Below are 57671 nucleotides of genomic sequence, written 5' to 3'. Positions count from 1 at the left end.
CAAATGACGGAGCAGGTTGAAGAAAAGCTGGAAGAGATGATGGAAAGTCAGATAGAAAATCAGGGTAATAAAATCCGGATTCTCGACAGGGACACGATAAATAAAATCGCAGCCGGGGAGGTAATAGAACGCCCGGCATCCGTGGTAAAGGAACTTGTGGACAACTCAATCGATGCCGGAGCAACGGAAATCCGCATCGAGGTAGAAAAGGGGGGAAAACATTCCATCCTTATCCGGGACAACGGTTGCGGGATGAGCAGGGCCGATACTCTCCTTTCATACAAAAAACACGCAACAAGCAAACTCACAAAGATCGAAGACCTTGATACGGTCTCAACAATGGGGTTCAGGGGAGAAGCTCTTGCTTCAATTACCGCCATTGCAAAGGTAGAGATCATTACCCGTCCCCCGGAAGAGATTACCGGCACAAAAATGGTCATCCACGGAGGAAAAGTGCAGGAAACATCTGATGCAGGCACGGCTCCGGGGACCTCGATACACGTAAAAGACCTTTTTTATAACACACCTGCAAGGCGCAAGTACCTGAAAAGCGACCGCACCGAACTTGCCCATATCACAGATACCATTACAAGGCTTGCCCTGGCAAATCCGGGAATTTCCTTTACCCTGCTCAGTGAAGGAAAGCCAATCATAAAAAATACGGGTTCAAGCGGCCTTTTGAAAAGCATGGTCAACCTGCTCGGCCCTGATACGGCACGTTCAATGCTGCCCCTTGAGTACAGGACAGAAGACTTTGAACTCCGGGGATATATCTCAAAACCCGAAACCCACAGGGGAGGAAGCGACCAGCTTTATGTATTCGTAAACACGCGCCCTGTCACTTCAAGAGCTATCAGCACATCTGTCCGCGAAGGATATTACACAAAGATCCCTAAAGGCCGCTATCCTGTGGCAGTGCTTGCTCTTACCCTCGATCCGGGAGAGGTGGACGTAAACGTACACCCCCGCAAAGCCGAAGTCCGTTTCAGCCGGGAAAAGGAGGTAGGAGATGCAGTCATTCGTGCAGTTGAAAAGGTCCTTTCTGAACACGGGCTTGCACCCGTGGTAAGGGAAAAAGATGGAAGAAGGTTTCAGAAAACCTTCGAGGGTTCAGGGCCATCAGGAAAAATTCAGGCACAGGAAGCCCCTATAACTCTGCCGGAAAAGGGACCTGCAGAGGAAATCAGGAAAGCAGCCGGGAAGGAAACCGGAAAGGAAGCAGAGTTTCAAGAGGAAGCCAGAGTTCCTGAAAGCGGCAGTAGACTCCTGAGAGAAAAATCCGAAGCTTATACCTACCCGATAAAGGATACGGAGAGGAGACTAAAGAAATCCGAGCGCCTCCTGGATGCAGAAAGGGTAGGAGTCCAGGAAGTCCTGAGGGGAAGAGATCAGGTCAGTAACAAGGAAGAGGAGAAAGCAGGAGAAAAAGAAGAGGAAAAGATAGGGGAGAAGGAAAGAGAACTGATCAGTAAAAAGACAGGGGAAAAGGAAGAGAAGAAAACAGGGGAAAAGGAAAGAGAACTGATCAGTAAAAAGACAGGAGAGAAAGAAAGAGAACTGATCAGTGCGAAGACAGGAGAGAAAGAAAGAGAACTGATCAGTGCGAAGACGGGGGAAAAGGTAAATGAAAGAATAAATGCAGGGGAGAGGCAAAGTAAAAAGCCGAAGCAAAAAGCAAACACCGATCTTTTCGAAGACCTGCGGGTCATAGGCCAGACCTCTAAGATGTACATCCTTGCCGAAAAAGGGGAAGACCTTGTGATAATCGACCAGCATGCAGCCCATGAGCGTATCCTTTACGAGCAGGTCCTGAGAACGAAAAAATCCAGGGTGCAGGAGTTGATCGCCCCTGTAGTGATAGAACTCACCCCGAAAGAAAAGGTGCTCATGGAGGAGTATATCCCTTATCTGGAGGAGTACGGCTTCGGGATCTCGGAATTCGGGGACAATACCTATGTCGTTACCTTTGTCCCTGAGGTTTTCGGACGGCTCGAGGATACCAGCGTAATCCATGACGTGATATCTGACCTTCTGGCTGAAGGAAAGGTCAAAAGAGATACTGGGGTCTCGGAAAAGGTGAGCAAGACCCTTGCCTGCAGGGCAGCAATCAAAGGAGGGGCAGCCTGCAACTCAAGGCAGATGGAAGAGCTGATAGAACAGCTCAAAGCAGCCGAAAACCCTTATTCCTGCCCGCACGGGAGACCAACAGTGATAACCTTTACAAAAGGCGAACTGGACCGCATGTTTGCAAGAACTCAGTGAATAGGATTCCCGGAAAAAAGAAAAAGTTGAGAAAATCAGGGGAAGGGGGCTGTTCAGGAGAGTGGACGCCCCTATAAAAAACTCAATCTTTCGACGTAGCGCATAGAAAGAATACTGGTGAGTGGTTATGAAGAGATATAGAGGATTTTCACTGAACATTTACCTTTATATCCCTATAGATTTATATAATATAACTGAAATGTAAGATAGGTGTCAGGCGAGTACTGACATCAAATAGGCATCATTCCACAAGGCTATTTTTCACACACCAACCCCCCAAACCCCAACAAGAATGGTACCCCCCATTCAAACCCCAACAAACCCCAACTTCCAGAAAAACGAAAAAATCCCCACTCCTGGAATGATGCCACTCTTTTCTATATTGCCCGGGGAATTTTACACTGTCCATTGATCTTTTCCGATAGTCCACTGACTGTACTCTATAATCCAGTAACCATTTTCCCGGAGTCCAGTAACCTTTTTCGATAGTCCAGTGACTGTTCTCTATAATCCAGTAACCTGTTCCTGGAGTCCACGAACCTTTTCCCAGAAGTCAGTCTTCTTGTTCGGGTTTGTATAGGAACCCCGAGGTATTTCATAAGAATCAGTTGTGTTTTGTTGAGGCTCTTCTCTTCCAATTAGTTCCCGGTTTTCAGGTCAATACATTTATAATAAAAAACCTCCGAGTATTCTTCCATGATAGATCCTGTTAACAATTTCAAGATCCCTGAAGAATGGATTGCCCGTACCGGGCTGCCCAGGGAAGAGCTTGAAAAAAACGTGGCATCCGGGATGATCGTGGTCCTGAGTGACGGGTCCGTACTCAAGAGAGGATATACCACAGGAACCACAGCCAGTGCCGCTGCAAAAGCCGCTGTGCTTTCCCTTAAAAAAACAGTTGACAGCGTATCCGTTCCCACCCCGGTAGGACTGAGAGCCTACCTTGAAGTCAGCGAATCCTCTCCAGGGCGTGCAGTTGTAAAGAAGATCCTTAACGACCACGAATCCGATATTACCCGGGGGCTTGAATTTGTTGGCGAAGCCAGGGAAGCAGATGGGATCAGCATCTTCGGCGGAAAGGGCATAGGAGTTGTAAAAAGGGACGGGCTCCAGGTCTCGAAGGGCAACCCGGCCATCAACCCAAAACCCATGGAACAGATCAGGGCTGCAGTGCAGGAAGCTGTAGAGGAACTGGGTTTAAAGGGAGCTGAGGTCACGATTTCGATCCCTGAAGGGGAAAGGATAGGAAAAGAGACTCTGAACAGCAGGATAGGAGTCGAAGGCGGGATTTCTGTCCTCGGGAGCACAGGTTTTGTTGAGCCCTGGAACGACCATCTGGGAGAGATGAAAGGAGACCTTATCCGCTGCACGGATAGAGTGGTTCTGACTACGGGCCGAATAGGAATGCGTTATTCTCATATGCTCTTCCCTGAATACACCGTTGTTATGGTCGGGAGCAGGATTTCGGAAGGGCTTGATAACGCTTCAGGCGATGTCATAATCTGCGGGCTTCCGGGTCTTGTCCTGAAATGGGGAAACCCTGAGATGCTTGAGAACAGCGGATATGCAACCGTTGTTGAGATGCTTGAAAAGGCTCCGGAACACGAGCGCCTGAAAGAAGCCTTTGAAATGGCCGTCGAAAAAGGAAAGGGCGCAAGAATCGTTGTAATTGACAGGGACGGGTCTGTCCTGATGGACAGCAAGAGCGAGAAACAAAAGTGAGAATTAAACTCAAAAAACTTGAACCGGACAAAGGGGAAGAAAAACTATGATTGTGGTAGGAGTCGGGGTCGGACCCGGCATGCTCACGGAAGAAGGGATAAGGGCGATAACAAAGGCATCAGTGGTTTACGGTGCAAAAAGAGCCCTTGAGCTCGCACAGGAACATATTACCTGCGAAGCAAAAACGATTAAAGACTATAAGTCGCTCCATCTCCTGCCCGCAGATGCCGTTGTCCTATCAACAGGAGACCCCATGTTTTCCGGGCTCGGGAAATTTGCAGGGGAAAATGATACCGTAATTCCCGGAATTTCTTCAATGCAGGCAGCCTGTGCGCGTACAAAGGTAAACCTGACGAACCTCTGTGCAATAACAGCCCACGGCAGGGACTTTGAACCTGCAAAAGCCGAACTGATCCAGGAATTGAAGAACGGCAGAAACATTTTCCTGCTGCCGGAAGAGACATTCGGCTCCTGCGAGGTTGCAGAAATCCTTAAAGAACTTGGAATTAACGCTGAACTTTATACCTGCGAAAACCTCGGCTACCCCGAAGAAAGGATCGCAAAAGGCACTCCTGAAAATCCCCCAATTGCAGAAACAATTCTCTACGGGCTGCTTATCGTGCAGAAAAGATGAAAAACGGGGAAAGAGGGGGAAAGGGGGAAAACTTCCGGTTCAGCGCCCGGAAATTTCCGTATATTTGAGGTTCAGCCCATGAGAAAACTAAAGACAGCGTAAAAGATTAAATCCCCGAAAACGACTGCGGTTATAAAGCCTGCTGTAATTGAGAGCATAAAAGGCAGGCCCGGGGTAACCCAGACTTCCTTTTCAATAAGCCCTTTTTTTACGTATTCCCCAAGTTCGGGCTTCAGGTTCGCATCAAAGTCGAGCCCTGTCCGCGCAAACTTCCTGATGACGATTCCGTTTTCATCAAGCTCGAACTTTTCAAGCAAGGCCAGATGTTCCTTCCTTTTCAGAGAGGATACCTCAGTCCTGTACCCGATAAACATGTATAAGGGCTTTTTAAGCATTTCAGGCGAGAAATGCAGGGCGTTGTAGCAGAACATCCCGAGAGGCACAAGTGTCGTTACCAGGAGAGCATTTTCCAGTACCGTGAAGGCAAAGAGCCCTACAGGAGGCAACCCTAGCAAAGGATAAAGCTCTCCCGAGAACAGGAAAACCGGATAGAGCGGAAATATGATTGAAAGCACTATCAGTCCCTTTGCATCCCCGCCCCCGAAGGCCCCAAGCTGGAAAAGGATGTAAATCGAAACGAAAACAATAACTCCGGAAAAAATTAGAGATTTAAGGTAGGGAATCCCTCCAGTATAAACGTCATAGATTACAAATACCGAACCCGATGCAAGCATGTATTTCCACACCTTATTTGAGACTCTGCGTGCCTTCAGGTCAGTATAGCACGCGTAGAGCAAAAACGGCATGGTGAAGAGGATTTTCAGGATTTCGATCATACAAACCAATCAATTAAATTATTTCTATAGTTATTTACATTATTACTCCATTACTTCATTACTTTATCGCCTGATTGAAACCCTCGAAATATACAAAAAAACTGAAACCCCCTGGCCAAAAAGATGAAAATGTACTTACATAACAGGTCCGGTCAAGCCCAAAATCAGCTCGCAAGCGATAAGCTTATACATAAGAAGTTCTATTTTATGGTTGCTTAACTCTTATTAATTTTCAATTTCATCTGTGGGCTCGTGGTCTAGCCGGTTATGACGTCGCCTTCACACGGCGGAGGTCCTGAGTTCGAATCTCAGCGGGCCCACATTCTGTTTCTTCTTTCTTTTCTGATTTTGAGGTTTTATAGACTTCCTTTTCTAATGCTTCGATTCTTGCTTCAAGTTTGGACAGGTCGGACAGAAATACGCACTATAAGGAAATAAGTCGAATTTTTAGTACAGTACATGAAGCAGAACCTTTCACTAATATCTTAGAAAAAATAAAAGCACCGATCGTATATAAAAAAGGGTAGAGTTTGGATTTTGGATCTAAACTCTAGTTCTCATTCCATCGGTGTTATTCCTAAATCTCTACATTTCTTTACCGATATTGCCAATGATATACCGTTCTCAAAGTTTCCGTTTTCTACCTGTTCATTATACTCGTCTAGTCCGTATGTATATGCATCATAAAAATCGGAATTCCCTACCATTGTGGTTTCTAATGCACCTTCGATGTTACCCTCACCATCTTCCCACGCGAGAAACGCATGCCCTGGAATGATTACAATATCTGAATCTATTCCAATGTTTTCAAGTGCAGATGCAAAAAGAACTGTCCCATCGATACAATTTGCAGATGCGAGATTTATTGCATCCTTAGGAAGTTTGACTCTTTGAGATGACTCCATACCACTTGTATAACTTATAGGTGAGCTAATGTAAGTAATAGAGTATTCATTTTGCAGTGCATCATAAATTGCGTTAATCTGTGCATATCTTTCATCTGATGTTCTTGCATATCCCATAGTTCCTTGAGGGTTATATTCAGCTGCTATTCTGACTAATTCATCGATTTCTCTTGTATGTGGAGTCACCCATGCAACAATGTACGGACTCAGATCAACAAGCTCTCCGTCGTAATATGTGCTCCAAACCATAGTGTCTTTCGAGTAAAGTTCTATGGGCATTGTCTGTTCATCCCATACTTTTTCGACATTATCCTCAACGTATGTAACTTTGAAATGTAAATTCGCAGTTTTTGTTTCAGTCAAAGTATCTAAAACACCGGGTTTAAATAAAGGTGTTTGAGAGATCTCTACCGTTTCACCTGGCGAGATTTGTTTTGTGTTTATAGCATCGTCAGTGTAGCCAGTTATTTCGGAAGAAACTGTAACATATAAATAATCTTCACCATTGTTTGTGATTTCGTAAGATAGTAAGTAATCACCTAATTTAGGATATAGGCTATAAACAGAACTTGGGATATTTTCACTATATGTTGTGAGTAAATTATCTGGTTGTTGTTCTTCTATATCTTCTTCTGTTTGCTGTTCTTCTACATATCCTTCTGTTTGCTGTTCTTCTACATATCCTTCTTTTTGCTGTTCTTCTACATATCCTTCTGTTACCTTTTCTCCTACACATCCAATTGCAAGGAAACTAACTAGAAGAATTAAAACTAACTCAAAAACTAGCTTTTTGTTTCTCATATTGTTTCTCCTTCACAGAACATTGCAACTCTGTGAATATATATCAAAAGTAGTATATAGTAATAATCTAAATTCTAAAATATATATAAAGTGGTATTGTATATCTTCCAATTAGTTACATGATTTTCTGATAAGGCTGACTCTTGCAGGTCGGACAAAAGTTCGCATTCTTCCCCACAATATATCTATGGGATTTCGTCAAACCACGCACTTAAGATAGAAGGCAGGAGAGTGTAGAAGTAATTTTATTCGAAAATCAGAAGGAATGGAGAAAAGGAGAAGATAATAGGAGAAGTCAAGGAGGACTTGAGAAAAAGAAAAAGAGAGATTGTGGAGAAATGGGATATCTACGATGTTCTTATTCTGGCATTTTTGCATCATAAACAATTTTGCCGGCAAAGATTATGTAAACAACCTTGCAGTCAATGATTGAATCAGGGTCGATTTCAAAAAGGTTCTGATCCAGGACAACCATGTTGGCAGCTTTACCTTTCTCAATGCTGCCGAATTCATTCTCTTTTCTCATTGAATAGGCTCCGCCCAGCGTCATAACGCGAATGGCATCTTCTAAACTAATCGTGTCGTCCAAAGGCTTGTCGGTATTTTTTTCAGAGGGGGTTTTCGCGTCACCAAAACTTGAAGCATCCTCAACGGATTGGCGTCTTTTACGCCTGTTGGCCAATCGCTTCCGATGGCAACGGGGGCACCACTATCTATTGTTTCCTTGATTCTGGCGAAATACTTCATGCTCTCAGCGCCAAGGGCTGCTTCCGCCCCACTTACCAGAGTGCCACGGTAAGAACGATCTCCTGTAGGATTAAAGGGAGTTAGAATAGTATAGATATTCCAGATACATGGAGGCGCGTTCCTATCCTGGATTATCTTCTTCGTTTGTACCGGCCCACAACTGGCAGATATGGGCTCTTTTTCTAAATCGGAGGGCAAATAGCCTTCACACGGCGGAGGTCCTGAGTTCGAATCTCAGCGGGCCCACTTTTCTTCGGATTTTTCGGATAGGCTCTAAAATGAGAGTAATACTTTGTAAAACTATTTTACTGATTTAAGTTAGGGTTGTTTAAGATTGGAATGAAATGAAATTCCGAAAAGCCAATCTTCATTAAATAAAGCAGAATACCAGGAGTGAGAAGCCTTTTACCCTCAATTCGCACGTGAATGAGAGATTGAAGATGTGAGGGCATAAAAAGTAAATAGATATCCCTGCACATAATATCTACATAAAGGGGTGACAAAATGTTCTGCTACCAGTGTGAAGAAACAATGAACGGGGAAGGCTGCACAAATAACGGCATGTGCGGTAAGAAAGGGGAAGTCGCAGACCTTCAGGACGATCTCATCTATGTGCTTAAGAGCATTGCATTCTACAACCAGAAAGCAAGAAAGGCAAAAATTTCTGAAAAGAGCACTGATGAATTTATGCTCGATGCACTGTTCTCAACCATAACGAATACCGATTTCAGAGCGAGCGGAATTCAGGACCGCATTGACAGAGGATTCAAGGTTCAGAATAAGATCAAGCAGAAACTTCTGGATAACAATTTGCTTGATGAGAACGATCTGCCCGAGATCGCAACTTTGACCCCGGAAAACCTCAAGGACAGGAACACCGGTGTACTTGCAACAGAGAACGAGGATATCCGATCATTGAGGGCACTGTTGATTTATGGGATCAAAGGAATTGCAGCATATGGACATCATGCTATAATGCTTGGAAATTCCAATAAGAAAGTCAATTCGTTTATAGAGGAAGGCCTTCTGGCAACCACGGATGACGGCCTAACTGATAAGGACCTCATCTCATTGGTACTAAGATGTGGGGAACATGGTTTTGATGTAATGGCAGCCCTTGACGTGGCAAATACCACTACATTTGGAAATCCGGAACCTACACAAGTCAATATTGGAACAAGAGGCAATCCCGGTATTCTCGTAAGCGGTCATGATCTAAAGGACCTGAAACAACTATTGGATCAGACTGAGGGAACCGGTGTAGATGTTTATACTCACGGTGAGATGCTGCCTGCAAATGCATATCCTGAATTTAAAAAGTACGAACATCTGGTAGGAAACTACGGAGGATCATGGTGGCAACAGAGGCAGGAATTCGAGAGCTTCAACGGACCAATATTACTTACAAGCAACTGTATAATCCCTCCAAAAGAGACCTACATTGACAGGTTATACACTACAGGGTCCGCAGGTTATGACGGTGCCACACACATCTTGGCTGAAGATGGTAAGAAAGACTTCTCGGCCCTCATCGAGCAGGCAAAGACCTGTGAACCTCCGGTACAATTAGAAGAAGGGACTGTCATGACCGGTTTTGCTTACAACTACGTACTGTCTAATGCAGACAAGATCGTTGATGCCATCAAAGCAGGCAAGATAAAGAAGTTCATTGTCATGGCAGGTTGTGACGGACGCCACAAGGACAGGCAGTACTACACAGATTTCGCAGAGGCGTTGCCCAAAGATACTGTCATACTTACCGCCGGATGTGCGAAATATCGCTACAATAAGCTTAACCTTGGGAACATTGATGGGATTCCAAAGGTACTGGATGCAGGACAGTGTAATGATTCTTTTTCACTGATCATCATTGCACAGGGACTTATGTCCAGGCTTGGATTTATAGACGTTAACGAAGCCCCGATCTCGTACAATATCGCATGGTACGAACAAAAGGCAGTCCTTGTGTTGCTTACCCTCCTGAGGCTTGGAATACAGGATATTACCCTTGGCCCGACACTTCCAGCCTTTGTCTCACCGAATGTCCTCAATGTACTGGTGGAGAAGTTCAATATAACACCGAACAGCTCCATAGAAGAAGACATGGAGAGACTTTTAAAATAAACGAGTGTGCAACAAAAATAGGTGACACCAAAATTGAATTAAATGGGTTGGAACTTAATTATTTTTTTGACATACATGCACGATATCAGTAGCGTTAGCCAGATTTTCATGAATATTTATAAATTCCGGTTAGATAGCTTAAACCTGCAATTATCAACAGGACGTCCAGAATTCCGGGAATGTAATCCGACTCAGGAATATTAGACGCTCTTGAACTAGCCCGGATCTCCATTGCCTCAAGTTTCATTCTTTACCATATTCGCCAATTTCAAGAGTACCCAGATAAGTCTTCGATTCAGCATACCTGAATGCTTTCAGTTCTTCTTTTTCGAATATGGCACGCTTCTCAAGAGCTTCTATGCATGGCCATTCCTCGACCCCGATAAAATCCCACTCTCCATTGGACCAGCGGCAGTCAATCGTCATCAGGAGTTTCATCCCGAGCTCGTCCATTTGCTTGCGGTCCTTAATCATGAACTCCTGCTTTTCCTCATCAGATAGATTATAATATTCTTCCTTGATTTTGGCAAAATACAGTCTGATAATAGGTTTTTTATCATCCATCTTATTAATTCCCCCACCTGCTTTAAGCAGCATGAATGCTCATAAAAAAATGGCACTAATTACATATAAGTTAACGAACTCATTTTCAAAATCATAAGAAATCATAAGACACATTCACACAGCGGAGGTCAGGAGTTCGAATCGCAGCGGGCCCACTCTCTGTTTCTTCATTATTTTCTGATTTAGAGGTTTTATAGACTTCCTTTTCTAATGCTTCGATTCTTGCTTCGAGGTCGGATTTTGCTTCCGGTTGTGAAACTTTAAGTTCGAAGTTAAGCTCTTCTTCAAGGGCAATTACATAGACAAGCATGCCTTTTCTCTTAAACTTGAAGAATACTCAGTAAAGGCTGAAGATAAATGAAGAAACTGATCAAAGTTATTAATTAAAACATTAAAAATAATTTTTGAAAAAGATACTCATTAGATGTTGTAGCGAAGACCAAAAATAATACACAAATGAGCCTTCATCATTTATTTTCCCGGCTTTTATACTTATCTGACTAATATGATATCACCAATATCTCAGAAATACTGTTTAACTAATATTAGTTTAATGAGATAACTATTTATAGAAAGTATTTGTACTTAAGATCAAAGTACAATCAAAAAGAACTTTACAGTGGGGAAAAACAGTAGGGGAAATATATGAAACAGAATGAGGCATATTTCAGGCAGTTTGACAGCGCAATATGTTATGATGGTACTGTAATTCGCGGGGGAAACAGCATTGAAGTTCGGATAATGAGAGGTCTGAGCTCGCTTGGATTTTTCCTGTACATGTTTCTAGCATCATTGCCAATAGCTTACGTGCTGATAAAAATATCCACAATGATCTTTGGAAAAATAATGTAAATTATATGTTTCCAAGTAAAAAGGTATGACTCTTGAGACTACACTGGAGATTGGATTGCACAGCTCATTGATTCCAAATCACTTTTATCTGATCTCCAACTTAACATTCTTTTATGGCTTTTTTATCGAGCAGCCATTCATTGAATTTGTCCTTATGCTCAGCCCGGATATTGTTAAGAACATTATCGTTTTGTTCATTAACATTTGTTGGTTTGATTCCTTATTAGTGAACTACTCCTCCCTGTCGGCTTGAAAGCCGCTGAGGAAGGAGTCCTCCCGCCTTATTGAGAAAGAGAAAGATCTATCGAATTTGGCTCGTCAAACGTGGTGCTTGCGTCGCTTATGCCCCAGCCTTCATACGGCGGAGGTCCTGAGTTCGAATCTCAGCGGGCCCACTTAATTTTTCAACCTTTTTCTGATTTAGAGGTTTTATAGACTTCCTTTTCTAATGCTTCAACTCTTGCTTCGAGGTCAGATTTTACTTCTGGTTGTATAACCTTGAACAGGATTCAAGAGTTCATATTTCATTTACACTCCTAAAATTTAAATTCGAGATTTAGAGCTACGTAAGGGTGGTGAGCTCAAATACTTATAGACGAATAGTGCATTAATATTTTGAGTAAGTTGAGCCGGGACAAAAAAATTATTGTTGATATGGCACTTCAAATCAAATAATGAATTCGCTTTGTTTAGTAACTAATTTTGAAACTTGTCTTTTGACTTTGATGATAAAAAGACAGTAAAAATAAAAAATATGAGAGAGTACATATATAGTAAAGATTAGTGATAAGTATGAATACTAAAATTCTTTTTATTTCTTTCCTTTTATTTATCTGTTTTTTTTCAGCCAATTGCTCTGGTGCAATTATCAATGTAGGCCCAGGAACTTCCTTTAGCCCTGCAGGCTCAGACGACCAGAATATTATTAACGCTGCCATACAATCAGCGAATTCAGGTGACACTGTACAGCTTGCATCGACCACGTTTCACATAAGTTCACCCATAATCATGAAATCAGGGGTAACCCTTAATGGAAATGGGATTGGTGCGACTGTTATCTATTGTGACAATCCGAGCTCTAATTTTGCAACTCAAAATATAATTAACTGTAATGGTATTTCTGATATTGTAATTTCAAATTTCTTAATTGATGGTGGTTGGGAATCATTAAGCATAATGCATGCGGCAAGCAACAAGTATAGGGAATATGAAAAAGGAGTTTATTTGTCTGGCTGTTCAAATGTAGTTATTCACGACTTAAAAATGCAATACAGTATGGGTGACTTTATTTTCTGTAAAAAAAATACCAGCAATGTTCAGGTTTATAATACAGTGTGTAAACCCGGTCATGACAGTTTTGATGCGTGGTCTGCCGGGGATGGAATTTCAATATTTAATAATTTCTGGGGCACTTTTATAAATTCTTGCATTAAAATTCATAATACGAAAAACGTTCAAATTTACAGGAATACTTTCTACACTGAGACCGGTTCTGGTAATGCTGGGGTAGAAGTAATGGGAGGTGAAGTAACAGGCCTGAATATTTATGATAATATATTTTCAACACTTCAATTAAATACAATATATCACGACTCAGCTGATGGTGCCTGTTCAGGCAGAGGTACTGTTTCAAATAATATATTCTATAACAGCCCTGGATATGATGGAATTAGTGGTATGGATATTGCATCAACAGGCAATATTGTAACCAGCTCCTATTCAAGCTCCAGGGGTACAAAAGATAATGGGTATGTTGCAGACAATGGTACAAGAAATTTACCTGTTTACAATGGTTCTGTAGTACCTTCTGTTACTTTTCCAGCTAAAGGCAGTACAATTTCAACTGTCAACGGAGATGTAAGTATAAGCTGGACATATTTGAATGCAACAAGTTATTTTATCAATGTATATAACAGTACATCACAATTCGATTCATCTCATTTAATATATAGTCTTAACACTTCACAAACATCTGCAAATGTACCAATAAGCTACACGGGATCGTTTGCTATAAAAATCGGTGCACATGATGACGTTCATAATTCATGGGTATACAACAGTCCTGTAAGTTTGTTCACAGTAAGTGGCAAAAAATCAGCTACAGTCTATCCCGGTGCATATGGATATTTAACAGATTCAACTACAGGCCAACCTGTTCAGAGTGCTGTAATAAAATTGTCAAATAATACGTGGAATTGTACTCAAATTACTGATGTTGACGGGCTTTACCAGTTCACTGTGAACAGTGGAAAAGGCACGTACTGTTTAACTGCTTCAGCAACAGGCTATCTCAACAATCCTGAATTACCAGTAAATATGACAGGTACAAACACAGAAATGAATATAAAAATGGTTAAAGCACCTGATTATTTAGAACCACACTATGTGAAGTTATATGTTTGTACTGCTTCAAATGAGAAAGTCCCCGGATGTGAAGTTCAGATTTACGCACCAAATAATGACTTAGGTAATGAAAAACCGAATTTTTGTGCCTGGACAAATAATGACGGTAGAGCAAATTTCCATTTGACTCAAGGTGTCACATATAAAATTGTAACAATTACTTTAGATGGACAAAAGTACACCAGCACATTAATACCTGATCTGGATCAATATACTATTACAATACCACCTTCAGGTGACACCTCTACAATACCTGCAATGCAGACTGTGATCAGTACAAATTGTACATATAAACAGATAAACAATACAGCAGCTTATATTAATGCAAGCTATTATGATTCTTCGTCACAGTCCAGCAACCTGACTTTTTTACTGGGTACTATGAGTGATGGAAAAACGTTTGTACCCTCTGGAATCTCAGGTACTAATGACAATGTAAGTAACCCTATAGGAGTGGTAACTGACTCTTTTATAGTCACTAACTATTCTGGAAAAACGTACACGGTGAAAATTACTGCGCAATCTCAAACTTATGGTGCTGTATGTAAAACTGTTAATGTATCATTTCCAGACAGTAATGTACCGAATGTAGGGTCTACTTATATGGGTTCTTTCTGTGTTTTAATCTTAATTCTTGCAGGAATCATATTGTCAAAAACTCGTAAGGCACATTAATCATATGGGCCTTATTCTGGATTTTTCATTTTATGGACCAGTATGCTGGTGATTCGATCCCTAATTTAATGAGAAAGAAATGTCTACCACATTTGGTTCGTCAATAACGGTGCATACGTCACAGATTCCAGCCTTCACACGGCGGAGGTCCTGAATTCGAATCTCAGCGGGCATACTTTTCGTTTTACAAATCTCACTACAATTTCCATCCTCGTTTTGCAAAATTGAGCGCCGCGAAATATCTCGAACCGCGCTTCGGAAGCGAAACCGGGTTCTGAATTTCAACGGGCTCGTAATGCTTATTTTGCAATTTAAGGAGAACAGCAACCCATCGCTGCTTACATTATTTATTTTGCTCAAGATATCGAGATTTAGCTTCCTGGAGTATATCGACTGCGGTTTCTAAATCTTTCCAACCAATAACCTTTACTCGTTTATCTTCTAAATTCTTATAAGTTTCAAAGAAGTGTGTAATTTCCTTTAATAAATGAGGAGGGACCTGGTCAATTGCTTCGATATGATTCCATAAAGGATCATTTTTTGGGACACAGAGTATTTTTTGATCTCTTCCTTTGTCGTCTTCCATGTCAAATAATGCAACAAGATGCACTTCTATTAAACAGCCTGGAAATGTAGGTTCCCATGTTAAAACCATAGCATCTAAAGGGTCACCATCAAGAGCTAGAGTATCGGGGAAAAAACCATAATCAGAAGGGTATACCATTGAAGAAAAAAGCATTCTGTCGTATTTAATCACTTTCTTTTCTTTATCGTACTCGTATTTGTTTCGGCTTCCTTTTGGAATCTCGATAAGCACACTTTCAACTTGACGTTCAGTCAGACCAACACTTCCTAATTATTAATTAACTGCTTTGTAATGATTGCAACTATAATGTGTTCTGACAGGTTATTAATATAAAACATTGAGGGGAAAAAATAGAACTGCCTGCAAACAAAAGTCATTTGCCTGATTTGAGCTATTTTGATTTTCACAAATCGACACAAAACTGAAAGTTTGTAAATTCATCCCTTTGTGCAGTCACATATTTCCCCTCCTCTTTTTAAAGTACCTCCCCCTCAGACCCGGATAAATGTCACGTAGACAAATCCGGCGGTCATCAGCAGGAAAAACAGCAGCCCTGCCAAGCTCAATAACTTGAGATACGGCCCCGGACGTTCTTCGACCGGTACGTTGCTACCGTTTATCACCCGATAGTTGATGTAGGCAAGAATCGGCGAGGTGACAAAGCTGACAATAGCGGCAAAGCTCAACAGTTGCAGCAGGTTCTGGACGAAGTACAGCACGATTACACAGGCTGCAACCACCGACAACACAATACAGAGCTGGAAGATCTGCTTGAAGCGCCTGGAAAAGCTGTCGCTGAGCAACGTACAGCTCGCCGCCAACGAGCGCGGATAACCATCGATGCAGGTCAGGGTGGTGCTGAACATGGTAGAAAAGGCGGCGGTCAAAATAAGGGGCTTTGACCATTCACCAATATTGGCCGAGTAGAGACTGACCAGCTGCTGGCTGAAGCCGGTGCCTCCACTGACAAGCTCCTGGCCTGAACCATACATAATCAGTTTGCCGAGCGCCACAAAAGCCACAGCCATAACCACAGCCATGATATATCCCAGATAAAAATCAATGGAAGCTTCCCGGGTCGTAGCGAAGTGACCGGTTTCTTCTTCACGGCTGAACATCCACAGACTTGACCAGGCCGAAAGATCCACCGGCATCGGCATCCAGCCAAGCAGCATCACCAAAAATGGAAAGGTCTGCCATGTCCAGGCGCTGGGGCCGACAAAGTCCGGAGGCGCAACCGGACCGTGGGCAAATGCCAGGCTCAGAGCTACTAACGTACTCAGGCTTAGCAGAGCAACCACGACCTTAGAAAGTTTATCGAGCAGTTTATACTGTCCCAGCAGAATAACCGCAGCACATATCCCCAGAATGCCAACCGTGAAAGCGGGAATCCTGCTGCCATCAAACCCGTAACCAGCAAACAGCGCGCCGCTGAGCATGGCTACCCCAGCTATATTGATGATTCCGGTCAGGATATTAATGGCCAGAAAAATATAGACATAGGCTACTCCCTGCCGCTTATACCCTGCCAGGAGACTTTCACCGGTGGCGGCTGTATAGCGCTGGCCATATAGAAAAAACGGGAACTTTAGTAAATTAGCTAGCAGAATCAACCCGAGCAAGCTCCAGCCGTATTGTGCCCCTGCCTGTGTTGACCAGACCAGGTGCGACCCTCCAATAGCAGCACAAGCTACCAAAATGCCTGGCCCAATCGCCTTGAACAGATTGGAGCGGCTGCCAGGACACTCAGCATCTGCCAGCATGGCTGCCTCGGTTGTCGGTTTTGCTTCGTTCATAAATGTGATTTCGTTCATGTTTGCTTCTCTGAGTAGGTTTCATGTATCAATTTCAAGTTACTGTCCAACATATTTAAAAATATAAATATATTACTGTTTTTGACTGTGGCACAGGCCATCTATTGTGGAGGATATTTCCGCACAATAGGAGAAAGAAAATAAAAGTGTTACTTCAAACGAGAAGCTTAAAACAATCCACGATTTTTATGAATTCCCACAGGAATTCATTGGTCATCGGTTAAGGGATTATCTTGCCTGAGGGCTAACTTCAAGTTGCACATAAGATACTGGCCGTAACAATGGGTTCGTATTTATTATCCGGATAGAATCAAAAAAGAATTTACAGGATACGACGGAGAAGATATCATATCCTGGGATTTCGGTACTCAAGATTCAGCGTTTCTTAAAATTCCCTTTTCTGTTGAAACTCTGCGGTTTTCCAGAAGAGGGCTGACTGGTTTTCGGTTCTCCCGACACTTTGAAGTTTTCCAAGAGAACATCGACTGTTTTCTGGGCAAGACTATTAACGTTCTGTACCGAAGTACTTACCTGCTGCATGGCAGCTGTCTGTTCCTCGATTGCAGCAGAGGTTTGTTCACTGCTCGCGGCATTCTCTTCAGCAGTAGATGCAGTCTCACTGATACTTTTCTCGATATTTTCAATTTTATCCAGGCCTTCTTCTGACAGCCTATCCAGTTCGATGAGCATAGAGTTGATAGTGGCAACTGCAGTGGCAATTTCCTGGCTCTTATTCAAAGCCTGTTTAATGTTCTTACTTCCTGTTTTAGCCTGACCGTCCGCAGTGTTAATCGCTTCCGTCACTTTCCTGGTCTCTTTCTGGACGTTTGTAACAATCCCATTTATCTCATCAGTGCTCTTCCTTGAGTCGGCAGCAAGTTTTCGGACCTCATCGGCAACAACGGCAAATCCTCGACCGTATTCACCGGCTCTTGCAGCTTCAATAGCTGCATTCAAAGCAAGGAGATTGGTCTGGTCAGCAATCGATTTGATTTTCCCTGTAACAGCACCGATATTATTGACAGCGTCATCCAGAGAATGAACGATGGTTCCAAGATTGGAGATTTCTGCAACAAGCTGCTCCACTTCTTCCAGAGCCATATTACTGAGACCCTGGGCTTCGTCACTGGTTTTACCTGCCTGGGAAGCATAGCTGGAAGATTTAGTGGAAGATTCGCTGAGCTTTTTGAAAATTATTTCAGAAGCTTTTATATCCGAAGCTGCTGTGCCTGCATGCCTCGAAAGGTTCTCTGAACCAGTTGCGATCTGTTCGGAGGCCGTTGAAATTTGTTGCATACCCATATTCATCTGGCCGACAGCTTCTTCGGACTGCCGGGCTTCTTCCAGAGTTGTGAGCATGTCATTCAATATAGTTTCAATAACAGATTTCAGATTAATGACAAGCTTATTGAATTCGTCAAAGGTGTCACCAAAGTCGTCGTCCTTTAGCTTCTCCAGATGAGCATCAAGGTCCCCCTCACTAACTCCTCTGATACCCTCCCCAAGATCTTTCAGACAAATGTTGGTGTAATCTAAAAGGTCCTTAACCTCTTTTTCTCTGTCTTTCATCTCGGTCAGATCAGTTATGACGGTGAGACTACCAACGATAACACCAGTCTCATCTTTTATCGGCACAGCTGAGAGCACTGTAAACAGGGGTTTGTCTAAAGCCTTAAATTTAAAAGTTATTTCTCGATTATAAACGCCTTCTCCGGTTTCCATTACTTTCTCAGCAAGCGTTTTTTTGGACTTAGTATCTAATAATTCGTAAGGAGATTTCCCGACAGCTTCGTCCGCAGTTCTAAACTTACAGACTTCCAAAAAATAATCATTAATGTACTTTATTTTTCCAGAAGTGTCGATATAAAATGCAAGTGATGGTGCTGGAATGCTGCTAACAATTACCCTTTGAGAGTCTTCCCTCCGTTTTATTTGAGGGGTTACGTCCAGAAACACACCGTCAATATAAACCACGTTTCCGTGGTCATCGTTCACCAGGTTAGCCTGTTCCTGAATGAATACTTTATCTCCATCGGATTTTTTGATCCGGTATTCAACCTGATAAGGAGTTTTGTTTCTCATCGCTTTCTCTATAGCCTTATCGATTACAGGAATATCCTCTGGAAAAATAATATTTGCCCAGGATAATCTTTGAGAAATAAAATCAATTGTAGAATAACCGGTGAGTTGTTCCACATTTTTACTTATGTAACGTATAGGCCACGAAGATTCATTAGAGACTCTGAAAACAGTTACTGGAAGGTCATCTATTAGCCAGCTTATCTCTTTTGCTGCGTGACCGGCATTCTCAACAAAATTTTTATTGGAGTCTACATGCCCCATATGATTTAAATCGGTGTCTACTAAGGCCATAACCAATCGATCCCCTAATTATATATATATTAACTAGAAGTATAAATAGAGGAAGTATTTAAGTGTGTAGGGAAGTATAAAAACTTTTAACCCCACAGTATAGGAACCATACAGCGTAAATATTTATAAGAAGACGCCGTATTTTAAGTATGTTTAAAATTGATACCGAAACACAGGTATTAGGAATCTGTACACTTATACTCATTATGTATATTGTATACAGATTGATTCCAATTTTATCGGCTAACAATTAAGGTACAGTTTTTATTACAGAGCCGTTTGTTTTCTTGATTAGTCCATATATTTTATGAGTAGTATTTACGATCTCCAAATAGTTATGAAACTCATAATCAATATTTGAAAACCGCCTTCATACGTAGAGGCTATAAGTTTGAACCTTGAAGGCTCGCTCCACTATTTCTCAGAGATCACCTTACCAGAAATCACTTTACCAGAAATCACTTTACCAGAAGTCACTTTACCAGAAGTCACTTTACCAGAAGTCACTTTACCAGAAATCCCCTGTCTTGAAAAATCCCCCTCTAGTTCTAAACTCCCTTTCAGAACCCGGTTCTATAAAACCGACTCGTAATTCCCATTTTTATATTACGTTGACGAAATAGTAGTTTATGCCATCAGAAAGCAAGGATGCCGACCCCTTCAAAGAACTCAGGTGGAGTGACCTGCAGGACTGGGCAGGAGGAAAGGCGACTGCAAAAGGGATGAAGTACCAGGACGAAGAAAGGGTAAAGGAGATTAAGCGAACCCCGGAAGACAGCCTCATAGCCCGGGTACAGGGGACGAAAACATATTTCACAGAGGTTTCTCTGGAAAACGGGGAACTTAGTTCCACCTGCACCTGTCCGGTTGAACATGACTGCAAACACGGGGTTGCTACTGTACTTGAATACCTTGAACTCGTAGAGCAGGGAGAAGAAGTTCTCGTTGCTGCCGAAGGGGACCCACTCATTCTTATGGCCAGACAGGGACCTGCCCTGAAAGACGGGGAGACCCGGGATTCACATCAGGTTTTCCGGACAGAGTTGAAGGAGTCCCTGGAGCAGATGGAAAAAGAGGAACTTATTGACCTTCTGATGAATTTATCAGACAGGGATTCCCTGCTTTCCAGGCACCTGCGGGACATGCTGAACCTTGCATCGGGGGATACGGAGGGGACGGTAGGGGACATATACACCGAACTGGAAGAGCTCTGAGAAGAAGCCAGAAGCTATGACTTAAGGAAATCTTCCCCGGAGACTGCCTATGAACTCTTCCGGATCCTCCTCGAAATCAAGGAAAAAGAAGAGAACTGGCTCTTTGTAGCAGCTTTACATGCAGAAGAGTTTTTCAGATACCCTTCGCTGCAATTTTACACAGACCTGCGAGAATCAGCAAAAAAAGCTGGGGTATGGGAAGAAGTCCTGGAAGCTGTCCATGAGCACCTGGAAAACGGAAACCTTCCCGCAGACAGGGCCAGCCCCGGCGAAGACCCCTCAAGCCTGCCCGGGATCCTTCCAAATACAGGGCTGATGAATAGGGATTCGTTCTCAAAAATTGATGCACCTGCCTTTGAACTTTTGATAGACATCGCCATCGAAGAAGAGAATCCAGATGAAGTGGCCAGATGGTACAAAAAGCTAAAAATTAGGGAAAAAAGGGAGAAGACCGGTATTTTACCCGAAGAGAGAAAATTGCCCGCACCGTACAGGAGAAATATCCGGAAATTGCGATAGAGATATGGAAAACGATTGCAGAGGAACTCATTTCCAGGACAAAAGTAGACGCATACGAATCTGCCTCTATCTATCTCCGGATGGTCAGAAATGCTATGGAAGCCGGGGGACAAAAAGCCGGGTGGGAGTCTTATCTCAGCGAAATCCGGGAAAAGAACAGGCTCAAAAGAAAGCTGCTTGAAATCCTTGATATGCTGGGAAAAGACAGAATCATAGACATATGAGCAGCTTATGGGAAGATGCTCTTCTCAGCCAGAGGAAAGCTAATTCAGGAAAGAATGTCGGTTTCATCAGGGAAATTACATACAAAAGCTTGCCCCTGTATTTGGCATTTAAATTCACAAATTTTTTTTGGAATAAATGACAGGAAGGGAAGCATCAGCTTCTCCTCCTCACAACCAGGAATGCACAGGCAAGCAGCATCACTACAAATCTAAAATCCAGGCCTGCCGCATTCCCCTCGCCGGATACAGGCTGTCCACCGATTCCGGCTGAAGCACCGGTCCCGGTTGAAGCATCGGTGAGGTTTTCCTTAGGAACCAGTTCCAGAGTGCTTTTCTGTACTCCGGACCCCTCCTGTGTAACACCTGTTATGGAAAAATGTGAGAAAACAGGGGTCTCAGCCTCGAAATAAACATATTCATCGTCTTCATTGACCTTCTTTGGAAAGAGTAAGTACCATACATAACCATTATACCTCCTCAGTTCGATAGAGGATTCTAAAATATCATTTTCCTCCAACCAGGATTTCTCTACCTTAAACCCGATGACGGGGTTGCCGACATTTTCCGGAGTTGCTACACCCCCGTTTCCAACCCATATGTTAAAGTATTTGTAGATTTCTCCTTCAGGTTCGGCAGGAATCAGGACGGACCTCCCCTTCAGTTCTTCAATAATGGTTGTGGTTTTTCCGAAACTTTTTTTGGCATCGAATTCCACATAAACTACAGGAGTGACTTCCCGACTGAACTCGAATCTGATACGGTTTCCATTTGTCACGAACTGCTGGGCAAGTTCCTTGATCTCTACATTACTCTGGAGCTCAGGAGATCCACCGCCACCACCGCTACTCCCACTACTTACACTACTTCCACCATTTCCACTACTTTCACCGCTACTTCCGCTACTGCCTGTTGAAGGTGATGTTCTTGTGACGTTTATGGAAGTTTTGTTTGTGGCTCCTCGTTCATCGGTGACATTTGCATATATTGCGTTTATGCCCGGGGAGAGAAGCACTGTTTTTGTGAATGTGCCATTGAAACCTTCAAGGGAGAGGTCTGCATCAACCCCGTTTACGGTAACCGAGAATAATAATCCTGTGCTGTTTACGGTTCCAAAAACCGTTACTGAATCAGATGTCGTTGAATATCCTTCTACCGGGGAGATTATGTTGATTGCCGGAGCCTGGAAGTAATTGATGGTTATGAGAACAGTGTCCTGCACGCCATAATTTCCGGCAGTATCGTTGTATATTATGGTGTAGTTAAAATCTCCAGTCCCGAGATCGGTATTCACCGGAACTGAGAGATTTGTGCCATTTGCCCACTGCACAGGGGGTAATACCTGTTCCCCGTCACATAATACCCAATAGTATCCCGGATACGAGTCAAAAAGCCTCCAGCCAGTGAAGTACGCGGTGCTGTTTGCTGAAAATTCCATGTCCTCCGGAGTATTTGAAAGAGGGGATTTTGTATCCACGAAGAATGACCAGCTGTGGGAAATATCGTTTTCCGCGGCATCCAGGGCATTTAAACAAACCGTGACCGCCCCGTCCCCGTATGGTATGGTAGGGGTATGTTCGACCCTATAACCGTTATTTATTTCTGTATTTTTTAGTGAAGCAGGTTCCCCATTAACCGTCATGCAAATGGATGAAGAGTCTATATCGATCAAATCTGTTATATTGGCAGCTATAGTCGTTGTGTTGTTGGGGGTAAATGAGCCGCTTAAGGGACACTCTCCGGAAACCTCCGGGGCAACGAGATTAAAGTATTCCGAATCTATTCCGTGGTTTACATAAAATGCCTTAAAGATAGCATTGATATGAGGCGTACCATCGTTCAGGTCGGCGTTGTCATCATCGACTATCAGTATATCTTCAAGGTATTCCCGGAAGTCCTGAGGTTCAAGTTTCATGCCCCTGAGGACCAGCTCGTCAGCAAGCTCAGCGCCCAGAATCTCCCGAAGGTCCCACATGGCGCCCGAAATGATCTGGCTGTCATAATGAACTTCACCAACTATATCGTCAGGGTACCGATAGGTATTGTTTAGGTTTCTCAAACCATTGCCAGTGCTAACATAGAATCCCTCCCCCACTATGGGATTATTGTTTACCGTGCATGCAAAATAGTCTGCCCAGCCTTCATCAAGGGCTCCGGATTCACCCTCATAAGGCAGATATGTGGTATAGACGTGATCAACAACGCTATGTATATACTCGTGGTAGACAACATCACTGAGGACAGCTGTAGATTCATACGCGCCTCCTGCTGCAAATAAATAGATGTTTGTCCCATCCGAAAATGCATTCCCGCTTTTCGACCCGTACTCTACGGTGGCAATTGCCTGATAGTCCATGGAGTGTATGTTAAAGGGGCTTCCCTTTGTGAAAAAGTCATGGATGACATTAACATGGTAGAATACATTGGACTCCTCCCTTTTATAAGACGTATCCACATCAGCCCAGTTCCAGTCGTATGTGGGCGAGGTCAGGTTAAATTCCACAAAGGCATCTGTTTCATCCTCATTGATAACCTTCACATAAGGCCCGCTGAGCTCTGAATACAGGTTAATGTCCTCTTCCATACCTGTGATGTTATAGGAGCCGTTCCCGTCAGTTGTTGTTACAGGATTAAGAAATATCTTATTTAGACTGAACTTATAAAGATCCCAGTTTTCATCACCGTTTTCCAGATTATCTGTGAATGCAACCCCGTTTTCACTGGAGACTGTGATGTTGTCTGCGTAGAAACCGTCCCCTAGAACAGCTTCATCAGTGTCGTAAAAAAACCCTATCCAGACCTGCTTCCCATCATAGGCTGATATGTCTATGGACTCGTCGGCCCAGGAATCCTGGCTTCCGGTAAAGTTTCCTATGGAATAAAATAAATTCCCGTCTTCCGAAATAATCGCATATGCATAATCATAATCTAATTCGATATCGTATCTTGTGCTGAAATTGAACCTGGAATTGACTGCGCCGGTCAGGTTAATAGGATTGAAAGTTACTGCATACCCTGTGCCATTGTTAAATCTACCAGAATAAAGGGCGTTATTTGATTCATTTGCTTCGTTGAACGTAAACACCCTCTGGTTCCGGAAAGGAACATTAATAGGAGTGTCAGCAGGGCATTCGGGGTACACTGTACCGGTCACATTTCCGTTAACAGTGAGGGAAATCATCCTGTCATACCTGTACAGGATCTGCCCGTCATTTGCATCCACGAAATAAACCCAGGCGCTCAGGGGATCCCTGAGAGGAGCCAGTTCGATTTTGTAGGCAAGATGATATTCATAGCTACCTTCATTTCCCACAGGATAGATCACAAGGGAAACCTGCTCCGCTTTGGCAGCTTTATTCTCAGAGGCAGTTCCGGATTCCGGCCCGGAGAGTTCTTCCAGCGAGACCGAACTCAATGGTGCAGCAGGAAGTATAATATCAATACCAAGGTCGCTGCCTGCGGCAGAAAGAGCCTGGAGTTCATCTATTGAAGCTTTCGTAGGGACCTTTATATCAGGGAAGTAGCTGGAATCCACGGCTACGAGCTTCCCGTCGTTTACAGTGACCCCAATCCTTGAGGAATACACAGGGATCCCCCTGTACAACTGCCGGTAGACAATGTTGCTTATACCACTGCCGTTTCCATCCAGCGAACAGTCATGGTCCTCTTTTATAAGCTCCAGTTCTACGGAATCCAGGCCGAAGATCTGGCTGTTATCAGCAAGGAATTTCCTGACTTCAGGCTCTGCCTTCTCGGAAACTCCTGTAAGTTCTATACTGCTTCCTACAATTCTTCTCGGCAGGTTTGAGTCCCGATCTATCGAAACGTTCCAGTCAGGTCCGTATTTTGCTGCGAATAGGGTTTCTTTGTTCACAGGACATTGTCCGATGTTTACCTGCTCGTTAGAAATGGTCACATTACCCGAATGGAATTCATCCGAGCCTGCGATTCCGGTTGTGGGTAATAAGAAGATAGATAATAAGAAGATAGATAATAAGAAGATACATATTCTCGTTTTTATACTAACACCTTCTTCAGGTCCTGAATAATTGGATTTCTTCAAGGATCGACTCGCCGGTACTGTTCAGGTGTATCTCCCATTGCATCCCATATCCGACAGTTGCGATCCATATGACTTCCCCGTTTGATTCGGACTTTTCAATATTACGGATGTCTTTTTTGGAGATGTTGTAAGACCTGGGCTCACCGGCTATGTCATAGTATACGATCTGGTGTCCCACCAGTGTTTTCTCTATATTTTCATCTATGCTGGGTTCGGAACTGTTTTGATCACCCGGAGGAGTATCAGACACATTTTGAGAGGGCTCATCTTCAATGCAGCCAATTGCAAAGGTAGTAAAAACTATAATCAGAAAAATAAGGAAATAAATCGATGAATGGCGAATTATCCCCCTAGCCAGGCCCCTACGGCTTTGATCTTTTATGGTTATGTCCATGTAATGCACCAGGATCGTTATATTTAATTTTGTGAGAGAGTTTAAGACTTTTTCAGTAGAAGATATACTCTTTTATTTTATAAAGATATATTAAAATTTAACAATATGTTTAATACATACACTTCAGTAAAATGGATAGAATACGGACACTGAGCAAAAGAAGAAAATACCCATATTGAGGCAGCTTTCAGTTTGAAAGCTTAACTTTGATGTTAAAGATAGTTTCATCTTTAAGAACAATTTAAAGGAAATTTTTTATAATAATTTTTAAGATGTATAGTTTAATTAGATTTGACAGTGCAGGGATAAAATAAAAACAATTAGATGTATACAAAAAATTTATCCCCAATATCTCAAAATGAGACAAAAAACTGGAGAGAACTTTCCTAAAAGGATTGCCGAAAAAGGGACAAATTTGCAGCTCAGGCAAGGAAGCTCCATCACCAGGTAAAAATGATAAGGAGAAGCTGGCACAGAAATATATAAATAAAGAGGAATATAAAAGAAGAACCAACTTATCCTTAAACAAAGCAAAGGAGTAAAAATTCATGCCGGCAAAAATCAACAAAGAGGAATGTACAGGCTGCGGGACCTGTGTGGAAGAGTGCCCTGTAGAAGCAATCATTATTGACGAAAATGAAGGCTATGCAGTTGTAGACGAAGATGAATGTGTGGACTGCGGAGCCTGTGAAGAAGCCTGCCCCATAGGAGCTATAAAGACCGACTAATCCCCGGAATTCACATTTTAAGGTTCGCTCTGGGAACGAAAACCACAGTATTCGAACCCGTGGGAAAAAGTGAGGTGGCTGACAGGAACAGCTTTTAGCGCTTAAGAGCAGCTTCCCACTCAGATTCCCTAATTTTAAAAAATCTTCGGTTCATCCCGCTTGAAGAGGGCAGGACTTTAGTCTCATAGCCCATTTTTCTCAGGAAAGGTTCATATTCCCCTGATTTTTTGCCGTTGAAACAGACAAGCTTCAGCTCCGGAGCTATTTCCTTTAATATTGAAAACTGGTTTATCTCTTCGTCTTTGATTTTAGAGTCCTGGCTTCCGTCCCGGCTTCCGGCCTTAAACACATCCCAGAGCCCGATTCGGTTGCGTTTCAGAGTCTCAAGCCTCGTATTATAATCCATATCCTGAAGGTTTTCTCCGATTGCGCGGCCGACCAGCCTCCAGAAATCATTTCCCGGATTTCCATAGTACTGCTGCTTTCGGAGGGACTCGTCACCTGGAAGGGAGCCCAGAATAAGGATTTCAGTCTTTTCGTCAAGGATTGCCGGGAAACCTCGCTTCATCATGATAAAGAAAGTTAGGCTTTGAGGCTACTTTAATTTTTAGAATCGAAAAAAAGTAAATTTGTATAATCTGTTCAAACCTGTGTAATCTGCTCAGACATTTCCCTGTAATAGTTGAAAAGTTCCTTCCCCCATTCAAGAGCGCTTTTTTCAAAGCTCACCATTTCATGGTTATAGTACCTTCCGTCCTTTGAGATCATAGATATCGAGATAAAGCGGTCCGTAACAAGGCTGGAAGCAAGTTCGATTTTATTGTCACAGACAAAAATCTGCGTATTTTCCATTTTCAGGAACTCTCCGGCCTCCTGTCTGTGATCGGAAACCAGTTTCCTGTATATGGGTTTTTCCAGAACCAGAGAAACTTCTACTCCTTTATTCGCAAGGTCCAGATAGAGACCCGGATACCCCGGGCGGAAAAACGAAGAGACTTCCATGACCGTTTTTGATCTGTAAAGGGGGTCCATGATTTCAGGAGGGTAATCAAAGATATGAGTTCTCTCAGGCACAAGCTCCATACACTTGCCAAGCTCCCCGATCCGGTCAAGCAGGTGAGAAGGAAGGGTGCTAAGGTTCTGCCTTGCCCAGTAATCATGGTTTTCATCAAAAACCCGGAATGTGGAGAGGAGGGGTTCCATTTTGGGAACTATAAGCTTCCCTTTTACAGAGAGTTCGTAACTGCCGTCTTTCTGCACCAGCAACCCGTCTTTGATCAGGATACGGATCTGAGCCATAATAGGGCTAGAACTGACTTCAAGCTCAGTCTTGATCTCTTCAATCGTTTTTGGCCCGTTCTTCAGGAATAGAAGCAAATTTTTTCTTTTGTCCGAAAAGAAAATAGTATCTATTAACTGCAGTTCCATACTCATTCGATTCAGCCTCCCCTAGGAAAGGAATTTGAGATTAAATAAGGTCTTAATTAAGATTATTTGGAGTTATTTCGGATTGAACAGGAATTTTTCAGCTATCCGGGATAATTTCCAACAAATCGAATAATTTCAATAACTCGAATAATTTCAGCAAATCGAATAATTTCAGTAACTCGAATAATTCCAGCAAATCTGGAGAATCTCAGTCACCTTACTTATTTTGGATTAAAGCTTCAAACCTGTATTAAATCTGTTAATACATCAGTAGATATCAGTGAAGGCTTAACAGCATAGATTCCGATAAAGCTCCGTTTTCGGATGTGCATATAACACTGTCAATGCTCTTCTCACCCTCGACCTTTAATGACCTTGATTTATAGAAATCAAAGAGCTCTCTTGCCCAGGAAATAGCCTGAGGCTCGGAACAGCACATATAGTCGTGATAGAACCTACCCTGGCTGTCAAAGAGAGAAATCATCATCCCGCGATCAGAGACAATAAGCTCGGCAATTTTTACACCATCCTGACAGAAGAAAAGTTCGGTGTTCTCCAGAGTGGCAAATTTCCTTATTTTGCGTTTATAGTTGTGCAGGAACTTCTCGAGTACCGATTCCGTAAAAATAAGGGAAACCTCTGAATCAAGCCTTCCGAGCTTTGAATAAAGGGGAAGGAACTCAGGCCTGTAAAAGGATGAAAAAACCATGAGATAGCAGGAAGATGAAAAGAACTTCAAAAGTTCCGTATTCGGTTCGAATATCTGGCTGGGATCGGCTTTGACCAGCTTGCAGTCCTTAAGATCCCCTATCCTGCCAAGAAGATACTGAGGGATTCCACCCAGGTCATGTTCAATCCAATAGTTGTCTTTTTCAACCAGGGTTAGGACGTCAACAAGGGATCTGACTTTTTTGAACACCTGATCCCCCATATCTGTCAATTCATAGCTGCCATTTTTGTGAATAACCAGATTACTGTCCGTGAACCTCTTGATCTGGGGTAAGATAGCTGTGGGAGAAACATCGAGAAGGACTTTAATTTCTTCCATTGTTCGGGGTTCTTCTCCCAGGAGTAAGAGGAGGTCTCTTCTTTTCTGGGAACGAAATACTACATCTATTAACTCAGATTTCATTCAAACCACTTCTATCTCTTTTTTTGTAAATATAGGATATCTGCATCGTGTGGCACCGTAACGTTCGCACAAGGACGAATAAAGATTTACATTCCGTTCGGGTTCTGTACGACCTTAATAAGAGGAAGAGTTTACGCCATATACTGGGGATAACCGATATGCCCATTTATATAAAAGAATTTGGATGAATAATTTAAAACGCAATATGGGCAAGATAAAATATTTTTATCAGTGAGGAAAAGAGGGAGAATTTAAAGGAAAAACGACATCATTAGCCAGAGTTCAAAAAGATAATGGCACCCCAACTAGGGATATTAAATGTATATGTGTGACTGGAAGAGTAAATATGAACATTGAAATTTTTAATAGGCTTTATCTAAATAACGACATTGTTTAAAAAAAGTTGGATTGTTTAAAAATAAAAATTTCCTGAAAAATGTTGAGGAGGAGATTCCAGATTTGCCCCAAAAATTTAGAGCTCCTTTATCAGGAGAGAAGAACTGGAAAGATTCGAGGGTCGAAAATAGCATCTTGTCCTCAAAATTTCAGACCCCGTGTTGCCCTGTAAAAATCAGGAAAAAATTTCCGTCGGTTATGGTATATGGGATAATTTCCCCTAATTACGCTGTAAACACATGTCAGCATGCAGACATGAGCTACAATAAAAAAGGAAAAGTTCCGGGAACAGGAGAAAGAAATTCTTTCACCGGTATTGTACTTCAGAAATCTGGAATTTACATCCTCAAAGATAGAGAAACTTCAGATGTTTCTCAGGGTACTACCACAGAAAGAAAAAGCTTTACAAAGGCAAAACCGGAACATCCAAGACCTTATAAATCCGGAAAACTGCAGATCCGGAACGTCAAGGACCTTTTTGTATAATCTAAATGGAGGTTTAGAAATATGTTGGACTTTACAGAGGCAAGTCTGAAAAAGATATTAACCAGATACAATGTGGCTCTGGAGAAGGAGATGACTCCTGAAGAAGCCGCAGAAGAGCTTTATCCTAAAGACGAATTTGTTTACCCGATTGCAAAAGCCATCTTCGAAGGAGAAGAAGATGATGTAATCGAGGGTCTCCAGGCAGCAATGGATGCAGGCCAGAACCCGATCACCCTCATAGACGATGCCCTCATGGTCGGTATGGGCGTTGTCACCAAACTCTACGATGATGGAGTAATTTTCCTCCCTAACGTCATGATGTCTGCTGACGCCATGCTCAACGGTATCGAATTCTGTAAGGAAAACTCCGAAACTGCCCCTGTAACAAAGGGAACTGTTGTCTGCCACGTTGCAGAAGGTGACGTTCACGACATCGGAAAGAATATCGTTACCGCTCTCCTCAGGGCAAACGGCTACGATGTGGTTGACCTCGGAAGGGATGTCCCTGTTGACGAAGTTGTTGCATCAGTTATTGCAAACAAGCCTCTCATGGTCACCGGTACTGCACTCATGACCACCACCATGTATGCATTCAAGGAAGTTAACGACAAGCTCGTTGAAAAGGGTCTAAAGGTTCCATTCGCATGCGGTGGCGGCGCAGTTAACCAGGACTTCGTGTCCCAGTATGCACTCGGTGTGTACGGTGAAGAAGCAGCTGACGCCCCCAAGATTGCTGATGCAATCATTGCAGGTACCAACAATATCGCAGCATTAAGAGACAAATTCCACAAGCACTGAGGTGAATGAGATGGCAGCAACAAGATACACTTCAATGGCATATGCAAGTGCAGACGAAATGAGCTTCGGTGTATCCAAGCACCCCGTAAAGGCAGGCCTTGGCCTTGAGATCGGTGCTGGCTACACAATTCCTGAAATTAACTACGCTCCTAGACCTGAAGCAGGCGCATCCAAGGAAAAACTCATAAAGGAATACGAGAGGATCACAACCGACGTTATGTCAAGAATGGTCCAGGTCGGTTTCCCAGCAATTATCCTTGAAACTGAACACGTTCAGCAGATGTCCAACAACCCCTCCTGGGGAGCAGAAGTTGCACACGCCCAGAAAACCATCATGGAAGAATACCACGATGAATACGGCATAAAGTGCGCACTCCGCCACACCATTGGTGACATCCGTGAGAACAGAGAATTCCCCCAGCTCAGAGGCGACAAGTACTCGGTCTTCCTCGAAGCCTTTGAACAGTGTGCCAAATCCGGTGCAGACCTGCTTTCCGTAGAGAGCATGGGTGGTAAGGAAGTATTCGACCACGCCGTACTCAGGAACGATATCCCCGGTATGCTCTACTCAATCGGCTGCCTCGGCTCCATGGACATGGAAATGATCTGGTCCGACATTGCAGCAATTGCAAAGAAGACCGGCACTGTAGCAGCTGGTGACACCGACTGCGCCCAGGCAAACACCGCAATGTTCATCGGCGGCGGACTGCTCGACAAGAACCTTGCCCACACCCTCGCAATCATCGCAAGGGCAATTTCCGCCCCCAGATCCCTCGTCGCATACGAATGCGGTGCAGTTGGCCCCGGAAAGGACTGCGGCTATGAAAACATCATTGTCAAAGCCATCACCGGTATGCCAATGACCCAAGAAGGTAAGACTTCCACCTGCGCTCACTCCGACGTAATGGGTAACCTCATTATGCAGTGCTGTGACTGCTGGTCCAACGAGTCCGTTGAATACCACGGTGAATTCGGTGGTACCACAGTTCAGTGCTGGTCCGAGAACCTCGCATACGACTGCGCCCTCATGAACACCGCTCTTGAAACCAAGAACGAAAAAGTTCTCAGGGACCTTTTCATGCTCTCCGACAGGTACAGAGACCCCCAGTCCTACGTGCTTGCATACGACAACGCATACAAGGTCGGCCAGGCAATTGTTAAGGACGGAAACGATATCTACCTCAGAGCAAAGAACGCTGCAATCGAATGCTGTGACATCGTCAGCGAAGGTGCTGCAGGCAAGCTCGCACTCTCCAGGTTCGAAACCAAAGCACTCGCAGACGCAAAGGCATCCCTGGACTCCCTTACGGACGACATGGACAAATTCATGGACGACTGCCTCACAAAGTACAAGAGTGAAGTTAAAGTCTTCCTTCCGGAGAACTACGGCCTCTGAGCCGAACTCTCCTTCTCTTTTTCTTTTTACCAGATTCATTTACTTATACTGCACATTTTGTTTTTCACATTACATTTCTGCACATTTCAGTACTGTTCGATTCTCTTCACTTTTTTGGCCCGCAAACCTTTAGCCCGGATTTTTACTACATTCATATGACTTTAATGGTCAACCGTATAACTAATTCAGGCAGCCCGTGCCCATTTTAATTGGGCATCCGATCATTTAGAATAGTTATCTGCCCATTAATACAACATCTACAGGAAAGTGGACAGATGGAAGACAGTAAACCTTTGAGTGAGAAGTCCTGAAGCCGGAAGAAAAGGAGTTGTGCTGATGAAAATAATAATTTTTATATGCGGGGAAGGGCTTGGCCACACAAGCCGCTGCCTTGCCCTGGGGAAAGAAATGATGAGTGCAGGGCATGAGGTTCACTTTGGAGCATATGGATACTCGAAAGAGCTTATCGAAAAGGTAGGTTATAAGGCCCACGACATTCCCTCGGAAATCAAGCTGGTGGGAAAAGCAGGAGCTTTAGACTTCACAGGGTCGGTAGAAGCAACCTTGAAAAACGCCCAGCTCCTGGGTGGGCCAAAAATCCTGAGGCTAACCAGAGATATTGGCCCTGATGCCGTGGTTTCGGACAGTTATTACCTTGGAATCCTTGCCGCAAAAGCCCTCAAGCTCCCCGTTTACCTAATCCTTAACCAGTCGAACATGGAAGAGTTTTTCAAAAGCAGGGGCGTACCCATAAGACTTCTCGGGGAACTGACCAAAAAGGTGTACAATCAGATCTTCGAGATGGTGGACAGGATAATCATCCCTGACTATCCCCTCCCCTACACGGTCTGCAGGAAGAACCTGAGTTTTACCCACAAAATCCGGGAAAAACTTTTTTACAGCGGCCCCCTGGTCCAGAAAAAGTACGACGAAGTTGAAGAAATCTCCCTCAAAAAGCCCCACATCATCTCCCTTATTGGAGGTTTCGGGTACAGGGAACCGATTTTCAGGAAAGTGCTCGAAACCGCAAAGCTCGATTCCGGCATCCACTACACTCTCATTTCCGGCCCTAGCCTTGACCCTTCAAAATTCACTGATCTTCCGGAAAACGTGCAGGTACTCAAGTTCATAAAAGACCCCTTCCCCTACTTCAAGAGTTCCGATGCAGTGATCGCCCCCGGAGGGCACAGCACAATGATGGAAGCTTTAAGTTTCGGAATCCCGATCATCTCTTTCCCGGACGAGGGGCACAACGAACAGGAAAGCAACGCCGAAGTGGTCGAAGAAGAGGGCTACGGAAGAAAACTAAGTTACTCTACCCCTCCGGCGGTCATTCTGGAGTGCATCCGGGAAGTCCTGGAAGACAGGGCGTATAGGAATAAGACCGAGCGGCTCCGCAAGCTTGCAAACGAGCTGGACGGACCAAAAGCCATCAGGGAACTGCTCGAAAAAGAAGCAGGACCAGATGCCTCCTGAAAAGCCTCTTTTCCAGCCTTTTCGAACATTTGCCTTAAATGTAGCCTGAATTGAATTTTTCCGGCTCTGGAGATAAAATTCAATCATGAATCAGACCAATCATGCATCAGACCAATCATGCATCAGGTCAATCATGCATAAGATCAATCATGAATCAGGCTTTTGAAATACCTGAAAAGCTCAACATGGTTTTCAAAGATAAGGTCTGCATGCTGCAGCCTTTCGGGCCTGAGTGTGCTTGAAACCGCCACACAGTAAAGCCCTGCGTTTTTTGCAGCTTCAATTCCCATAGGGGCGTTTTCCACAACGAGGCACTCATTCTCCGGCAGGGAGAGTTTTTCAACTGCTTTCAGGTAAGGCTCAGGAGCAGGTTTTCCGTTCTCAACGTCCGAACCCGTGACAACAACCTCGAATATGCCGGAAAAGAAATTTTCAATTACAGTCCCCACAACCAGACGGCTTGAACCTGAGACCAGGGCGAGCCGGAACTTATCCCTCAGCTTGTCCAGGCAACTGACCACACCGTCAAAAGGCTTTATCAGGCTGAGGTCAAGAATTTCCCGCTTTCTTCGGGGAATAGACTCGAAATCCTCAGGCCCGGGGTTTTTTCCTGATTTTTCGAAGATGGATCTGACTATTCCCCGGTCATTTCCACCTTCGATTTCATAGATATCTTCCCTTTTGATGGAAATCCCTGCTTCCCGGAAAGCTTCAATCCATGCGTCAGCATGAAAACGCATGGAATCCACAAGGACGCCGTCCACATCAAAAATAATTGCTTCGAACATCTGCCCTGAAAATTGGTGTAATTTATAATAAAGCTTATGAAAGTACCCATAGATAAAGATTCTATATAGAAATGCTCGCCCAGGTCAGATAAATCATGCTATCTTTCGACCCGCCAGCTTTCCCGCCGGCTCCCTCCAAAAGACTGCCCATCATTTCAGATACCTGTCGTACAGATACCCGGCCAGCCAGTATCCGAGAAAGGAAAAAAGAAGGGTTCCCGGAGCAAAGATGGGAGATTCATACCCTTTCAGGCTAAACAGCAGATTAAAAAGGGCAAGGTAAAGAAACAGAAAGATGATAAACCCGACCAGCTCCACCTGTGTTTTAGAAGGTTTCAGATTTCTTCAAGCCCCCTTTTAAGCTCCCTTGATTTCATCCTTCGGGCCTTTTGGACCTTATGTCACATTTGAATTTTCCTTATTCGGATTTTCCTTATTCGGATTTTCCTTATTCGGATTTTCCTTATTCGGATTTTCCTTATTCGGGTTTCTTCTTGAAGTCAAGGGAAACGGCATTTATGCAGAAGCGTTTTCCCGTAGGTTTCGGCCCGTCATCGAAGACATGCCCCAGATGCCCTCCGCAGCGGGAGCAGACAACTTCAACCCTGCGCATGAAATGGCTGGTGTCTTCCTGAAGCCTTACTTTGTCGCTGGCAATAACATCAGAAAAACTGGGCCAACCGGTCCCTGACTCGAACTTGGTATCGGAAGAAAAGAGTTCCTGCCCGCAGGCGGCACAGGTATAGACCCCTTTTTCTTTGTTATAATAAAGATCCCCCGAAAAGGGCCTCTCGGTACCTTTCTGCCTCAAAACGTGATATTGTTCAGAAGTGAGAACCTTTTTCCATTCCTTTTCTGGTTTCTCGATTTTATCTTGTGCCAGTCACAAACCCCCTTTATGCATATAACTCAATTATGCCGGAAATATTATTATCCTTCGGGTCAGGGGAAATCCTGACTTATCCCAAGAAAGAGCATTGTATGCTATTGGAGTATTGTATGCTACATAATTATAAAGAATGGTGCATAAAAAGAATGGTGCATAATGATTCAACCGGAATTACATTGCAGGAATAAGAATTCGTGAGTCTGGGGTGCCATGAAGGAAAACCGGGGGAAAAGAAAAGACCACAGTATAATAACAGCTTTCCTTGTATTTTTTCTTCTTACGGTGGTGTTTGGCCTGATAGTTTCCATGCAAATCCACCTGGGAAAATTTACTTTTCCATTCTATCTTGTTGTTTCCGGAATGTTTTTTTTTGCTACATCCCTGGAAACAGAGAGTCGTATTGGAGAATGGATTGCCTCTTTCAGCTGGACTCTTAACATGTTTGGCCTGCTACTCTTTTACCAGTACGTAACAGGAAACTGGGAAAGCTGGGTTTACACCTGGCCTCTTATATTCCCGGTAGGACCGGGCCTGGGCCAGCTGATTTATGGAGCAGTGAAAGCCAGAAGAGAGCCTTTTGAGCGGGGGAAGGTTCTTATCCGGATGGGGCTTGGGCTTTTTGTTCTGACCCTGATAATTTTCAAGCTCTTTTTTCAATAATTTGAGGTTAGTTTAGAGAATCTTATTCGTATCTGAGCGAGTCCACAGGCTTCATTTTTGCGGCTTTTCTTGCGGGATAGACGCCTGAGACGAACCCGACAGCGACAGCAACGAGAAACCCGGCAACAATCAGGCTTAACGGGAAGACCACAGGCAGGTTAAGGAGGGTTTCCACGCTGTATGCGCCTGCAATTCCAAGAGCGCCTCCGAGAATACCCCCGAAGACTCCAAGCAGGATTGACTCGATCATGAAAAGAAAAAGGATGTCAAAGCCTGTGAAGCCAAGAGATTTGAGCACTCCTATCTCCCTTGTCCTTTCGGTAACGCTTACGAGCATGATGTTCATGATCCCTATGGAGCCTACAAGAAGGGAAATCAGGGCAACCGCTGTCAGGAAAGAGCTGAGTGCTGCTGCCATCATGTCAGTCTGCTCTAAAACCTCAGCCTGGTTCACCATCATGTAGGGCCGCGAATCTTTGTCCTCAAGGTCCCTTTCGGAAATCCCGAAGCTCCGGGCAAGGCGCCTGTCAACTTCATCCGAGGTATCCTGAATTGTTGCAGGGTTTTCAGCCATTGCAAAAACCCCTCCATAGTCCGTTTCGCCAAGGATCTCATTCATGACATCAATAGGGATAAGGACAGCTTCGTTATCGTTGTACGCCTGGACCATGGTATTATCCGGGTTCTGGATAATTCCTTTAACCTTGAAGGTTTTTGTGATTTTCTCGTCTTCTCCTACCCTGAAGGTTATATCTATGGAGTTTCGGGCCGAGATGTTCCGGCCAAACTTTTCGTTTGCAATATCGTGCCCGATAATTGCGACATACCCATCATTATCATTAATAAAGGTGCCTTCCCGGAGCTGGGTATTTGCAACCTCATCATAATCTCCCCCTACCCCGCTTATCATGATGCTTTTGGTCTCGGACATGTACGTAACTTCAGCAGTCTGGGACTTCAAAGGCGAAACTCCGGACACACCGGGCGTATTTTCAACTATCTTCAGCTGATTGTCGTAAAAAAGCTTTGGCTGCATCCCCTGAATATAAATGAAATTTGAGCCGATGTTGTTTACTTCATTCGTAAAGTGCTGGTTGAAGCTTGCCCCAAGGGACACGTTTGCAATCACAGCCGCAACTCCGATAACGATTCCAAGCACCGTAAGGGTCGAACGCATCTTTGCACTTTTAATGCTTCCAAGCGCTATTTTTCCTGCATTGAAAAAGGGGATCATGAATGGGGGCTCCGTTTTGCAGCTTTTTAGGGGGAAAGATAAATTTAAGAATTGAAGACCAAAACTGATTTTCTTAAACTTTATTTAAAAGAATACATCAAACATATAAATCCTGCTAATTATGGGAACGTTAATCGGGGGTAAAAGAAAAGAGCTCTTGACGGGACCGGCGGGGTTGCAGAGTATCCTGAAGAGTTCAATAACGTGTAAGGACAATCTAATGTGTGTTCATCGTTTTGCAAAAATAAAAAATTTTACTCCGATAAAAAAATAGTTGAATGTTCAGTTGATTTCAATATGTCAAAAATCAAGTAACGTCTTTTGATTCACATGATCTTCATTAATATTTTTATCCTGCACGGCAGATATAACTCGGACTATTTTTTTAGGTAGATCGATATTTTCAATTTTGGAAGAACAATAATGGCAGACTTTTTCTTGATTAACATCCCAATCCCTAAGAAGGTACTTTCCACAATTAGGACATTTTTTACATTTATATTTCAAAAATTGCTCGATAGGCATCTCTGATAAGATATTCCTCGCAACAATCAGATCAGATATAGAATAAAGATTTACCGTAAGATTTTTGCCTTGTTTAATTCTTCCTATTCTTTCTATAAATCCAAGATCGGACCATTTTTTAATTTTATTGCTCCTCACACTGCCTTTACTACATTTATATACCTCATTTGCTAAATAATTAATAGTGAATTCCATTTTCCCTATTTTTTTAAGATCGCTTATAAGGTCTTCACTTGCAAGCTCACTTAATTTCTTCTCACAAAAAATATCAATACCTTTAAGAATAGCGTTATGAGAAATTCGAGTCACGTTTTGGTCAATTTCCCTTTGTTCCGCAATAATATCGTGAATTATTCTGATAACGTCTCTTGGAGATTTTTGAGCAAATAAAATAACCAGATCATTAATGTCAATATTAGAATTCGAATCAATAATTTGAGAGAGATCACTTATATTTTGATTACTAAATTCTTCCAATCTTTTGGAAATCATTGACTTTAAATCAGAATCTGTCCACTTTAATGAATAAGACTCAATTCTGTCTTTTCGGCCATATCTATTATAGTATTGTACAAGTTTGTCCCACAGAAAAAACTTAAATCCGTATCCTTTAGTTTCAAGCATATCTAAGTCTTTGAGTAATGGTTCAATCAATTTTGCAGACAAATTAGCATCATTTCCAGTTATTTCTGATTCATCCACCTTATCAATAAGAATATATATAGATGAAAAATCCATTTTGAGAACTATTGAAGGTATTTTTTTAAAGTGATATTTGAACGTTTCATCAAACTTAGGAGAGGTCTCTAATTTTTTTAGATCTTGCTCTTTAGATCCCAATCTTGAAAGGACTAAATTGAGAGCAATGTTGACTGAACCGAGATGATCATTCCAAATTTTCTTTGCTTTATCGGAATAATTACATAAAGAACTTATCGCATTACTCAACTCTTTTTCCGATAATTTACCCAGATGTACTTCGGCTAAATACTTTAAATACAATTTATCTGATTCATCTAACTTTTTTGCAAGAGCTGGATCTTGATTTAATCTAGTTAATATTCCAAGAACGATTATTGGAATTATTTTTTCAAGATGATCGTTAAGTGTAATATCTCCCGCTTTTTTTGGAAAATCAAAATCTGAATAATTTACGCATAGTACATTTTTATTTTTTACACACTCATACTCGATCATTTTTCTTTGAGCTGTTTTTCCACCCCCTCTTGGAGCAAAAATGGTAACACTTTTTGGGCTTTTCGGAGTCCCCCATACAGAATTAAAATAAGGAGGTGGAATAAAATAATTCTTTAATCGTTCTTCATAGTCAGCATTTGTAAATTGAAATGGATTTGAATCAAAACCTAAATTATTGAAGAACTCTATTTCTTCCATCAAAACACTCCAACAATTGATCTAATGAAGTATATTCGATGTATATTTAAAACTATTTTTTTGAACATAGGAAAAATATAAAATTTAAAAGAGAGAGCTAAGAAATAAGAAGCATTTAACATTGGATAGAGTCAAAAATTAACATTTTTAGCTTGTGTACTTTTGTTTGGTTTTGTCATAAAGTAAGTACTGATCCAACTGCACGTGAGAAAAGATTAATTTGGGAGAAAAGGTCATGGGGACGAGTTATTGAAAACCAGAATCATAAAAATCTCTTTAAATATTTTCATAACAAGGAGTATGTACTCATTTTTTTAGATATGATCAATGACTCATCCCACGCCCAAATATTGGCATAAAAAAATTAGAAATTTGTAAGAGTTACAAATGAATCACATGTTCTTTCCGATTTCTTTTGCTTGTGCAAGGATTTCAGGCTGTTGAAGAATATCTTCAGGAGTGTAGGTTCCTGCTGCAACTATACTTCCTTTGACATCGAAGTTCATGAAGGAAAATAGGCCTTCTAAATGGGCAAAATAATGTTTAAAGGCATCTGGATCTGGGGCACCCTGGGTATAGGCCAGGACGAGTTTTTTGGGAACCTTAAGACGGGAGGAAAGATCAGGATTGAGCAATGCAACCAGCCTGTCTACGAAAAGTTTGGTCTGGGCTGTAATCTCCCACATATATAGGGGAGAGCCGAGCACAACAGCATCAGCTGCCTGGACTTCTTCATAAAGCTGCTGCATATCATCATCGATTACGCATTTACCTTCGGTTCTGCAGTTCGTACAACCTTCGCAGGGGTTGATATCCAGTTTAGAGAGGTTGTAGGCTCTTACCTCAGCGCCGTTTTCTGCAGCCCCTTCGAGAATTGCATTTACAAGTTTTGTGGTGTTTCCGTCTACCCTCGGACTTCCAATTAATCCTAAAACTTTCACTTGAAATACTCCTCCGAAAAAAAGAATAAAAAAATTAGACAGATGATTCAACAAAGGTATAAAATATTTCCGAAAAAATCTGACTGAAGACGGATTTCCTCTACAAAATAGATAAGATAGAAGATTTCAGAGAGACTCAGTCAAACTTGATTCGACCTTTCTGTACTCCGGGCCTGGAATGTGTGAAACCGAGACCAATTTCCCAAGGGCCTTTGCTTTCTCCAGCAACCTGGGCCTGAATTCAACTTTAAGCTTATCCGTGCCTGCTGCAACGATTGTATCCAGAACATCAAAACCCAGATAGTAAAGAAGACCTGCTGTGTATTCGAAATACGGTTTAAAGGCATCCCTATCCTGAATTCCCTGAGTAAAGACAAGGATTAGTTTTTTATTGTCAAACCTGCTCGAAAAATCCGGCCTTAAGAAAGCTGTCATGCGGTCAATAAGGAGTTTTGTCTGGGCTGTCATCTGCCACATATATACAGGAGAACCGAGCACGAGAACATCTGCGGCCTGAATTTCTCGATAAAGTTTCTGCATATCATCATCTATAACACAGCAACCGTGCTCCTGGCACCTGCAGCAGGCATCGCAGCCTTTGATGTCAAGAGAGGCAAGGTTATAGACTACAGTTTCTGCCCCCTTTTCCGCAGCTCCCTCAAGAACTGCATTAACAAGTCTTGAGGTATTACCATCGACTTTAGGACTACCCACCAATCCGAGAACTTTAATGCTAGAACCCCCGTTCAAATTTAAAATACAGAATATAAAACATTTTTACGCAAAAGTATAAACGACTGGTCAGGATAAAAACGTTTCTCTTACAGAAAAAAATTATTCAGTTTGGATAGAAAAACCCGGGAAAAAGTAAATAGAGACAAAAGTAAATAGAGACAAAAATAAATAGAGACAAAAATAAAAAAAGAAAAAGAGAGAATAATTCTGCTGATTTAGTTTTACTGGTTTGATCGGTTAGCCTGGTTCTGCTGATTACCTTTTAATGACCATGAACGCACCGAAAAGCGCTGTAACAAAAAGCAACCCCGTGAAGAATATTGAATAACCTGCTTTTGCAGCATCTTCGCCTTCCTCATCACCTGCTTGAGTAACAGGCTCCTGCATGTCAACAGAACTATCTGTCACTCCCTTTGCAAAACTGGCTTCTTCAGAATTTCCTGCTTCTGTGGAATTCTCAGATGATACAGAATCTTTATTCACAATTTTTACATCGCCTTCTGAATCACTGCTGCTACTTGAACCCGTACTGCTTGAACTCGTATTTATGTCAGCAGAGGAAACGGAACCTTCGAGATCAACTTCAGTTATCGTTCCCGGAGTTTTGGTTGTAATCGCTTCAATTTCAGAGACTGGTATATTTAAACTGGTTATATTTCCATTGACATAGAACTCCACAATCTCAATATTAGTATAGTTTTCAGGAGTGAGATTCAGGTTCAGGCTGTATTTACCTTCTTCTCCTACGGTACTTTTTGCAATTAGCTCTCCTTCATAATATGCCAGAATCTCAGAGCCCTCAGAGACAGGTTCTCCATTAACATCCAGCCCACCATACAGGATGAGCGGCAGGTCAGGCACATCTCCAATCGAATCGTTTTCCTCAGATAAGGCAGTCACACTTAACACTGCAAACACAGACAATATCATCAGGCTTAAAATAAGCACTCCTAACTTTCGGTACTTAATCAAAACTACTTCCCCCAACTCCATTTAGATTAATGTAAAGCTAAAGAACCCACTACCCTGATTTTGATCCCTGCTTCATCCAGAAAACAGCTGCATAATCTGCAGGTGCCTCGTCAGAAAAGCAGGTTTCTCGTCAGAAAGGGTTTTTGTTTACAGGTTTTTTGTATCTCTTTTGTTCAGGCAGGATTTACCCACCGACAAAACTCACAGATATTTTATTTGAAAATATTTCCTGCCCGAAAATGTAATAGGACAAGAGTTATTGGAATATAATATAATTAGATATTATATATAGCAGTATTTTGAAAAATAATAATTAATTTATAATAATAATCTGCTCCACCTTCATGGTCGCATCGACCAAAATTGACTCAGAACATTTAGAAAACTGTTTTAGCACCCTGCACGCAGGTTCCAGATGTCAAACGATGAAACAATGCAACTCCCAGCAGCAATGTAAATGAAAGAAATAGGGGCTATGCGAAAAAAGAAGGGAAAATGGCTGAAAAAGAAAAAAGAAGGGAAGAAAAAGATTTTTTTCTTCGTTTGTTCTTAATTTGTTATTCGTTTGTTCTTAATTTGTCCTTCGTTTGTTCTTAATTTATCCTTCTTTTGTTCTTCCTTTTGCCCATTTCTCTTTACTAACCTGCTATTTTCCTGATTTTGTTTCAATTTTTCTTTGCCTTAAGAAAAGCAAATGCTCCAAGCCCTGCAAGCAAAACAGAGAGCGTTTCGAACCCGGGTAATGCTGACTTCGGCTCTTCGGGTTCGGCCTTCACAGGCAGGACTTTGTAGGCCTCATAATTGGAAATTGAAACTCCCATAAAAGCCGAATCGTTAGAATAATATTCCACCAGGGTAGCAAAAAGGTTCTGTATTGAATACTTATCCTCAAAGCCTTCGTCTACTGAAATTTCTATTATTCCTTTTGAGTTCACACCTCTTATTTCACCCATCTCGAGGGCAACCGCATCCTCAATATCCGATTCAGAGATCAGGCCTTTCTTCTCACGGTCATAAGCCCTGACAATAAAGAAATCTACAAGAGGAGCAATTTTTTCAACGTTTGATGTAGCATAACCGGGAGGAAGACTTGCTGAAATGGACACTTTTTCTCCGGCTTTTTCCCGAGCAGCCTCAAAAAGGGGTATATAGTCCATACAGCCCTCTTCAGAATCGGAATCCTGAGAAGTTTTCATGTAGATGTTGATTCCATCAAAAGGTGCGAGCGACTTTTCATTATAGTCAAGGATGGCGTTCAAAGAAGACTGAGAGGTATTCATAGCTCCTTCTTCTGTGCAGTTGAGCTCCTCAAAAAGCACTGCATACACCGTCATTCCTTCTTCATGAGCCATTTTTACAAAACGCTCATACTGCCAGACATCTTCACCGTTCATGCTCAGGAAAATGGTATCGATTCTAGAGGAGTCAAAATCTTTTGTAAGTGCAGGGAAATCAAGCTCGTATGGAGAAGAGAGCTTAACTCCTGAAACATCGACACTGTACCTGGGGAACAGGGTTTCCGGGACTTTGGTCTCATTTCCACTCTGGTTTTCCTGTATCTGTACTGGTGTTTCAGAGGTTTCTTCAGTAACTGAAACCTCAGGAACAGGAGCTTCAGTCTCAGGGGTGGTTTCGGATTCGGAAATAGAATCAGGTTCGGAAATAATATTTTCTGTGGAGGTTTCAGTTTCGATCTGATCCGAAGCGAACTTGACAGATGGCTCGGATTCTACAAATTTGCGGACGAAAGCATAGTCTACAGCCATATAGCCCGTATTCTTCGAGGCATCGGAATAAGAAGCTGCATAAAGATAAACATGCATTGGAAGGTTTGTAATATAATCATTTGAAGCATAATCCATCCTTGCATCCCGGACTCCGTTCTTAAACCAGGCTATCTTGCGGTTGTCATTTTCTTCGTACCAGGCGATTCCCGACGTATACCATTCTCCTTCAGGAACACGGACATCGGTCCGGTCAAAAGTGTTAAACCTCTCCTTCCTGTAAGATGTCTCCCAGCGCACACGGCTCTCATTGGCAAATTCAGTCTCGTGCTTGATCTCGTTTTTCCTGTTGCTGATCTGATCTATGAAACCCTGTCTCAGCAGAGGCCCTCTCTCATCGGTTCCTGTGGTAACCTTCATTCTTTTGACCACGAACATGGAATTAATTCCAAAACTGTCTTTGCTGTAGATCAGAGAGGAATCATAAGCATGAACCTTGGGAGCTGACACATTACACATGCCATTTTTGACTTCAACCATGCCTCCGCCTGCACTTTCAGCGTTCCATTCAAGCCCCTGGAGTTTATCCCCCTCAAAGCCGTCGAAAAATTCGAAGGTTTTTTCTCCGTTACTCACTGCCTCAGCCACAGGATTTCCGCACTTCAGAAGAAGCGTGGTGCTCCTGTTCGCAGGTAGGAAGGGGATCTTGACCCAGATAAGAGCTTTTTCAGCTTCCGGGTCCCAGGTTTCAATCCAGTAACTGAGTGTTCGTCCTCCGGAAAAGAAACGAAGGTCAGAACCGTCTGTTTTTGCCTGTGAGAAATTAAAGTTAAAAGAATTCAGGTTGATAGGGACCTGATAACCGGTTAGATTTTTTCCGGAATGTTCAGTAATTACAATATCCTGAGAATAGGCTTCAGTATCAGTTATTGCAGATGGAACCAATAGATCATTCGCTATAGCCAGCGCAAAGCCAGTCATCAAAACCAGGAGAAAAATAGAAATAATCCCACACGTGATCAGTCTCTTTTTCATATTTAGCAGCCTCTTTTAAGCCCTTTAATCAAACACGATAAAAAATACTATCAAGAAATTATTAACCATAACAGATATTATTTATTTTACATACTTATTAACCCAAAAACAATAAACCTTTTCATAAGTACTTGCACAGAATAATAACTAAAATAATAATAGTTAAAATAATAATAGTAATTTGTATAAAAATATAGTGAGAGAGAAGATAGAGAGTCCGAAACGGTAATAAAGAATCTTTACAATTACAGTTTCCAATGACGCTTCTATCCAGCAATGAACTGAAAAAACTTATACAGGCAAACCCCCCTTTGCTTGAAAACGCAATTGATATCGAAACCCAGATCCAGCCAAACGGGCTTGAGCTGACCCTGAAAGAGATAAAAACAATAGAAGGTGCGGGAGCTGTCGACTTTGACAACTCAGAAAGGAAAGTTCCCGACGCAAAACCCCTGGAATTCGGGAGCGATGGGTGGATTCACCTTCCGAAGGGGATATATAAAGTACTCTTTAACGAGATCGTAAATATTCCCATGAACCTGGCTGCAATTGCAAAGCCAAGGTCAAGTCTTATTCGCTGCGGAGCAACCCTTGAAACTGCGGTATGGGATGCGGGTTACAGGGGACGCAGCGAATCTATGCTTGTAGTTTATAACTCAGAGGGCTTCAGGCTTAAGAAAAACGCCAGGATTATGCAGCTCCTTTTCTATACCCTTAACAGCGAAGTAGAAGAAGGATATTCCGGAGTCTACCAGAACGAAAATACAAAATGAGCTTTCTGAGAAGAGAAACAGTATTTTGACGTAGGAAAGAGGCACCTGTAGAAAATATATAGATAAAGTATATATTATTAGATCGGTATATCACACCCTATGAGTACTATAGGGAAATCCGTAAGGATGGAGCGTATTTTCAACCGAACTACGGGTAATGCCATTATCATTCCCATGGACCATGGAGTTGGTGCTGGCCCCATTTCAGGGCTTACAAACCTTCAGGACGCTGTAAATAAGGTTGCCGAAGGTGGAGCTAATGCCGTACTAGGGCACATGGGACTTGCCAAACACGGGCACAGAGGATACGGGCACGATGTGGGTTTGATAATCCACCTCTCAGCCTCAACCTCCCTTGCTCTTGATCCGAACCATAAAGTTCTTGTAACGACTGTGGAAGAAGCCATAAAAGTCGGAGCTGACTCAGTATCTGTTCATATTAACATAGGGGCTGAAGACGAATATGAAATGCTGCAGGGGCTCGGCTATGTTGCAGGAAAATGTGATGAATGGGGAATCCCTCTTCTTGCGATGATGTATCCTCGCGGGAAAAAGGTCCGTTCCGAATACGACGTGGATGTAGTAAAACATGCGGCCAGAATCGGGGCTGAGCTCGGGGCAGACATTGTCAAAACAAACTACACCGGAAGCCCTGAAACTTTCAAAGAGGTTGTCGAGGGATGCCCCGTACCTGTGATTATTGCAGGCGGTCCCAAGATGGGGTCAGAAAAGGAACTGCTGGAAATGATCGAGGGTTCCCTTGAAGCAGGTGGACGTGGTGTTGCAATAGGAAGAAACGTCTTCCAGGCAGAAGACCCCACAGGTCTTGTGCGGAGAATTGCAAAAATCGTCCATGGAGGTATGACTGCAGAAGAAGTAATAAAACTGGGCAGCAATGTCTGAAACCCAGACGCTTAAAGGAAGTAAGTAAATTAATAAATAATCAAAGTAAGGAACTTAATTAAGATTTTGATTTTATATATACAGGAGCGGGAAATTTACCTTTCAGGAAATTTCTCGTTATTTCTTCCAGTAGAAATTAAGAATGAGCTATTTTTCAGGAAAAAATTATCCTTCAGATACATAACAAACAAAAATGAAGAACTGACGTCAGGACTTCAACTAAGCTTTAAATGACAGATACCACTTAGTTGAAAAACTAGTTAGGAATTACAAAAGTTATAGAAAAATAAGGCTCTTCACTATTTTGGGGGGGTAATTTATAGTTACTTCCTAAATGTGAGTACAACACATATACTATTTGAAAACATTAAGTGTGGAAAAACCACATTCAAGATCAATGTTTCTCTTCTAGGTAGAGTCACTTTTAAACTGAAACATTATTTTCAACCCCATACAAAATAACGAAGAGCCAAAAATATTTATCTTTCCCCAACATTAAAAAATAGTGTGACCAGTGTTTCGAGCCCAGTTACTACAATGACTACTCAAACAGTACCTAAAGAGTTCCTCATTGTAATGTTCTTTATTTTGATAATCTTTGTTTTCTATTTATATTACAGGAAAAAGAGAAAGTGACATTGTTGACAGTTTCACTACACCCTGGATGCCAGAGACTCCCTGGAACCACATTAGAGATATGTCCAGAAACATAGTGGAGATTACTCGGGACCATATTGACCTTGTTAGAAATCTCAATCAAACTCGGTAGATGCGAGACTCCCAACAAAGGGAACTTTTTTTTAAAATGGACTTTCCATTCATTGAAAGATTGTCAGATAAGAGCCCTGTTCCTGTATAGACCAGGAAAAGAACATTCTGTTCACCCATAGAGTCCAGTGGAAATAAGGGGCTTTGCAGAATTCTGCCGGAAAGAACAAAAACATGAGATTGATGGGATTGATATCTCTCGAGAGAGTTAGAGAGAATAGCATCGGGATGAATTAAAGAAACAAGCAGAGGATAATGATGTTCATATAGAAAGAAGGATGCCCGGAGAAAATAAATCGATAAAAAGGAGAGACATATACCCCTATCAGGCAACAATAATGGCATAAAACAGGGAAGTAGCTCAGGGTAAAGGTACAAAAACAAAGCAACCCCATAGAAAGGAAAAAGAAGCTTCCTCCCCTGAAAACAAAATCCGAAAAATAATTGAAAAATATATCGAAAACGATAAAAATAAATAGATCCGGAAGAAATACAAATCGTAAAAAAAGTTAATCTGCAGAAGGTTCCAGTGGAAACTGGGGGATCCATATTTGGAGAAGAGTAAGAGATTGAAAAGTTCTTAAAAAATTTGAAAGTCATAAGGAGTTAAAGAATCCTCAAACAGCAAAAAATTAAAAACCCGGGTCCGGACCTCAGAGAGGATTGTTGCTCCGGACCAAAAATGCCTTCTATGAAATTATGCCTGAATCAGAAATTATGCCTGAATCAGAAGTTATGCCTGAATCAGAAGTCTACGAAGGGCACAAGGTCACAACCTGTGCATTTCAGGCACATTGTCGTTGCTAGCCCGGGATCAAGCCCATACATCTTCAGGACTTCAGCCTCCATTTGAGCAAGCTTTAAAAGGCGCTCAGGAGACGGACGTTCGGTAAAACAGTCTCCGGACCTGAGGGGATGAGGGTTTACCGGGCGAAGGATGGGAATTACTCCTATCTTTGCAAGGGTCTCGACTCCTTCCCGGACAGAAGCGTCGCTCTCACCAAGCCCGATTATAAAGTTGCTAAATACCCTGTTTTTTCCGAAAATGTCTACAGCTTCTTTAAGCCTGTCAAGAATGTAGTCAATGGAAAGGTCTCCACAAACTTTTTGGAAAATCTCCCTGTCCATGGTTTCAACATTGTATTTTACTTCGGCAACTCCGGCATCATAGAATTTGCGGGAACAGCCCTCTGTCGGATACACCGAAACTCCTATGGGAACATTGTATTTTTTGAGGGCAGGGAGCAGTTTGAGCACCCGCTCAACTTCCCCTTCGACTGAGGTTTCGACTCCTGAAGTCAGAGAGATGGCCTTAAGGGTTCCTGCCCTCATGACCTCATCCACTATGCTCAGGACTTCCTCTTCGCTCTTGACGTGCCCCTGAAGTTTGGGCACAGGACAGTATTTGCAGTCAAAGATGCACATCTCGCAGAGCGTAATGAAAGCCTGCTCAGGACAGTGGGCAGGGGCAGGCTCAAGTTTTCCCCTGAGAAGTTCATTTCCTTCATGTAAAAGCGCTACTGTTCCGTCATCTCCTGCTGCTTCAATGGAAAGCGGAGAGTTCTGATTTACGCTGAGCCTGACTCGCTTTTTCCCTGACCTGAAAAAGACGGAGCTGGTGCCTGCCCCTGGGCCTGCAGTAGAACCTCGCGCTCTGGGAATAAGCGAAGGGTCCACAGAAACGGAACCTATTGAAATAAGAAAAGCTTTAATTTCCGGCGTAATTTGTGTGCCTTGCATTTAGATGTTCCTCAAAATAACTATTTCTTCCTGTAGTTCCGGCTTTTTTCATCTTTACCAGATAGTATATAAATTCTTCTGAAAATATAATTTAAACAGTCTGGAGCCAGCTTCGAAATAAGGAAGATTCTTTTCTTTGGACATTAATTTATATATTCTGGATTGAAAAAAAGCCGCTTATTCCAGAGAAAATCGAAATCAGCATATATAAATAAAATAAATGCGATTTAAAATTTGAAATTTATCGAGGAGGAATTGGAGTTTTGTTGAAGAAGTGGTTTGCAGTACTTGTAATACTCATATGTGCCATTTTTGCTGCGTCCTCAGGGTGCAGTGAAAACAACGCAGAGGACACGAATGTTCCTGAAGAGTCGGTTGAACTCAGCAACGAAGAGAATTCTGCTGAGGATGCAGGAGAAGAGGAAGTTGAAGTGGAAATGGTATCCACCGGAGATTCCAGCGACTGGTGTTCTGTAGGTTCTTCCTGGAAGTCAACAAACCCCCAGACAGGCGAAGAAGTTACAATGAAAATCACCGGGATCGAGACCGTTGATGGAGTCCCGATGTGCAAAGCTGTTTTTGAAACAAACCTTGAAGATGAGGACTCCTCCAAAATTGAATATTTATGGTCCGAAGACGGAGAAACCTATTTCTGGACCGCTTATGACAAGTCAGGAGAAATTGTTTCCGAAATGAGTATGAAAGACGGCAAAATGAAAATTGTTGATGAAGAAGGCAATGTAATAGAATCTTCTCAGGGACAATAAAATAAGAGACCGTCAATTCTGCTGGATTTTCCAGCATATTCTTTTTTTCATGAAATTTCGGACCTTATTAACTTATTCTGTACCTTATCTGTACCTGCCAGGTTTCAGAGTATCTATAAAAGATTTTCGACCTCCTTACACTTAACAGGTAATTTGCATCCTTACCTGCTGAGGATCTGCATTTTAAACCGAATTTTATAATACATTTTCAACGCCTATTTCACAGGACAAAAAAACTGCGTTCATGTCCGAACATCCTTAAACTCAGGTACAAATATGGAATAAACTCAGATGCAAATATGAGAAAAAGAGAGCGTAAGATTCTGATTTATCCAGGGGCTTTAGCGAGATAATAATGGTTCTATAATATTAGGCCTGTGGGTTAAAGATATAATGAAGCAATAATGATACAAAGATAAAATAACATTATGTGTTACATAAAGATACAAAGGTGTTATATACATGAAGTGCATAGTATAATTTGCGTTCTCGTCCCTTCAACAACCCACACCAGTACAAGGTCTACTCCACAAGTAAAGGGATAAAGAAACCTAAACTAAAAAACTCCCAACCCGTGAGTCCAGTACCTCAATATCTCTTCCCAGACAAAAATAAAAGCATCTCTTAAAGCCGTTCAGAACTTCCAGGTTTTAGGATGGGAACGCAATACTATTTTTCAGAACATGAAATAATTTTTAAGAATTTTTAGAATACTGAAAAATTAGCGGTATATTATAGTCGACCTTCTGAAGCTCCTTTTAAGAAAAAACATTTTTTCTTCCATCGTTATTGATAATCATTCAAAAATTTACGATTCTCATTAAATTGCTACTTCAAAAAACGAGAATTGACAGCTGTCAAAAGGTCACGATTTAAGATTTAATTAACTTTTGGAGACATTGTAAAAAACAAAAGATAACTGTTACATAGATCGGATTCTACTATAACACTAAAAAAATAAAGGTAATGACAAGAATAATATAAGAAATATTAAACCGGTCTATGTAAATTATTTACAGAAGTTATAAATATAAAGAGTGTATAGTATAATTTGCGTTCTCATCCCTTAACCCCCACTAGCAAACACCTACTCCACATGTAAAGGGATAAAACAGAGACATAAAGAATTAAACGTGAAAATAGGAAACTCGCAACCCGTGAGTCCAATATCTCAATAGATCTTCCCAAACAAAAATAAAGGCGTCTCTTAAAACCTTTCGGAACTTCCAGGTTTTTGGATGGGAACGCAATACTATTTTCCAGAAGATTTTTACAACAGAAAGTAGTTTTTTTGTGCTCTCTGCAATTATTCAGATTGTTACCAAATTATGGTAAACATTATTTTCGTGATTTTGTTACCAAATTACGGTAAACATTATTTTTGTGATTTCTTTCCACACCCTGCGCGACACCTGGGCCTGCCTGCGTACAGTGAAATAAAAAATGAAAGTTTATCAATCTGCATATCGGACCCGATTATTCACTGGTTTTCATCTGCTGCAAAAAAACATCTCTTTTAAGGGTTTCCTTTTCGGTATTGGAAGAAATGGCATATTTCCATGATACACGAACCCTGGTAAACCTATCAAACGAAAGCCTATCGAACCACCGCTCCTGAGAGGGAAAAATTCATTCAGGAAAGGTCCATGAAACAAATCCCGGATAAAAGGCTTTGCCAATTTTATATATAGGAGTAAATATATTATATTTGTCAGCCCGACACAGAATCTTTTTTCAGGATAATAAGGACAGGAAAAACATGAAAGTCATGATCATAGGGGGTTTTCTCGGAAGCGGGAAAACAACCGCAATTCAGAAAATCAGCAGGCAGCTTAGCGATGCCGGGAAACGGACTGCGATTATCGTAAATGAAATCGGAGAAATAGGGCTTGACGGAGAGACACTCAACCGCCCAGGAATTATAACTGAAGAATTGACAAGCGGCTGCATCTGCTGCACACTCAGAATCAGTATGCAATACACGCTTCAGACTCTTGAAGAAGAGTTCAGGCCCGATATTGTGATAATCGAACCAACAGGAATTGCTTTTCCCGGACAGATCAGGGAAGAAATCGAAATGATGGGACTCTCAGAACTGTCCTTTGCTCCGGTTGTGACCATAGTAGACCCCGGGCGTTTCGGCACTGAGGCAAAAGAAATTCCAAGGTTCATCGAGACCCAGGTAAAGGAAGCTGAAATCCTCGGGATAAACAAGGTAGACGTAGCGCCTGCAGAAATCGTCATGGCAACAGAACAGATGCTTACCGAACTGAACCCTGAAGCCAGGATCCTGAAATTTTCGGCAAAATTAGGAGATGAACAGTTTGAAAACCTGCTCATCCATCTTGCAGTCCCCGGGATTGGGAAGCCTTCTCAGGAAAAGAAAAATTCAATTGAACTTTCGGAAGTCTCGGCTCACTCGGTTCTCTATACCCTTGAGTCCTGCAATCTTAACCCTGAAAAAGGCAAGCTCCTTATCGAAGAGAGCCTTCAAACCATAAGGGACAGAGTGAAGGAAATTAACTCTGATTTTATAGGGCATGTTAAACTTTCCCTGAAACTCCCGGACTTCATGGTCAAGGGCAGTGTGACTTCCTCAGAAGAATCTCCGCAGGTGGAATTTATACCCCGCAAAAATGAAAAGCTCGAACTCAGGCTGCTTTCTGCAATTACAAAGGTCCCGAAGGATAAGCTCACAGGAATAGTAGAGAGCACACTTGAAGAGAAGCTGAGGGAGTCAAACACCTCTTTTGAGAGAAAGGAACAGCATCGCGGTACGCTTACGAACATAAACGGGATCAGGAAAAAGACGTGAGCATGAGGACAAATATTGGCAAAAGCGTGAAAGAAAGTGAATACCAATAAAGATCAAAGTTTAACTGCATTTACACTCTATCAATAGAAAAAAACCCTCAAAAATCTATTTCGTTATTATTTCGGATATTTTTAAAAATCCGGTTTCAATCAGTAAAGAAAAATCAAATATTAGAAAAACTGAGATATTAAAGGATAAGAAGTGGAGTTTCAATATGCATGATGAAATTGATGAACTCGATGCTTATTTCTCCTCAAAGGGAGAAACTACAGAAGGCGAAGCTGTCAAGCTGGAACATATGATGATGGAAAAGGTTTCCGTAAACCCTGCAAGAAGGAAACTTCTCCGAACAGTTGGTATCTTTGGGAAACCTGAAAACCAGCTGAAGGAAGAATCAGGGTTAAACGATTTCTTCTTTAAGTTTCATATGGATTTCCTGCTCAAAGAAGGATTCCTCAAGTTTGAAGAAGGGATGTACCGCCTTACGGATTCAGGAATTGCAATGCATGATTCTGTATGTTAAAAAGCATATTTTCTTATATTCCTTCTTCTTTTATTCCCTCTTCTTTTATTCCTTTTTCTATTATTCCCTCTTTTTTTATTCCCTCTTTTGTTATTCCTTCTTTTGTTATTCCTCCTTCATTTATCCCTTCTTCGTTTATTCAGTCTTCTTTTATTCAGCCTTCTATTATTCAGTCTTCGTTTATTCCTTCTTTAATTATTCCCCCTTCATTTATTCCTTCTTCGTTTATTCTTTCTTTATTTATTCCCCCGTCATTTATTCCTTCTTCGTTTATTCCGTCTTCTTTTTACGGACTTTCAAAAACAGAAATTTTGGGAGCTTGAGCCTTAGCTCATTCCGATTCCTAGAAATTGCTTTTTGCTAAAAAGCGATAAGTTTTTATGTTTATCTGAGTAATGGCGTTATGACCAAATTTTTCGATATTCTATGGAAGTTTCAAAAACGTACCTATCTAATTTCCAGGTACATATCGAGCAAATCAATAGGAGTGTGAAAAAATATGCCAGCATTAGTTAATGCAGATGAATGTTCAGGATGCGGAACCTGTGTCGATGAATGCCCCTCTGAAGCAATTACCCTCGATGAAGAAAAGGGACTTGCAGTAGTTGACCAGGACGAATGTGTAGAGTGCGGTGCATGTGAAGAAGCATGCCCAAACCAGGCAATCAAAGTACAAGAGTAAAAACAGACAGCATGGAATAAATTATTTATTCCATTTTTCTTTTTCCTTTTTATCAGATTATTTTTTATCTCTACGGAGGTAGCTTTTTAAATGGTAGCAGTTAAAGCGGGTATTTTAGGCGCCACAGGCGCTGTCGGGCAGAGATTTGTAGAAGCACTTGCAAACCATCCCTGGTTTGAGATTACAGCCCTTGCAGCGTCCGAAAGAAGCGCTGGCAAAACGTATCGAGAAGCGGCAGGCTGGAGGCTGGATACAGCCATGCCAGAAAGTGTCGAAAACATAGAGGTTGTTCCTGTAGACCCAAAAGCCGTTGATGCGGATGTGGTCTTTTCGGCTCTTCCTGCAGACCTCGCCCTTAAAGTGGAGCCCGAGTTTGCAAAAGCCGGGTTTGCAGTTGCAAGCAATGCATCATCCTACAGGATGGAAAAGGATATCCCTCTGGTAATTCCGGAAGTAAACCCCGAACACCTGGGACTCATCGAGGTCCAGCAGGACACAAGGGGCTGGGACGGATACATTATTACAAACCCTAACTGCTCCACAATTGTCATGACAGTTACCTTAAAGCCCCTGATGAAGTTCGGGCTAGAAACCGTACAGGTAGCAACAATGCAGGCGATTTCCGGAGCAGGTTTTTCCGGAGTTTCAGCCATGGCAATCTATGACAATGTTATCCCCTATATAGGAAGCGAAGAGACGAAAATGGAGACTGAAACCTTAAAGCTCCTCGGGGAATTTAATGGATCCGAAATCGTGCCTGCAGATATGAAAGTCAGTGCTTCCTGTCACAGGGTCCCTGTAATCGATGGGCACACGGAAGCTATCTGGGCAGGTATGAGGGATGAACCCACCCCTGAAGAGGTAAGGGAAGCTTTCCTCAAATTCGACCCGAAACTTGGAGAACTCCCATCAGAGCCGCGTAAAGCCCTTATAGTTCGGGACGAAGCCGACAGACCTCAGCCGCGCCTTGACCGCAATATGGGAAAAGGCATGAGTGTTTCGGTGGGCAGAATCAGAGAAGGAATCCGCTATATCGCGATGGGGCACAATACAATCCGCGGAGCTGCAGGTGCAAGTGTCCTTAATGCAGAACTCCTGCACTCGATAGGCAAACTCTGAATTAAAACAAACACTTCAGCAACGATAAACAGCAGGATTAGAAGCGTAAAAACACGATTGGAATCGTGAAAAAAAGTAAAAAATAGTAAAGAATGAGAAGTAAAATGCCTGAATGTCCGGACTTTTACTTTTCTTCAAAATTTCTTATTTTACTTCTTATTCTAAATCGGTCTTAATTCTATCTGTCTTCTTTTGCCAAACCTTTCTTCTCTTCCTGAAGCTTTCGTCGTAATTCAGCAGTATTCAGGAAAAGAGTATTCTTGCAACCTCTTCTGCCCTGCGCATGACCTCTCGAACAGGAATCCCGCTGGCTTTAGCAATCTTTTTGCAATCTTCAAATTCCGCAGAGATATTGAGCAAGACACCTTCCGAGTCCCTGGCAATCTTGACTGCGGTTTCAAACTCCTGCCCTTCGAGCTCTATTTTTATCCTTTCGATGTTTCGGGCAGCCATGAGCCTGTGCCTTGCAGGCATAACCCTGACCCCAAGAGACCCTGTTTCAATAATGATCTTCCGGGCGAGTTTTGCGCTGTCTTCAGGCTTTGAAATGACCTTGATAATATGGGCAGGCCTTCCTTTTTTCATGGTTGCGGGCATAATCGCAACATCCCTGGCTCCCATCGAGAGCAGTTCCTCAAAAAGGTTGCCCAGGACTTCCCCGCTTACATCGTCGGCATTGGTCTCAAGAACCTCAATTATATCCTGAATCAGGTGGGCGTCAGGTTCAAGAAGCACCCCCTGGAGCACATTGGGTCCCGGAAGCTCGGCATCTCCTGCCCCATATCCGATGGCAATCGCCCTGCCCTGAGGAAAAGACTCAACGGGCTTTGCAAAATGTGAGAGAATAGCAGCCCCCGTAGGGGTCAGCAGTTCCCGATTCACATTTTCCCCTCTGAAATAGAGTTTCCCCTTTCTGAGAATCTCAAGGGTTGCAGGAGCTGGCACAGGAAGGGTTCCGTGGGCACATTCTATTGTTCCGCTGCCCACGTTGATAGGGGTGCAGAAAACAGAGCTGCAGTTAAGAGAATGGATGGCTGCAGAAGCGCCTATGACATCGGCAAGGGCATCGCTCTGCCCCACCTCATGAAAATGGAGTTTTTCAAGGTCAGGCTGCCCATGGACTGCGGCTTCGGCTTCGGCCATTTTCAAAAAGATATTAAGAGCACTTGCTTCGACCTTATGAGGAAGTTTTGCAGCCTTTACTAGATCCACGATTTCCGGGTATGTCCGGACAGGCTCTTTTTCAGGCACGTTTATGCGAACATCCAGGGCTCTAATTCCCTTTTTCATCACTTCCCTTATATCCATAGATACGGGCGCCGAAGCTTCAACCAATTCCTTTACCGCTTTTCTGTCAGCTCCGAGGTCGAGAGTACATGCCAGAATCATATCCCCGGCTGCCCCTGAAAAAGGATTAAAGACCAGTGTTTTCATAAAGTTCCTCCCTGAATTTTACTTCTAACTTATCTACAGTTATTTTTCTCCCTGTTCTTCATCCTGCTCCGCTTCTTCAGTTTCCCCCTGTGTTCCGGCAGCGGCAGCAATCATATTGGCGATCCTGGCTGCATAAGCCCCTGCAACAAATCCCGCGTCAATATTTACCACGGCAAGGGTCGAGCAGGACTGGAGCATTGACAATAGGGCTGCTTTTCCTCCGCCGCCTGCCCCGTAACCGGTGGATACGGGAAGCCCTATTACCGGCACATCGACAAGCCCTGAGACTATGGTTGGGAGGGTTCCCTCTCTTCCGGCTGCAACAACGATTGCTCCGGGGTTCCTGAGTTTGAGTTTATGGAGTTCCGGGATCAGCCTGTGGATGCCGGCAACCCCAACATCGTACACGGCAACGGTTTCACAGCCCATTTCGGAAGCAATAACCCTGGCCTCTTCTGCAGCAGGGATATCTGCCGTGCCTGCCGATATGACCCCAACGACTCCTCCGGTACTTGGGGCAGGAGTGCCATCGTGGATAACCACCGTGCGCGCCCTGCTGTTCCATTCGAGTTTCTCCGGACCAAAAGCCCTCATTAAGGCTTCCAGATGTGGGGCAGAGACACGGGTAATCAGAGCCCTTTTACTTTCTCTTGCCATTATCCTGGCAATTTCCACAACATCTTCAGGTTCCTTGCAATCGGCAAGAATAGCTTCGATTACTCCGGTCCTGCTTTTCCTGTGGGAATCAAGTTTTGCAATGTTAGAATAGGAAACAAAACCCAGACTGCATACCTGCTGTTCTGCAGTTTCAAGGTCCATTTTCCCTTCTTTTACGGCCTTCAATATATTAGTGAGATCCATGCGCCACCCAAGTTAGACCTGAAATTTTATATATTCAGGAATAAACATCTTAATGGTAAGTGCCCTATCAGTAGTTTATTGGTCTGGGAGGTCTTTAGGATTTCTCGTTATTTGGGGTTTTTGGTAATCTACGATGAAAATATCAGCGATACATTTAAAAATCCGAATTGTTAATGTGAAGAGATCATCATGCTCATAGTACTCTCATTAGGCGGTTCAATTCTCGCAAAAGACCTTGATTCGGATCGTTTTTTAAAATACGCAACAGTCCTGCGGGACATCTCAAAAAAGCACACGCTGCTTGTAATAACTGGCGGCGGAGAAGCGGCACGGAACTACATAGGTGCTGCGCGGGCTATGGGGGCAGATGAAGTAACCTGCGACTACATAGGCATTGAGATCACCCGTCTGAACGCAAGACTGCTTATTGCAGCTCTCGGACCCGATGGATACCCTGAGATTCCTTTAAACTATCTTGAAGCCTCGAAGGCTATGAACTCAGGAAAAGTCGTGGTAATGGGAGGGGTTACGCCCGGCCAGACTACTGATGCTGTGGCTGCAATCCTTGCAGAATATCTGCGGGCAGACCTGCTGACAATTGCAACCTCGATTGACGGAGTTTATTCCTCAGACCCCAACTGTGACTCGAGTGCAGTCAAATATGACACAATCTCACCTGAAAAACTCATAAGCATAGTTATGGCAATCGAAATGAAGGCTGGCTCCAAATCCCCTGTAGACCCCGTAGCCGCAAAGATCATCGAACGCTGCAAGCTCGATGCCCTTGTTATGGATGCCCGGGACCCTGCCCTGCTTGGAGAAATTCTGGGTGGAGAGGC

At 42.7% G+C, this 57671-nt stretch carries 50 protein-coding genes and 1 tRNA gene (1 of these 51 cut by a window edge); 25 read left to right on the top strand and 26 right to left on the bottom strand.

The annotated features are described in order from the left end of the window. The first annotated feature begins 3 nt into the window (after window positions 1–3). The 3 genes from mutL to EO93_RS12845 all read left to right on the top strand — a co-directional run bounded on the left by mutL (window position 4) and on the right by EO93_RS12845 (window position 4618). Window positions 4–2262, top strand: coding sequence for a DNA mismatch repair endonuclease MutL (mutL, locus tag EO93_RS12855; RefSeq protein WP_048162853.1), 2259 nt, complete (start codon window positions 4–6; stop codon window positions 2260–2262). A gap of 696 nt (window positions 2263–2958) precedes the next feature. Beyond that, window positions 2959–3984 (top strand): cobalt-precorrin-5B (C(1))-methyltransferase, encoded by a 1026-nt coding sequence (locus EO93_RS12850; RefSeq protein ID WP_048162852.1) that lies wholly within the window; start codon window positions 2959–2961, stop codon window positions 3982–3984. Between the two features lie 46 nt (window positions 3985–4030). After that, entirely contained in the window at window positions 4031–4618 is a 588-nt protein-coding gene (locus tag EO93_RS12845; protein ID WP_048162851.1) for a cobalt-precorrin-7 (C(5))-methyltransferase, read from the top strand. Window positions 4619–4689: 71 nt separating this feature from the next. On the opposite strand, the gene EO93_RS12840 is transcribed toward EO93_RS12845, so the two are convergent. After that, window positions 4690–5454, bottom strand: a complete 765-nt coding sequence (locus EO93_RS12840; protein WP_048162850.1) for an A24 family peptidase C-terminal domain-containing protein — start codon at window positions 5452–5454, stop codon at window positions 4690–4692. Window positions 5455–5700: 246 nt separating this feature from the next. Here EO93_RS12840 and EO93_RS12835 point away from each other — a divergent pair. Further along, window positions 5701–5774: transfer RNA gene (locus EO93_RS12835), tRNA-Val, on the top strand. Window positions 5775–6011: 237 nt separating this feature from the next. On the opposite strand, the gene EO93_RS17590 is transcribed toward EO93_RS12835, so the two are convergent. Both EO93_RS17590 and EO93_RS16980 read right to left on the bottom strand, forming a co-directional pair. Next, window positions 6012–7160: a hypothetical protein gene (locus EO93_RS17590; protein ID WP_052735459.1), complete on the bottom strand. Its 1149-nt coding sequence runs from the start codon at window positions 7158–7160 to the stop codon at window positions 6012–6014. Window positions 7161–7518: 358 nt separating this feature from the next. Beyond that, complete coding sequence (locus EO93_RS16980; protein ID WP_162198706.1) at window positions 7519–7749, bottom strand: amidohydrolase family protein; 231 nt, start codon at window positions 7747–7749, stop codon at window positions 7519–7521. Between the two features lie 662 nt (window positions 7750–8411). Between EO93_RS16980 and hcp the strand changes: the two genes are divergently transcribed. Continuing rightward, window positions 8412–10031, top strand: coding sequence for a hydroxylamine reductase (gene hcp, locus EO93_RS12810; RefSeq protein ID WP_048162845.1), 1620 nt, complete (start codon window positions 8412–8414; stop codon window positions 10029–10031). Window positions 10032–10137: 106 nt separating this feature from the next. Here hcp and EO93_RS17585 read toward each other — a convergent pair whose 3' ends face one another. The 3 genes from EO93_RS17585 to EO93_RS12800 all read right to left on the bottom strand — a co-directional run bounded on the left by EO93_RS17585 (window position 10138) and on the right by EO93_RS12800 (window position 10905). Continuing rightward, window positions 10138–10278: a hypothetical protein gene (locus tag EO93_RS17585; protein WP_156161318.1), complete on the bottom strand. Its 141-nt coding sequence runs from the start codon at window positions 10276–10278 to the stop codon at window positions 10138–10140. Further along, complete coding sequence (locus EO93_RS12805; protein WP_048162843.1) at window positions 10275–10595, bottom strand: hypothetical protein; 321 nt, start codon at window positions 10593–10595, stop codon at window positions 10275–10277. Before EO93_RS12805 ends, EO93_RS17585 begins: the two co-directional genes overlap by 4 nt. Window positions 10596–10686: 91 nt before the next feature. Continuing rightward, a complete protein-coding gene (locus EO93_RS12800; RefSeq protein ID WP_048162841.1) occupies window positions 10687–10905 on the bottom strand; it encodes a hypothetical protein in 219 nt (72 codons plus the stop codon). A gap of 335 nt (window positions 10906–11240) precedes the next feature. On the opposite strand from EO93_RS12800, the gene EO93_RS12795 reads away from it, so the two are divergent. Both EO93_RS12795 and EO93_RS12790 read left to right on the top strand, forming a co-directional pair. Continuing rightward, window positions 11241–11447: a hypothetical protein gene (locus EO93_RS12795; RefSeq protein WP_048132733.1), complete on the top strand. Its 207-nt coding sequence runs from the start codon at window positions 11241–11243 to the stop codon at window positions 11445–11447. 792 nt (window positions 11448–12239) lie between these two features. After that, entirely contained in the window at window positions 12240–14525 is a 2286-nt protein-coding gene (locus EO93_RS12790; protein WP_156161317.1) for a right-handed parallel beta-helix repeat-containing protein, read from the top strand. Window positions 14526–14868: 343 nt separating this feature from the next. Here the strand turns inward: EO93_RS12790 and EO93_RS12785 are convergent, their stop codons facing one another. The 3 genes from EO93_RS12785 to EO93_RS12775 form a co-directional block, all read right to left on the bottom strand. Beyond that, window positions 14869–15366, bottom strand: coding sequence for an inorganic diphosphatase (locus EO93_RS12785; protein ID WP_048132730.1), 498 nt, complete (start codon window positions 15364–15366; stop codon window positions 14869–14871). A gap of 236 nt (window positions 15367–15602) precedes the next feature. Then, a complete protein-coding gene (locus tag EO93_RS12780) occupies window positions 15603–16925 on the bottom strand; it encodes an NRAMP family divalent metal transporter (protein WP_052735458.1) in 1323 nt (440 codons plus the stop codon). A gap of 375 nt (window positions 16926–17300) precedes the next feature. After that, window positions 17301–19298 (bottom strand): methyl-accepting chemotaxis protein, encoded by a 1998-nt coding sequence (locus EO93_RS12775; protein WP_048162836.1) that lies wholly within the window; start codon window positions 19296–19298, stop codon window positions 17301–17303. A 629-nt stretch (window positions 19299–19927) separates the two neighbouring features. Between EO93_RS12775 and EO93_RS18255 the strand changes: the two genes are divergently transcribed. The 3 genes from EO93_RS18255 (at window position 19928) to EO93_RS18245 (ending at window position 21255) form a co-directional block, all read left to right on the top strand. Beyond that, window positions 19928–20512 carry an SWIM zinc finger domain-containing protein gene (locus EO93_RS18255; RefSeq protein ID WP_048162835.1) on the top strand — a complete coding sequence of 195 codons (585 nt, stop codon included), beginning with the start codon at window positions 19928–19930 and terminating at the stop codon, window positions 20510–20512. Between the two features lie 315 nt (window positions 20513–20827). Continuing rightward, on the top strand, window positions 20828–21031 hold the full coding sequence (locus tag EO93_RS18250) for a hypothetical protein (protein ID WP_048162833.1): 204 nt from the start codon (window positions 20828–20830) through the stop codon (window positions 21029–21031). 80 nt (window positions 21032–21111) lie between these two features. After that, window positions 21112–21255, top strand: a complete 144-nt coding sequence (locus EO93_RS18245; RefSeq protein WP_235284258.1) for a hypothetical protein — start codon at window positions 21112–21114, stop codon at window positions 21253–21255. Window positions 21256–21409: 154 nt separating this feature from the next. Here EO93_RS18245 and EO93_RS16590 read toward each other — a convergent pair whose 3' ends face one another. Further along, window positions 21410–25315 (bottom strand): PGF-pre-PGF domain-containing protein, encoded by a 3906-nt coding sequence (locus tag EO93_RS16590; RefSeq protein ID WP_156161316.1) that lies wholly within the window; start codon window positions 25313–25315, stop codon window positions 21410–21412. After that, the gene (locus tag EO93_RS12750; protein WP_048162831.1) at window positions 25287–25709 is read right to left on the bottom strand and encodes a hypothetical protein; all 423 of its coding nucleotides are present in this window, start codon (window positions 25707–25709) and stop codon (window positions 25287–25289) included. Before EO93_RS12750 ends, EO93_RS16590 begins: the two co-directional genes overlap by 29 nt. Window positions 25710–26257: 548 nt before the next feature. On the opposite strand from EO93_RS12750, the gene EO93_RS12745 reads away from it, so the two are divergent. Next, the gene (locus EO93_RS12745; RefSeq protein WP_048132723.1) at window positions 26258–26437 is read left to right on the top strand and encodes a 4Fe-4S binding protein; all 180 of its coding nucleotides are present in this window, start codon (window positions 26258–26260) and stop codon (window positions 26435–26437) included. Between the two features lie 94 nt (window positions 26438–26531). On the opposite strand, the gene EO93_RS12740 is transcribed toward EO93_RS12745, so the two are convergent. From EO93_RS12740 to EO93_RS12730, 3 genes are all read right to left on the bottom strand, one after another. Then, the gene (locus EO93_RS12740; protein ID WP_048132721.1) at window positions 26532–27008 is read right to left on the bottom strand and encodes a DNA-deoxyinosine glycosylase; all 477 of its coding nucleotides are present in this window, start codon (window positions 27006–27008) and stop codon (window positions 26532–26534) included. Window positions 27009–27079: 71 nt separating this feature from the next. Beyond that, complete coding sequence (locus EO93_RS12735; RefSeq protein WP_048132719.1) at window positions 27080–27871, bottom strand: winged helix-turn-helix domain-containing protein; 792 nt, start codon at window positions 27869–27871, stop codon at window positions 27080–27082. 271 nt (window positions 27872–28142) lie between these two features. Next, complete coding sequence (locus tag EO93_RS12730; RefSeq protein WP_048162829.1) at window positions 28143–28997, bottom strand: winged helix-turn-helix domain-containing protein; 855 nt, start codon at window positions 28995–28997, stop codon at window positions 28143–28145. 408 nt (window positions 28998–29405) lie between these two features. Here EO93_RS12730 and EO93_RS12725 point away from each other — a divergent pair, with 408 nt between their 5' ends. From EO93_RS12725 to EO93_RS12710, 4 genes are all read left to right on the top strand, one after another. Continuing rightward, the gene (locus EO93_RS12725; RefSeq protein WP_048162827.1) at window positions 29406–29879 is read left to right on the top strand and encodes a hypothetical protein; all 474 of its coding nucleotides are present in this window, start codon (window positions 29406–29408) and stop codon (window positions 29877–29879) included. A 21-nt stretch (window positions 29880–29900) separates the two neighbouring features. Beyond that, window positions 29901–30677, top strand: coding sequence for a methanol--corrinoid protein MtaC (gene mtaC, locus EO93_RS12720; protein ID WP_048132713.1), 777 nt, complete (start codon window positions 29901–29903; stop codon window positions 30675–30677). Window positions 30678–30687: 10 nt separating this feature from the next. After that, entirely contained in the window at window positions 30688–32073 is a 1386-nt protein-coding gene (gene mtaB, locus EO93_RS12715) for a methanol--corrinoid protein co-methyltransferase MtaB (RefSeq protein ID WP_048132711.1), read from the top strand. A 336-nt stretch (window positions 32074–32409) separates the two neighbouring features. Next, a complete protein-coding gene (locus EO93_RS12710; RefSeq protein ID WP_048162905.1) occupies window positions 32410–33549 on the top strand; it encodes a UDP-N-acetylglucosamine--N-acetylmuramyl-(pentapeptide) pyrophosphoryl-undecaprenol N-acetylglucosamine transferase in 1140 nt (379 codons plus the stop codon). A 143-nt stretch (window positions 33550–33692) separates the two neighbouring features. Here EO93_RS12710 and EO93_RS12705 read toward each other — a convergent pair whose 3' ends face one another. The 3 genes from EO93_RS12705 to msrB form a co-directional block, all read right to left on the bottom strand. Beyond that, window positions 33693–34337 (bottom strand): HAD family phosphatase, encoded by a 645-nt coding sequence (locus EO93_RS12705; RefSeq protein ID WP_048162825.1) that lies wholly within the window; start codon window positions 34335–34337, stop codon window positions 33693–33695. A gap of 150 nt (window positions 34338–34487) precedes the next feature. After that, window positions 34488–34655 (bottom strand): hypothetical protein, encoded by a 168-nt coding sequence (locus EO93_RS17805; RefSeq protein WP_235282868.1) that lies wholly within the window; start codon window positions 34653–34655, stop codon window positions 34488–34490. A gap of 160 nt (window positions 34656–34815) precedes the next feature. Next, complete coding sequence (msrB, locus tag EO93_RS12695; protein ID WP_048162822.1) at window positions 34816–35220, bottom strand: peptide-methionine (R)-S-oxide reductase MsrB; 405 nt, start codon at window positions 35218–35220, stop codon at window positions 34816–34818. A 216-nt stretch (window positions 35221–35436) separates the two neighbouring features. On the opposite strand from msrB, the gene EO93_RS12690 reads away from it, so the two are divergent. Then, window positions 35437–35886 carry a hypothetical protein gene (locus EO93_RS12690; protein WP_048162821.1) on the top strand — a complete coding sequence of 150 codons (450 nt, stop codon included), beginning with the start codon at window positions 35437–35439 and terminating at the stop codon, window positions 35884–35886. 22 nt (window positions 35887–35908) lie between these two features. Here the strand turns inward: EO93_RS12690 and EO93_RS12685 are convergent, their stop codons facing one another. The 6 genes from EO93_RS12685 to EO93_RS12660 all read right to left on the bottom strand — a co-directional run bounded on the left by EO93_RS12685 (window position 35909) and on the right by EO93_RS12660 (window position 44447). Then, window positions 35909–37120 carry an ABC transporter permease gene (locus EO93_RS12685; protein ID WP_048132701.1) on the bottom strand — a complete coding sequence of 404 codons (1212 nt, stop codon included), beginning with the start codon at window positions 37118–37120 and terminating at the stop codon, window positions 35909–35911. A 300-nt stretch (window positions 37121–37420) separates the two neighbouring features. Continuing rightward, window positions 37421–39040 (bottom strand): P-loop ATPase, Sll1717 family, encoded by a 1620-nt coding sequence (locus tag EO93_RS12680; protein ID WP_048162819.1) that lies wholly within the window; start codon window positions 39038–39040, stop codon window positions 37421–37423. 392 nt (window positions 39041–39432) lie between these two features. Continuing rightward, window positions 39433–39981 carry a flavodoxin family protein gene (locus EO93_RS12675; protein ID WP_048162817.1) on the bottom strand — a complete coding sequence of 183 codons (549 nt, stop codon included), beginning with the start codon at window positions 39979–39981 and terminating at the stop codon, window positions 39433–39435. Window positions 39982–40107: 126 nt separating this feature from the next. Then, on the bottom strand, window positions 40108–40731 hold the full coding sequence (locus tag EO93_RS12670) for a flavodoxin family protein (RefSeq protein ID WP_235284257.1): 624 nt from the start codon (window positions 40729–40731) through the stop codon (window positions 40108–40110). Window positions 40732–40971: 240 nt separating this feature from the next. Then, a complete protein-coding gene (locus EO93_RS12665) occupies window positions 40972–41688 on the bottom strand; it encodes a hypothetical protein (RefSeq protein WP_048162903.1) in 717 nt (238 codons plus the stop codon). A gap of 665 nt (window positions 41689–42353) precedes the next feature. Beyond that, window positions 42354–44447, bottom strand: coding sequence for a DUF2341 domain-containing protein (locus EO93_RS12660; RefSeq protein ID WP_048162816.1), 2094 nt, complete (start codon window positions 44445–44447; stop codon window positions 42354–42356). 257 nt (window positions 44448–44704) lie between these two features. Here EO93_RS12660 and EO93_RS12655 point away from each other — a divergent pair, with 257 nt between their 5' ends. Together EO93_RS12655 and EO93_RS12650 are read left to right on the top strand one after the other, a co-directional pair. Further along, window positions 44705–45220: a deoxyuridine 5'-triphosphate nucleotidohydrolase gene (locus EO93_RS12655; protein WP_048132694.1), complete on the top strand. Its 516-nt coding sequence runs from the start codon at window positions 44705–44707 to the stop codon at window positions 45218–45220. A gap of 99 nt (window positions 45221–45319) precedes the next feature. Continuing rightward, window positions 45320–46123: a 2-amino-3,7-dideoxy-D-threo-hept-6-ulosonate synthase gene (locus EO93_RS12650; RefSeq protein ID WP_048132691.1), complete on the top strand. Its 804-nt coding sequence runs from the start codon at window positions 45320–45322 to the stop codon at window positions 46121–46123. A 1512-nt stretch (window positions 46124–47635) separates the two neighbouring features. Here EO93_RS12650 and EO93_RS12645 read toward each other — a convergent pair. Further along, window positions 47636–48631 carry a radical SAM protein gene (locus tag EO93_RS12645; RefSeq protein WP_048162814.1) on the bottom strand — a complete coding sequence of 332 codons (996 nt, stop codon included), beginning with the start codon at window positions 48629–48631 and terminating at the stop codon, window positions 47636–47638. A 263-nt stretch (window positions 48632–48894) separates the two neighbouring features. On the opposite strand from EO93_RS12645, the gene EO93_RS12640 reads away from it, so the two are divergent. The 6 genes from EO93_RS12640 to asd all read left to right on the top strand — a co-directional run bounded on the left by EO93_RS12640 (window position 48895) and on the right by asd (window position 54537). Continuing rightward, window positions 48895–49398 (top strand): hypothetical protein, encoded by a 504-nt coding sequence (locus EO93_RS12640; protein WP_235284256.1) that lies wholly within the window; start codon window positions 48895–48897, stop codon window positions 49396–49398. Window positions 49399–51157: 1759 nt separating this feature from the next. After that, window positions 51158–52213 carry a GTP-binding protein gene (locus tag EO93_RS12635; RefSeq protein ID WP_048162812.1) on the top strand — a complete coding sequence of 352 codons (1056 nt, stop codon included), beginning with the start codon at window positions 51158–51160 and terminating at the stop codon, window positions 52211–52213. A 214-nt stretch (window positions 52214–52427) separates the two neighbouring features. Further along, complete coding sequence (locus EO93_RS12630) at window positions 52428–52736, top strand: hypothetical protein (RefSeq protein WP_048132686.1); 309 nt, start codon at window positions 52428–52430, stop codon at window positions 52734–52736. After that, the gene (locus EO93_RS12625) at window positions 52730–53059 is read left to right on the top strand and encodes a hypothetical protein (RefSeq protein ID WP_048162811.1); all 330 of its coding nucleotides are present in this window, start codon (window positions 52730–52732) and stop codon (window positions 53057–53059) included. The genes EO93_RS12630 and EO93_RS12625 overlap by 7 nt, the downstream gene beginning before the upstream one ends. A 176-nt stretch (window positions 53060–53235) precedes the next feature. Further along, complete coding sequence (locus tag EO93_RS12620; protein WP_048132683.1) at window positions 53236–53418, top strand: 4Fe-4S binding protein; 183 nt, start codon at window positions 53236–53238, stop codon at window positions 53416–53418. A gap of 90 nt (window positions 53419–53508) precedes the next feature. Further along, complete coding sequence (gene asd, locus EO93_RS12615; protein ID WP_048132680.1) at window positions 53509–54537, top strand: aspartate-semialdehyde dehydrogenase; 1029 nt, start codon at window positions 53509–53511, stop codon at window positions 54535–54537. A gap of 243 nt (window positions 54538–54780) precedes the next feature. Here asd and larC read toward each other — a convergent pair whose 3' ends face one another. Next, a complete protein-coding gene (larC, locus tag EO93_RS12610) occupies window positions 54781–55971 on the bottom strand; it encodes a nickel pincer cofactor biosynthesis protein LarC (RefSeq protein ID WP_048162809.1) in 1191 nt (396 codons plus the stop codon). A 39-nt stretch (window positions 55972–56010) separates the two neighbouring features. Then, window positions 56011–56832, bottom strand: coding sequence for a nickel pincer cofactor biosynthesis protein LarB (larB, locus tag EO93_RS12605; RefSeq protein WP_048132676.1), 822 nt, complete (start codon window positions 56830–56832; stop codon window positions 56011–56013). Between the two features lie 189 nt (window positions 56833–57021). On the opposite strand from larB, the gene pyrH reads away from it, so the two are divergent. Continuing rightward, window positions 57022–57671 carry the 5' portion of a UMP kinase gene (gene pyrH / locus EO93_RS12600; protein WP_048132673.1) on the top strand. The gene runs 52 nt beyond the window's last position, so only the first 650 of its 702 coding nucleotides appear in the window; its start codon is at window positions 57022–57024; its stop codon lies beyond the right edge, outside the window.

The organism is Methanosarcina sp. 1.H.A.2.2, assembly GCF_000979975.1.
Lineage (GTDB): Archaea > Halobacteriota > Methanosarcinia > Methanosarcinales > Methanosarcinaceae > Methanosarcina.
Note: the sequence above shows the minus strand (reverse complement) of the source record. Positions and strands in the feature narration are given on the sequence as shown.

Coding starts and splice junctions, on each gene's coding strand:
- EO93_RS17590 (WP_052735459.1), bottom strand. CDS start 7,160: ATGAGAAACAAAAAGCTAGTTTTTGAGTTAGTTTTAATTCTTCTAGTT.
- EO93_RS18250 (WP_048162833.1), top strand. CDS start 20,828: ATGAATAGGGATTCGTTCTCAAAAATTGATGCACCTGCCTTTGAACTT.
- mutL (WP_048162853.1), top strand. CDS start 4: ATGACGGAGCAGGTTGAAGAAAAGCTGGAAGAGATGATGGAAAGTCAG.
- EO93_RS12780 (WP_052735458.1), bottom strand. CDS start 16,925: ATGAACGAAATCACATTTATGAACGAAGCAAAACCGACAACCGAGGCA.
- EO93_RS12685 (WP_048132701.1), bottom strand. CDS start 37,120: ATGATCCCCTTTTTCAATGCAGGAAAAATAGCGCTTGGAAGCATTAAA.
- EO93_RS12655 (WP_048132694.1), top strand. CDS start 44,705: ATGACGCTTCTATCCAGCAATGAACTGAAAAAACTTATACAGGCAAAC.
- larB (WP_048132676.1), bottom strand. CDS start 56,832: ATGGATCTCACTAATATATTGAAGGCCGTAAAAGAAGGGAAAATGGAC.
- EO93_RS18245 (WP_235284258.1), top strand. CDS start 21,112: ATGGTCAGAAATGCTATGGAAGCCGGGGGACAAAAAGCCGGGTGGGAG.
- EO93_RS12850 (WP_048162852.1), top strand. CDS start 2,959: ATGATAGATCCTGTTAACAATTTCAAGATCCCTGAAGAATGGATTGCC.
- EO93_RS12660 (WP_048162816.1), bottom strand. CDS start 44,447: ATGAAAAAGAGACTGATCACGTGTGGGATTATTTCTATTTTTCTCCTG.
- hcp (WP_048162845.1), top strand. CDS start 8,412: ATGTTCTGCTACCAGTGTGAAGAAACAATGAACGGGGAAGGCTGCACA.
- EO93_RS12645 (WP_048162814.1), bottom strand. CDS start 48,631: ATGCAAGGCACACAAATTACGCCGGAAATTAAAGCTTTTCTTATTTCA.
- EO93_RS12800 (WP_048162841.1), bottom strand. CDS start 10,905: ATGCTTGTCTATGTAATTGCCCTTGAAGAAGAGCTTAACTTCGAACTT.
- EO93_RS12745 (WP_048132723.1), top strand. CDS start 26,258: ATGCCGGCAAAAATCAACAAAGAGGAATGTACAGGCTGCGGGACCTGT.
- EO93_RS12650 (WP_048132691.1), top strand. CDS start 45,320: ATGAGTACTATAGGGAAATCCGTAAGGATGGAGCGTATTTTCAACCGA.
- EO93_RS12840 (WP_048162850.1), bottom strand. CDS start 5,454: ATGATCGAAATCCTGAAAATCCTCTTCACCATGCCGTTTTTGCTCTAC.
- EO93_RS12690 (WP_048162821.1), top strand. CDS start 35,437: ATGAAGGAAAACCGGGGGAAAAGAAAAGACCACAGTATAATAACAGCT.
- EO93_RS12735 (WP_048132719.1), bottom strand. CDS start 27,871: ATGAGTATGGAACTGCAGTTAATAGATACTATTTTCTTTTCGGACAAA.
- mtaC (WP_048132713.1), top strand. CDS start 29,901: ATGTTGGACTTTACAGAGGCAAGTCTGAAAAAGATATTAACCAGATAC.
- EO93_RS12705 (WP_048162825.1), bottom strand. CDS start 34,337: ATGTTCGAAGCAATTATTTTTGATGTGGACGGCGTCCTTGTGGATTCC.
- EO93_RS12740 (WP_048132721.1), bottom strand. CDS start 27,008: ATGATGAAGCGAGGTTTCCCGGCAATCCTTGACGAAAAGACTGAAATC.
- EO93_RS18255 (WP_048162835.1), top strand. CDS start 19,928: ATGCCATCAGAAAGCAAGGATGCCGACCCCTTCAAAGAACTCAGGTGG.
- EO93_RS12730 (WP_048162829.1), bottom strand. CDS start 28,997: ATGAAATCTGAGTTAATAGATGTAGTATTTCGTTCCCAGAAAAGAAGA.
- EO93_RS12625 (WP_048162811.1), top strand. CDS start 52,730: ATGTTAAAAAGCATATTTTCTTATATTCCTTCTTCTTTTATTCCCTCT.
- EO93_RS12775 (WP_048162836.1), bottom strand. CDS start 19,298: ATGGCCTTAGTAGACACCGATTTAAATCATATGGGGCATGTAGACTCC.
- EO93_RS12630 (WP_048132686.1), top strand. CDS start 52,428: ATGCATGATGAAATTGATGAACTCGATGCTTATTTCTCCTCAAAGGGA.
- EO93_RS12795 (WP_048132733.1), top strand. CDS start 11,241: ATGAAACAGAATGAGGCATATTTCAGGCAGTTTGACAGCGCAATATGT.
- EO93_RS12790 (WP_156161317.1), top strand. CDS start 12,240: ATGAATACTAAAATTCTTTTTATTTCTTTCCTTTTATTTATCTGTTTT.
- EO93_RS12805 (WP_048162843.1), bottom strand. CDS start 10,595: ATGGATGATAAAAAACCTATTATCAGACTGTATTTTGCCAAAATCAAG.
- mtaB (WP_048132711.1), top strand. CDS start 30,688: ATGGCAGCAACAAGATACACTTCAATGGCATATGCAAGTGCAGACGAA.
- EO93_RS12845 (WP_048162851.1), top strand. CDS start 4,031: ATGATTGTGGTAGGAGTCGGGGTCGGACCCGGCATGCTCACGGAAGAA.
- asd (WP_048132680.1), top strand. CDS start 53,509: ATGGTAGCAGTTAAAGCGGGTATTTTAGGCGCCACAGGCGCTGTCGGG.
- EO93_RS12710 (WP_048162905.1), top strand. CDS start 32,410: ATGAAAATAATAATTTTTATATGCGGGGAAGGGCTTGGCCACACAAGC.
- EO93_RS12680 (WP_048162819.1), bottom strand. CDS start 39,040: ATGGAAGAAATAGAGTTCTTCAATAATTTAGGTTTTGATTCAAATCCA.
- EO93_RS12750 (WP_048162831.1), bottom strand. CDS start 25,709: ATGGACATAACCATAAAAGATCAAAGCCGTAGGGGCCTGGCTAGGGGG.
- EO93_RS12635 (WP_048162812.1), top strand. CDS start 51,158: ATGAAAGTCATGATCATAGGGGGTTTTCTCGGAAGCGGGAAAACAACC.
- EO93_RS17585 (WP_156161318.1), bottom strand. CDS start 10,278: ATGAAACTTGAGGCAATGGAGATCCGGGCTAGTTCAAGAGCGTCTAAT.
- EO93_RS12620 (WP_048132683.1), top strand. CDS start 53,236: ATGCCAGCATTAGTTAATGCAGATGAATGTTCAGGATGCGGAACCTGT.
- larC (WP_048162809.1), bottom strand. CDS start 55,971: ATGAAAACACTGGTCTTTAATCCTTTTTCAGGGGCAGCCGGGGATATG.